The organism is Paenibacillus sp. FSL H8-0283, from assembly GCF_045040675.1.
Lineage (GTDB): Bacteria > Bacillota > Bacilli > Paenibacillales > Paenibacillaceae > Paenibacillus > Paenibacillus amylolyticus.
The window spans coordinates 4,956,356-5,014,026 of the sequence record NZ_CP150295.1 but is presented as its reverse complement, the minus strand read 5'-3'; the positions used below and the strand labels follow the sequence as shown (position 1 = coordinate 5,014,026).

Sequence of the window (57,671 nt, the reverse complement as noted above, 5' to 3'; positions counted from 1 at the left end):
TTAATTTTAAGGGCAAGGCTGAAATGGCAATATGGAGAACAAAAAAACAAGTATACTTAGTATGAACTTAATGATGGGAAAACCATACAATTGGTTCCGAGTAGTGTTAATTCTAATTTTGGACACCTTGGTGGTGTAAGTGAAGTTAAATAAGAAAGGACGATACTCTAAAAATGAAAAAAGATGAGTTGTTTGGAGAAATTGTTTATGAAGATTTATGGATAGGGACGACAGAGATAACTATATTTGGAGAAAAACGAAAAATACTTTTGAATATTTATGGCGAAGAGAATGAAGAAATTACTCCGAACCAACGGGATGCTTTTTCGCAATTCAAAGCGAATATGCCTAGCATAGTAAAGGAAAGCGAAGATAAGATTTTAGAGTATTATTTAGAGAACTTTGAAGATTATCGAGCAATGCAAAGTGATAGTGAAGAAGTTGAAAAAATTGCTCCAAAGATTTCATCAATAGACGAGTTAGGGAGACTTGTTACGCCTACAGGTTTGCTAATAAGATATGATTTCGAGGATGGTATTAGAAGAGTAGGGATATTATGTGATTGCACTTGGGAACAAGAACACGGATTGGGTATTGGTGTTGAAAATGAAGAAGTAATAGAAGTGGGTCTTCAAGATATTGTACTTTAACAGGGGCTGTCAAAGACTTAGTGTAAACTTGGTTTATAACCCCAGCAACAAGATCGTATAATGCCACAATGCGAGTTAGCCGGCCGTGTTGTAGTCTTTTTCATTTTCTGATATAGATGGCGGCGATTAATGAAGTAACCCCCACCCAGTACCAAATAAAGCCATCATTTAACTAATCCCATACTTAACCTATGTAGTACCTGTATAGAGATTTCTTCATTTTGTTTGTACGCACATCAACGCTTAAATTTTATCCCCTACTTAACTTAATAGCATCAAGTTGAACGGGTCGATTATGTTCAGATACCACCATAATGGATCTGTTTTTTGTTATGTTCGCTTTCTCACCCATTTTGGAGGGGAGGCCATGGTACGAGCTGGCCTATTGCAACAGGAGGGCAGCAACAAAGCGCCTGTTCATGTAGCGAATCTGCCACCAGAGCTAGAGCCACTGTTCATGGCGATTGAGGAGTACGAAGCGGTTTTCCCGACAGTTAAAGTGAAGAAATTAAAAGGTTTGAAATCTCCGATATGAAGTGTAGTATTGCATGAAGATATATTACCAAGGAACTTTACTTTTGAAGGCAACAGAGGTTGTACAATTCAAGTGACTGAACGCTAGATTACCAAATAAAGTACAACCAGAAGAACAATTTGTCACCATAATGAGGAAAGCGGATTGATGCAACTTGTACCTTTTGGTATTCATAATATTGCAAAAGCATAATGGAGGAAGAACAAAGGGACATTGAGCAGACGCCCCAAGACATTAATTTGAGAGGTGAAATATGTTAAAAATAAAAAATAACAGTATAATTTATCCGCTTCCAGGTAGTAATTTAATTAAGCGTGTAGAAGAGAATTTTGAAATCGAGTTTCCTAAAGATTTTATAGATTTTATATCGGAAAGCAATGGATCTATTCCAATAACTAGATTTTTTGAATTTAAATCGAATAGATATGTGGTTGATCGTTTTCTTTGTTTATTGGACAAGCCAAGCGAGCATGATAAAGGTATGTATGATATCAAGGTTGTTTTCAGTCAATTGGATGAAAGGATACTCTCTGATGGAGATATGACAGGTGCTGAATTAGTACCAATTGCAGCTCTATTTGCAGGAGAATTTGTTTGTCTAGACTATACTGAAAGTAAAGTCGATCCAGTTGTTTGTATATGGTATAATGAGGAGTCAGATGAGTATGACCCAGTTACAGAAAAAATTGCAGATAATGTTAATCGTTTTCTTGATATGCTAGAAGAATAGATTCTTCCTATAATGCAATTATATGACAACCTTTAAAAGGCTTACTCCTACTCGAACAATGAGTCAGGAGTAAGTTTTTTATAGTTTGATGAAATGGCTATAGTTGTTACATCTGTTACCTAAAGGTGTGCTTGTTTGAGCTGGGAGTTCACCCCTATACAGGAGAGCCTGTTTCAGATTCCTATGCCAAAATGATGACGACAACACTCAAATGGAATCGAGTTATTTTGAGTTTCCAAATGGTAGTAAGAGCATCATATCCAGTTTTATACTAATGGTGTGTACGAAAGGAAGTTGTTGTTAGGGGATTCTGATCTTCCTGGTTAAAGTCCATGTGGTGGGGCATGTGTTAAAAGATGAGAATGGGAAGTGAAGCATATGAGAATGGATGTTAATACGATTGTCGTTCCATTACCAGGCGATGATTTATTAGATGCAGTTGAGCGAAGCTTGAGAGTTTCATTCCCTGAATCTTATAGGCACTTTATTAAGGAACATAACGGAGCTGTACCAATCACAAATATGTTTAGTATGAATCAGCAAGAATACATAATAGAAAAATTTCTATGTATATTGGATGACAGTGAGTCTGATCCTATTAATGGATGGTATGAAATTGAAGTTACTATTACGCAAATAGGTGATAGATTAACTGATAATGAAGATTTAGTGGGAATGAATGTAGTTCCTATTGCAGCGCTTTTTTCAGGAGATTTTATTTGTTTGGATTTTAGAGAAACAGAAGAGCCTACTGTAGTTATTTGGTTTCATGAAGAGTCAGAGGAGTTTTCTCCTGTGACACAAAAAGTCGCGACCAATATATTAGAATTTTTTGAATTGCTGAGTAAATAAAGTTCTCCTAGTTCATGTTAACGAATGCCCCAGTTGTCAGTATCTTGTAGAGAAATTAGGTGTGCGTTTTGAACGTGAATTGTAAAACTGAAAGAAGATCTGTGGAAATATTTGAGTTGAGCGATGTGAGTGGAGAATTAACAGAAGATAGAAGAGAGATCTGTCTAATGAGAGATGACAAAAATCAGTAAGGAAGTGACCTGATGGAATTTGAATATCATGTAACCATGCGTGATCTGAAGCAGAACGAGAAAGAGACCTTTATCAACATTTGTAATCAAGAGAACGTGAAGCCCGTGTTGATCGTCTTGGACAAAGGTGAATATATTAATCAGCCAATGATTACAGGCATTCTACATAGCACGAATTACGAAGAAGTGAAGAATGTTATTGAAGAAGTTGGGGCGAAGTTTCGGGATAACGGATTCACAGTTGTTCGGACGAAGGTGGAAATTCCGGCTAAGGAAGAAACGTATTTTGATCAGCCGATGCTGGCACAGTCCAAGCCTTATTTCGAATGGCACGGAAAGGTATATGTGGATGATGTGGCCGTATTGAAGCAACTGTGCGCGGATTCGGGCGGACATATCTCACGGAACTCACTTAATGCAGATGGCAAAGTGAGATTCGTAACGGTCCGTGAATATGAGAGTGCAGAACATTTTTATCGTAGAGTGGGAGAGATCCATACCATTTTGCATACGAACAAGATCGAACTGTTAAAACAGCAATATGAACTGTGCATCTATGACAGCCGGGAAGAACTGGATCGTGGATGGATCTAATTGGATGTTGAGTACGATGAATGGAGGAGGAGAACGAGTGTCAGAAAAAAACATAAAAATGCACCTCCTAAATGAGGATGAGAGATTCATTGTTGTGTTAGAAGCTCTATTAAAACGCGCTTCTCTAGTGAATAGTCCATTTGTATTAAAAGGAAGCTTATTAACAAGACAGTATTTGGAGAATCCCAATATTCGTTATGTGGATGACATCGACTTTCTGTATACAGGTCGAATTGAGAATGAGGATCAGGCCAATGCAGTATTTACAGACTGGATGATCCGGGTAACGGAGATGGACCTGAATGACGGTATCATATTCCGAAGCTTTCGGGAGAATGCCTTCTGGAGAAGAATAGACTACGCGATGGCGGATGATTTTCCTACGGTGAACACGGAGCTTGCCTTTTATATTGATAGTGAACCAAGGAATGAAAATGAGTATGAGGATGAACTGCATCTTGATATATCTTTTAACCTCGACTTGGATGAGAAGCCTGTTACTCTATCCTACCAACCCATGGTTGGTGAAGCTTTTGTCGTTCCTTACACTGTACCACTCTCCATCCAAATTGCATGGAAGCTGCATCAAACGATAGTGAGGCCCAGGTTTAAAGACTTGTATGATTTGCAGCATCTGTTGTCTAACCCGTTATACGATCAGCAGGCGCTCAAGGAGACAATGCAGACCCTGGCCAACGAGTGCAGCATGGACCCAGCTATTACGAGAGAGGATATGAAAAAGATACTGGTTGACGATCTGCATGATGTATTTTCGAGGTTAAATTACGATTATGACTTGCAGTATTATGCCGGAAGCCGTAGTCCTGAAGTGTATTTTATGGAATTTGTATCGGAGCTGCGCCAAACGATGAATCACGTTGGTATTAACAGTGACGCATATGAACATTTACCAAGTTGCCCCACGCATACATAAAGATCTTCATGCACTGAAGAAGCAGACCTAAAAGCTTTCTGTAAGAAAACTGCTTCGGGAGCATTCACTTCGCCTTTATTCGTAGATGAATTTGAAACGAACACCCCAACTCCGATACAATGTTCTCATAGAGTCTGAGAGAATGGATCAAATACGGTGCAGAAATGGAGAAAACCAATATGACTGATTTTATCAACGCTGACGATATTAATGACGTAATTCTGGCTGCGGCAGCAAACGAGCTGGAGCAGATGGTGGACAAAATGTGTGAGCTGATTGGCACGCCTTTGGAACAGACAACAGAACTGGAGCGTCAGGTCATGGCTGCTTTTGGTTTTGGCGCGGTGTATGGCATCACTCATCGGGATCAGCTGGCGGAGCCGCAGGCCCATGCCTTGAGCATTCGGATGCTGATTAAACCATTTAATTACAGTGAACAGCAGGCGGTTGATTTTGCCAACGATCTGATTCGGGTGGCTTCCGATCGTGAGGTTCATCCGGTAATGAACACGATTATCCAACGTGGGATTGATGGACACCGCCAATTCAACCAGGAAAACGATGAAGGATTGGAACGTAACATTCAGGAGATTTTAACAGCGGTTCAATCGCAAAAATAGACGGTTTTAATAGATGTGGGAGATGATTGCATTGGATCTGATGAAATTAAGCAAGGAACTCTCATACGCTCTGCGACATGCACCATGGGAGTATGAGCTGGAACTGGACGAAGAGGGTTGGGTGGAGATCTCGCAATTGCTGGTGGCTTTACATGAAAGTCCGTACTGGAAGGAAGTCACGCAAGCCGATCTGGAGCAGATGATTCAAACCTCGGAGAAAAAGAGACATGAAATCCGTTCTGGCCGCATCCGGGCATTGTATGGACATTCGACGCCCCTTAAGATATCGAAGATATCTGCTGAGCCACCGGAAACCCTGTACCATGGAACCCCGGCACGCGCAGTGAATTCTATTATGGAACATGGCTTACAGCCGCGGCAAAGGCAATATGTACATCTGTCCGCAGATATCGATACGGCCAATCAGGTGGGACGAAGACGGGATGATCAGCCTGTCATTTTGAAAATCAATGCTGCTCAAGCGGCCACAGACGGAATCCTTTTTTATCATGGAAACGAAAATATCTGGCTGGCCGATCATATTCCCTCACGTTATATTCTTGAGCAGTGAGCAGTGACCAATGAGTGATGAACTCTTGTGGACAGCATAAATACCAAGCTCAAATCGCAGCAGTCGCAATCAACGGTGAGTGTACGGTCATCCGTACAACTGGTGTATCGTTGTATTGATCGTTAGCTACACCAAAAAAGGGACGCATCCAACATTTGTTGGTGTGTCCCTTTCTCATATTCAAAACTTACTTGCCTACAATTGCTTTAATACCTTCGCTAAGTGGCTGAGCCGGACGGCCAAGCAATTTCTCTAAAGTATCACTCTCTACAGCCAATGCGCCTTCACGGATGGCACTTTGCATATCAACAAGCATCGATACGACAAAGTCCGGTAGACCTGCACCTTTCATGATGTCAACGTAAGCGGCATCGTCCACGTTTTGCACGTTGATTTCCTGCCCAAGCACTTCACCAACAATGGCAGCCAGTTCAGCTTGCGTGCGTAGTTTGCCGGACAATTCATATACGGTATTCTCATGTCCTTCTCCTGCGAGAACAGCTGCAGCAGCATGGGCGTAGTCACTTCGGGTAGCCCAGCCTACTTGGCTGTTGTTGGTGGCATGAACCCAAGGTGCACCTTGGGTAGCTGCTTGCACACTGCCTGCTTCATTTTCCAGGTACCAGTTATTGCGCAGGAAGGAATACGGAATGCCGGATTCACGAATAGCTTTTTCTGTAGCGCGGTGAACTTCCGCCAGGGAAAGGGTATTTTTCTCTGCATTCACAACGCTTGTATAAGCGATGAAACCCACGCCTGCGTTCTTGGCAGCGTCAATGGCAGCCTGATGTTGGCGAATACGCGTTTCATTGTCACCATCAGTTGAGATGAGCAACAGACGGTCTACACCGGCAAAAGCTTTCTCCAACGTCTCCGGTTGATCGAAATCACCATGACGCACGTCAACCCCTTGAGTGCGGAGTGCTTCCGCTTTCTCTGGATTACGTACACTTACTGCCACATCCTTGGCAGAATTGTTTTTCAACAATGCCTCTACAACCAGTGAACCCAAATGACCTGTGGCGCCAGTAACCAAAATTTTCATTTTCTTTTCCTCCTAGGATATGTGTTTTGTTTGCATATGGATGTAATCAAAATTGTTATAACAGGTGTGATTACAACGAAAGGGTTAAAAAAAGCTCATAATGAGCTTTGTTATTCAGAGACATGAATCTGATCCATCATCTGCTGTATGGTTACACGATTCAAGCGCTGTTCCATGGCTGTCTGAGCCTCAATGAGTTCGGCACGCAAGGTGTGTTCAATCATGTTGCCGACCGGACATTTCGGATTCGGATGTTTGTGAAAGTTAAACAATTCCCCATCCTCCACGACCTCAAGCGCTCGATATACATCAAGAAGGGTAATGTCGGCTGGATCTTTCAACAAGGAAGCACCTCCCACACCGGGTCTGACGTCAATCAGTCCAGCCTGTTTCAGCTTGGACATAATCCGCCGAATAATCACGGGATTTGTATTCACACTCTGCGCGATCACATCTCCGGTGCATTCATTGGGCATAACAGCGATCAGGGACAGGGTATGAACCGCAATGGAAAAGCGACTGCTGATTTGTCTCATGGGATAATCACCACCGTTGTAACTATAATAGTTACAAAGCGATTGGATGTCAATTCCTTTATATTATATTTTAATGGATAGTTGCTGTTGTTCTGGAATCGTAGATGATCAAACAGATGATAATTGAACTATCACCTATGTCAAATAAATGAGTTGTGGTTCTTTTGGAGCGTTAAAAAAGAAGTGGGTTTCAAACCTTTTAATGTAATAATAGGGCTAAATTCCTATTATTTTCAAGTTAAATGGAACTATATGGTTTTCTTGTTTGCGTACAGAAGAAGAAAAATGACAAAAGCTTCGACAAACTAGAAAATTATGTATGAATTGACAAATGTAAAAGCGATTATATAATGTGTTTAACTACAAGATTGTACATTTAGTTACAAATGATTCCAAATAACAAACGGCGGGAGTGGGACAGGCATGTGGTTTTTGGTTCTATGGTTGTTAGGTCTAATTTCAGGGGGAGTACACCTATATGTGTTAGGTTTTCCCGGGGAAATGAGCGAGATTAGCAGGGTGTTGCTGCTTCATCAGTTTGTGGTTACGTTTGGATTGGTTGGAGTGATTGGTTATGTTGTCAACATTGCCAGAGCGGATCAGACAGCCAAAATGTTAGGATGGCCTGGTGGACCATTTCAGGTTAAATACGGTTTTTCCCAGGTAGGGCTTGGAGTTATGGGGATTATGGCCATCTGGTTCCAAGGGAACTTTTGGGTTGGTGTATTGGTAACGATGTACATATACGGATTAAGTGGTCTTTGGTCACATACTTATGTCATGATTAAAAATCGCAAGGCAGATGGAGACAGTATCGGGAATCTCATTATGGATGTGGTGTATCAAACGTTTATCACGGTTCTCTCCGTATTGGCTGGTGGAATCTGGGTAATGCACTAAGCTGTAACTGATTTTTTGCCTTACACAGCTTGAATCTCAATTAAACGATGAGGTGTGGTCGTGATGGTACAAAAAACCGTTGAACTTTCCGAAACACAAAAGGGAATCTATTTTGATTGTCAGGTGAATGATCCCACTTCGTATAACATCTCAGCTTCAATGCAATTTGATCATCTTCAAATGGAGATATTTCGCCAATCCATCGAATTGCTTATGTATGAGCAAGTGGTGCTGCGTACTCGGATTGAGATTCAAAATGATGTACCCGTGTTATCCGTTCATGAAGATATGGATTATTCACTTGCCTTGTGGGACCTAAGTAGCGAGAATCAGGAGAATCCAAAGGAACAACAGTTAGAAGCACTGGTGGATGAATGCATCGGGACACCTTTTGAGCTGGAGAAAGGTCCTCTGTTCCGTATAATGATTGTTCAGATGGATAAAAGCCGATATATTCTGACCTTATGTATTCATCATTTAATATGTGATGGCTTGTCGCTTGAACTGATGAAAAACAAACTTATCCAGTCATATACGTGTCTTCTTGAAGATCAGCCTGTGGATGTCAAGCTGGATGAAGGATTCATCTCTTATGTTGAGGCAGAGAACAAGAAACTGCACGAAAACAAGTACTCCAAAGAGCGGGAATACTGGTTGAACAAAATGAAGGGAGTGGAACCTCTTTCTCTAAAGCACGACTTTCCAGCAGGTTCTGTACAAGAAGGGATTGGTCATGAACTGCGATTTGATATTTCGGAATCGTTAATGGCTGATATTACACAGATGTCCAAAGATAATGAAGTAACCGTTTTTATGTTCTTTATGGGTGCCTTTGGCATTCTTATGAGTAAATATGTCGGTACAGACGATATCACCTTTGCCTCCCCATATTCTCATCGTCCCGGTATGGACTTGGAAGAAACGATTGGATGTTTTGTCCATATGTTGCCTATGCGATTCCATATTGACCTCGAATCAACTCTAAAACCTCTGCTGCAACAAGTAGCCACAACCTGGATGGATACGTACAGGAACATCGGATATCCCAATAACCTCATTGTCAGAGACAGTATGTTACAGGCTCAACCCGGATCACCATCGTTGTTTGATATCTCCTTTGTTTATGATTCCTATGAGGAAGATATGCTCGGAACTCGTATTCTGGATCAGGATAAGGTTACGTTCCCAGGAGATCTAATGGTGGTGTTGAGTCGTTTACCGCAAGGTGCGCAGTTGAAGCTGCAATATAAACCGAGCTTGTTCCGTGAAGATTCAATGGAGCGAATGGGCCAACGATTTCTATATTTGCTGAATCAACTAGTAACCAATTCTGAGCAAAAAATCAGGGAGTTCAGCCTCCTGATACAAGATGAGAAAGAAAACTTACTGTACCGATTCAATCAAACTTCTTATTTTCCCTACACTCCACAACATATTATGGATATATTTCACGATAAAGTAGCACGTTTCCCGGAGCGGGTAGCTCTAATGGAAGGGAAGCAGCATCAGACCTATGCGCAGGTCAACGCAAAAGCGAATCAATTGGCTAGGCAGATCGTTGCGAGTAAAAAAAGTGATAACGCAGCAGTTGGCGTGCAGATGCCACGTTCCTCGGATATGGTCATTGCCCTATTGGCTGTATTAAAAGCCGGATGTGCTTTTGTACCTGTAGACCCTTCCTACCCTTTGTCCAGAAAGGCCTATATTATATCGGATGCAGACATATCCATAGTGCTGGCTATGCAACCCGAAAAAGATGACGAGACTCTGGATGTCCAGTACATCTACGTTGAGGGCGATCAGGCTTATACGGGGGATGTCTCAAACCTCGAAGAGGCGCTGAATCCGCATAGCCTTGCCTATATCATGTACACGTCCGGCTCAACAGGCAAGCCAAAAGGAGTCATGGTTGAAAATCATAGCGTAGTCAATACACTGCTTGATCTGGAGCGTCGTTTTCCAATGCAGGCGCAGGATGTTTACTTGCTGAAAACGGCATATACCTTTGATGTATCCGCCACGGAACTTTTCGGCTGGTTCATGGGTGAAGGCGCACTTAGTATTCTTGAGCCTGGAGCAGAAAAAGACCCTGCTCGTATTGTGTCTACGGTGGCATCACATAAGGTGACACACATCAACTTTGTTCCAACTTTATTCCGTCTTTTTCTCGAAACAATGGAGCTTCGCTCCGATCTGTCAGCATTGGAAACGCTGAAATGGATGTTTGTTGGCGGAGAGGCAGTCACGCCAGACATCATTGAGAAATTTAACAGGTTAGGCATTGGAGCAAGTCTTGAAAATGTTTATGGTCCAACCGAATGCACCATATGGGTTTCTCATTATCCGTTAAGCCATTACGAAGGCTTGGGCAATGTACCGATTGGCTACCCGCTCAATGAGTCCAGATGGTATGTCGTCGAAAATCATGATGAGCTTCAGCCGTTAGGTATTCCAGGGGAGCTTTGTCTCAGCGGTGTTGGGCTTGCACGTGGATATCTGAATCTGGAACAGATGACCCGAGACAAGTTTGTCCCTAATCCTTTCTTTCAAGAAGGACAGGACGCAGAGCATTTCAGGTACATGTACCGCACAGGGGATCTGGTACGTTCACTCCCAAGCGGTACGATCGAATATCTGGGACGCATTGATTTTCAGGTTAAAATTCAGGGAGCCAGACTGGAGACAGGCGAAATTGAGAATACCCTGTCATCCTATCCGGGTGTCATCCAGACCGTGGTAGTCATGAAATCATTTGAAGGTAGGTCCGGCTTGCTGTATGCCTACTATCTGTCAGAGCAGGAGCTGCCTTCTGTCGAATTGAGAGAGCACCTGTCTCGTTTGTTACCGGCATATATGATACCATCCGTTTTTGTACATAAATCCGAATTTCCATTGAATAGCAGTGGGAAGATTGACCGGAAGGCACTCATGGCAGATATCACGCATGCTCACGCTTCCAGTACGTTCTATACCGCCCCGTCTTCTGAGCTTGAGAAGATTATAGCCGAAGTGTGGGCCGAAGTGCTCGGAGTTGAGAGAGTAGGGCGCGATGACCATTTCTTTGAATTGGGCGGAAATTCATTTTCTGTCATTCAGGCTCACAATAAACTAAAGCATTATACCGATGTAGAGTTCCCTGTTCCTCGTTTTTTCGAATGCCCGACATTGCGTCAATTTGCCGCGCTGGGACCAAAAGATGAGGGAGTCCAGATACCGACTGAAAGGGAACAATTGTTTCAACGAAAAGACGGCATTATGCGTGAGGATATTGCAATTGTGGGCATGGCGGTGAATGTGCCGGGTGCTGAGGATATAAGGGAGTTCTGGAGTAACCTTGTTGAACGGCGGGAAAGCATTCACTTTTATAGTGATGATGAATTGAGGGAGCTTGGTGTGGAAGAAGCGATGCTGCGTTCACCTCGTTATGTCAAGGCAAAAGGACGTGCCAACGGCATTGATGAGTTTGACGCAGGGTTCTTTGACTATACTCCCGGTGAAGCCAAAATGATGTCTCCCCAATTCAGACTTTTGTATCAGGGAATATGGGAAGCGCTGGAGGATGCAGGCTGCAGACCGGATGAAGCGGGTAAGGTGGGTGTGTTCCTTGGCGGGTCCGATGACTTCGAATGGTACCGTCAAGTGCTTTTTAACGATGCTAACTATAGCAGTAAATACGAAGCATTTACGCTCAGCACCAATCATTTTCTCGCTACCCGAATGGCTTATAAGCTTAACTTAAAAGGGCCGGCCTATACCGCTCTGACGGGATGTTCTACTTCACTGGTTACACCTCATCTGGCATGTCAATCTTTGATCGTTGGAGAATGTGATGTGGCCGTGGCTGGTGGGATCACCGTGGAGTTGCCCAATGAAGGGGGTTACATATTTGAGGATGGCATGATGTTCTCCACAGATGGACACTGTCGTCCATTTGATGCGGCAGCCAGTGGAACCGTCTTCTCCAATGGTATGGGAATTGTGGTGCTGAAGCGGGTAACCGATGCTCTGAGGGATGGAGATCATATCTACGGGGTCATCAAAGGCTCAGCAATTAACAATGACGGACAAGAGAAACTCAGTTTTCTTGCTCCAAGCGTAAGCGGACAGGCTGAAGTCATTCAGGATGCTTATAAGGTAGCCGGAGTAGACCCGGAAACGGTGAGTTATATCGAAGCACATGGTACGGGAACGTTGCTTGGTGATCCAATTGAAGTAAACTCATTAACTCGGGCCTTTGCTTCCGACCAAAAGCAATTTTGTTATCTGGGTTCGGTCAAAGGCAATGTGGGACATATGGATACAGCCGCAGGTGTGGTTGGTTTAATCAAGGTAGCGCTCAGTCTTGGACAAGGTTATATCCCTGGAACAGCGAATTATGAGCAGCCTAATCCCAAAATTGATTTTTTGAATACGCCTTTTAAAGTTAATGCACAAGGGGTGGACTGGAAACAGGGCAAAGTTGGAGTCATGCGCGCAGGAATCAATTCATTTGGTGTGGGGGGCACGAATGCTCACATGGTATTGGAGGAGGCTCCCGAGATGGAGAAGTGCAGTCCGGATGATGACGTAAATATATTGCTTTTTTCCGCCAAAACGGAGTACTCGCTGAACCGCACCGCTGAACGGATTATGGAACATCTGACTCAGCAGCCGAATCAATCTGTATCGAACGCAGCGTGGACCTTGCAGTCAGGTAGATCTGTTTTTGCGTATCGTAAGGCACTCATTCTGGATAAGACATGGAAAGATAATCCGGACAAGCTGATACAGCAGCTGGCGAAAGCACGCGTATACCATTCGGCTCAAGGCACTCGTCCCGTATACTTTATGTTCCCCGGACAGGGCAGTCAGTATCAGGGAATGGGTGCAGAACTATACAGATCTACAGAGCAAGCAGGCCTAGCTCCAATCTTCAGAAGTTATATTCAGGAAATATTGGACCTTCTGCCTGCGGAAGAACGAGAAGATATGCTGTCCGTTGTATACGGGAATCAGCACCCTGAGCGAATAAACCAGACAGAGTACAGCCAATTCGCACTGTTCATGACAAGTTATGCGCTGGCCAAGTCGCTGCTGGATCTGGGCATCAAGCCAGATGGCATGATCGGGCACAGCATTGGTGAGTTGGCTGCCGCAGCGGTAGCGGGTGTGTTCGAACTTGGAGATGCTGTCAAGTTAGTTCGACTTCGCGGACGTCTGATGCAGCAACAACAACCCGGGGTCATGCTTGCCATTATGGCGGATGCACAGCAGGTGAAGTCACAACTGGAGGAAGACATGTGGCTTGCCCTGGTGAATACTACAGGTTCCAGTGTGATTGGTGGGACAGCTGAAGCCATTTCACGGATGGAAGCCAAGGCTGAAGGACTGGGCTGGAAGTGCATTCATGTGAAGACTTCCCATGCATTCCATACGCCAATGATGAATCAGGCCGCTGAGGAATTTAGACGTTATCTAGCAGAGCATTCACTTCATACGCCACAGATCCCATTACTGTCCAACACCAGTGGAACATGGGCGCTTGGAGATGAAATCACACAACCTGACTATTGGTCTCGTCATATTTTACAGCCGGTGTTGTTTGAATCAAACCTGGCTGAAGTGTTAAAGGATGAACGGGCTGTATTAATTGAAGTAGGTGCAGGACGAACGCTAAGCTCCTTTGCCAGACAGCACAGTCTATCAAGAGATTCCCAGACGGTACTGAATATGCTACGTCACGTAAGGGAGACGGAGCAGGACAGTATCTATGTGAACCGCAGACTTGCGGAGTTATGGTGCGAAGGCATTGAACCGGACTGGAAGGTGCTCAAAGGGCAGAAGGTACGACGCAAATGCTCTCTGCCTACTTATGTTTTCAACAAACAATCCTATCCTGTCAGTGTTTCTCTTTCTGGCTCATCAGCAGTGGAAGGAATGGGTACCGGGGATGATAGGCAGCATGCAGATCAGGGTAAGGGAAGTGGCTCTACTCTAATAAAAGGGACAGTTTATACTGGTGGTTCAGACCAACTGAAACAGATTGTCCTGGACGCATATCGAACGATTTTTGGCATCGATGATCTAGATGAAGAGGTTAATTTCTTTGCGGTTGGAGGAGATTCTCTCAAAGCAGTCAGCTTGTCTGCATGGATCCGATCTCATTTAGGAATTCAGCCTGAGGTAGCTGATGTTTTCAATCATTCAACGCCTATTCAACTGGCGGAGCATCTCTATGTCATGGCGAAACCAAAAGTGGACCAACAGACCATTCAATCTGCACCCACTATGGATGCTTATCCAATCTCTTCTGCACAGATGCGTATGTTCACACAAGCGATGCTTGATCCAGGCAATACGGCATACAACCTACCGTCTGCAACCATTATTGAAGGTGAATTGGACCGTATAAGAGTTGAGGCTGCTTTGCAGAAGTTGATGCAACATCATGAGGCGCTCAGAACATCGTTTGAGATACGGGGTAGTCAGATCGTTCAGATCATCCAACCTTCGGTTCGCTTAAGTATGGGCTATGCAGAGCAGCATGTGGCAGATGACCAAGAGTTGCCTGCGATAATCGAGACATTGATTCGTCCTTTTGATCTGGGGAGTGCTCCGCTTATGCGGGTTGAACTGATTAAAATAGGCGAGCGCAAGCATCTGTTATTCTTTGATATTCACCATATTATCGCGGATGGTACATCTGTCGAAATCATTACTCGTGACTTCAATGATTTATATTTTGGCAAAGAGCATGCAGTCCGATTGCAGTACAAAGATTACGCGGTATGGCAGCAGCAACGTCTCGCTTCACAGGAATACATTTCACATCAAACGTACTGGCTGGACCATCTTGGCCCTTCTTTACCTGTGCTGGAGCTTCCACTTGACCATGAGCGTCCATCACAGCGATCCATGCAAGGGGGACGTCTCCATTTCACGTTGAATCGTTCGTTGACACAACACTTGCATGAGCTGGCTTCCTCATCGGAAGCATCCATGTATATGGTAATGCTAAGTGTGTGGAATCTTCTTCTTGCACACCGCTCAGGTCAGCAGGACATTGTGGTAGGAACGCCTGTTGCAGGAAGGATGCAAGAGGAGTGGAAAGAGACGGTAGGCATGTTTGTCAATATGATTGCGATGCGGAATTTTCCAACGTTTGATCGTACGTATACTGATTTTTTACGCGAACTTAAACAACATACACTGGATGCTTTTGCATATCAGGAATATCCGTTTAATGAGCTTGTGGCACAACTGGGCGTGACACGTGAGTTGAACCGAAATCCGGTATTTGATGTTTGTTTTGATTATCAGAACATGGATATGCATGGACTTGAACTTCATGGTTTGCAATTCAGTTCTTTTCCGGTGGAGACGGGTACGTCTACTTATGATCTGTTAATGACCTGTCAAGAAAACAGGGAGAAGCAGGTGATTGAAGGATATATCGAATACTCGCTCGATCTGTTCGGCCGGGACACAGTTGAAGGTATGATGCAGGAGTTTATCGGACTCTGCCAAGAGGTTGTAAAACAGCCTGACCTGTCTGTGAGTGAACTGTTTGAGAGAAACGAACGTTCTCATGAGCACCCAGTCCATCGTCTTGCTGGTCCACGTCTGGATTACAATCCTAGGGTAGGTCTGCATCGGCTGTTCGAGCTACAGGCAGAACACACGCCAGACAAGAAAGCTCTCCTTGTATCATCCGGAGCCTCTTTTACCTACAGGGAGCTTAATGAAAAAGCTAATACGCTGGCTTGGAAGCTGATTGATCAAGGTGTGCGCCGGGATGAACCTATAGGCATATTATCCAGACGAGATGAATCGTTGATCATTATGCTATTGGCGGTGCTGAAAGCTGGGGCGGCTTATGTGCCTCTGGACCCTGCTTTTCCGCCACAGCGCATCGTGAATATGATTGAAGACAGCCGAATGAACGTATTGCTGTGTACGCCTGATGCAGAAGGCACAGTGACTTTTAGCGGAGAGCGATTTGTGTATGATCCAACTGCCCAGGATGTGCGCTCATCCGTTAACCCGGACGTAAGCCTCCTGTCTTTGGACCTGTCCTGTGTGATTTTCACCTCAGGATCGACGGGGCGTCCCAAAGGGGTGATGATTACTCATGAGGCGATGGTCAATTTTGTTGAGGACATTAGGCACCGACATATTTTTGCACATGAGACAGATCGCATCATCAGTGTAACGACCATATCTTTTGATATTTTCGGATTTGAAGTGTGGGCACCATTATGCACCGGATATTCGTTGTATCTGGCCAATGAGCAGGAGCAGCTTGACCCGGCTCTTGCTTCACGTCGAATACGTGAACATGGTGTTACACACATTCTTAGCACGGTCTCACGTATTAAGGCATTTGTCGAAAATCCAGAATTCGCTCATGCGTTGGGCAATCTGCGGTGTGTTCTTACCGGAGGGGAAAATGTCCCTGTGGGACTCCTCACCGATCTGAAGCGGCTTACGCCCGCTCGAGTCTTTAACATGTATGGACCAACGGAAACTACGATCTGGTCAACGACCAAAGAATTGAATGACACAGCTGCGATTACGATTGGCAAGCCCATTACCAATACAGAGATTTATATTCTGAATGATGAAGGTGAAATACTGCCACCTGGAAGTTATGGAGAGCTGTGCATTGCAGGAAAAGGATTATCCCGCGGTTATCTGCACAACGCTGCTGAGACCGATGCCCGATTCATTGCAAACCCCAATGTTTTGGGAGGCCGTTTATACCGAACTGGCGATCTGGCCCGTATACTGCCGGATGGGGATGTTGAGTTAATGGGACGGTTGGATCAGCAGGTGAAGATTCGTGGCTACCGGATTGAACTGAATGAGATTGAGCAGGCAGCGATGAATTATGAACGTGTAAGAGAAGCTGTCGTTAAGGTAGAAGGGGCCGAGCCACATTCATTGCAATTAATCCTTTTCTACAGTCTGAAGCCTGGGAGTGGGCCTTCCGTTATGGAAGATGAAGACGTACAGCTTCGGACCTGGTTAAAGCAGCGGCTTCCACAGTACATGATGCCTTCTCGCTTGATTCGTCTGGAAAATCTGCCTGTGCTGCCTAATGGCAAACTGAATCGCAATGCCCTTCGTCTGGCTGATTTTGAGCCGGGAAAGAGGGATAACCCGGCTCTGGTTTATGGCTCATCGATTCAAGGAATGGAGCGGGCAAAAGTTGATCTGGAGCAGATGCTCATTGCAACGTGGAAGGAAATATTGAATCTGGATACGGTTAATATCCATGATCACTTTTTTGACATCGGAGGCAACTCGCTGGGGCTTATTCTGATCAATAATCGGCTGAATGCCTATCTGGATAAAAGCGTTCCGCTGGTGCAATTGTTTGAGCATTCCTCCATTGCAGCACTGGTCAATCATCTGGTGGCTGAGCAGATGCTGCCGACAGTTACACAACAGGTACAAGAGGAGAGCGGACATATCGCTTCGGCTGGATATTCTGTTACGGACCCGGAGCCGACAACAGCTCCAAAAGAGTATGTAATGAGCACAGTTGAACACAGCAAAGTGGAACAGAGAAGACCAGATCAGGGCAGACCGGAACAGAGTATCCCGTTTGCTTCAGAACACAGTAGCAGAATTTCTTCTTCCTCGGATATCGCAGTCATTGGTATGGCAGGGCATTTTCCCGGTTCAAGAAATATCGAGGAGTTCTGGGATAACCTAATGGCAGGTAAGGACGGTATCACCCGTCTGAATGAGGAGGATCTAACCGCTTCGGGTGTACGACCGGAAGACTTCAAACATCCCGATTATGTACGGGCCAAAGGTGTACTGCAAGACACTGAGTATTTTGACTCCGGATTTTTCGAATATCCGCATCAGGAATCCAACATGATGGATCCGCAAATCCGGCTGCTGCATCAGTGCTCATGGGAGGCGCTTGAGCATGCCGGGTGTGATCCTTACAGTTATGAGGGATCTATAGGATTGTTTGCCGGAAGTGGACTGAGCTTACCATGGATGGTGCAATTTCTGGGTCGTTCCGGTAATTTGTTACAGGCTTTTGAAGCCATGACTTTAAATGAAAAGGACTATATTACAACCCGAGTATCTCACAAATTAAATCTGAGAGGGCCGAGTATGGCCGTACAGACCGCATGTTCAACTTCTTTGGTCGCTATCCACCAAGCTGCTGAATCATTGATTCGGGGAGAGTGTGATGTGGCACTTGCGGGAGGTGTCTCTATCTCCTATCCGCTCAAAGAAGGTTATCACTGGCATGAAGGCATGATTTATTCAAAAGATGGTCATTGCAGACCGTTTGATGAGCAGGCATCTGGTACTGTGTCTGGTAATGGATGCGGAATGGTTGTGCTCAAGTCACTCCGCGACGCGCAGAGAGATGGAGATCATATCTATGCAGTCATTAAAGGTTCAGCGATTAATAATGATGGCATGGACAAAATTGGATATACGGCACCAAGTGTGGCCGGGCAGGTCAAGGTTATTCAATCAGCCCTGCATCGTTCGGGAGTGTCTCCAAAAGAGATCTCCTATCTGGAGGCGCATGGAACAGGAACCAAACTGGGGGACCCGATTGAAATTGAAGCGCTCAGGCAGTCATGGGGAACAGATCGTAGAAATTATTGTGCTCTAGGTTCTGTGAAAGCCAATATTGGGCATCTTGATGCGGCAGCAGGTGTCGCCGGTTTTATTAAAACCGTACTGACGCTTTATCACCGGGTGGTGCCGCCACAGATTCACATGAATCGGACGAATCCGATGTTGGAGCTGGAGCATAGTCCCTTCTATATCAACAAGGAGCCACAGCCATTAGAAGACGCGAAGCGTATCCTGCGAGCAGGTGTCAGTTCGTTTGGGATCGGGGGGACCAATGCTCACGTCATTCTGGAGCAGCCGCCCGTCCAAGAGAGCCAAGCCAATTATGAATCATTGCTTCTGCTGCCCTTCTCGGCCAAAAGTGAATCTGCGCTGGAACGCACGTATGATTCGGTTCTACAGGCAATCCATGCATTGCCGGAGCAGTTGCCCAATGCTGCGTGGACGCTACAGAAGGGAAGAAGCAGATTCGTTCATCGTAAAGCGCTAATCGTTGTAGACGGTTATATTCCGCCAAGCGAGCAGTCTGTAGAGTTTGAGACACAGGCAAGTGTGATGAATGGGAAGCCTAAGGTCATGTTTTATCTCAGCGGAAATGCAAGTTGGGAAGCGCGCAAGATTCGGGAACTATATGCTTCTGTGTATCGCAGCCAGGTCTCAGAGATATTCAAACAGCACTTTGAAGAGATACTGAACCTCTTTGAGTCCAAGGAACAGTATGCCATCCGCCAAGGCATAGGGCGATCGTTAATCGATTCAAGGCTTGAGCGCATGCAGTGCTTTGTTGTGCAATATGCTCTTTATAAAACCGTGATGCAGCTTGGTATCAAGCCGGATGCTGTCTGTGGACAAGGCGTTGGCGAACTGGTGGGGTTGGTTATTAGTGATGCACTTGATCCAGTACATGCCGTGGGGCTTTTATACAATCTGGAGCATTGGTCACTAGAAGAAGGAGCATTGTCAGATGCTTTGACAGGAAGGATGACAGATGCAACTGTAACAGACCATGCGTCGAGTATTGCACCACTGTTATCTCCAAATTTCCTGTTTACGCTGCTAAATCGCAAGACGCTTTCTGAATCTGCTGGGCATACGCTGTGGATCGTTTCGAATCAGCTGCAGGATACAGAACAAATAGCCCCGGATTCATTTTCAGAGCCAAACATCATTGCTCTTACTGGAGATCGTCAGAGCTTGCTTGAGGCAGACGTGTATTTAATGAAAGTACTTGCTTTGTGCTGGTGCTCTGGCATGGAGCTGGATTGGGAACAGTTAAACGGAACGGGGCGTAGGCATAAAATCTCCCTGCCGACGTATTCCTTTGATCCTATTGTTCATCAACATGATGTTGCGTTGTATCAGCTTGCAGGTATGTCACAGGTTGCAGCGGGTTCTATCGCAGCATTAGACCAATCTCCATCTGGGAAAGTCAGGGTTCAACGGACTGATGATGAGATAAGGCATGTATTATCGCAATTGTGGCAGGAGTTGCTTGGTAATGGAGCAGTCGGCCTTGAAGATGATTTCTTTGAGCTTGGGGGTCATTCATTAAAAGCGATTTCCTTGGCGTCGAGGATTAAAGAAATGTTTGGACTGATTTTGGGGCTGGAAGAGGTTTTTGATTATTCTGTGTTTGAACACATGGTTCAATGGATTGCTGAACATCAGGTTACAAGTGACTCTGATTCAGTGAACCCAATCTTGCCTGTTACTAAGAAAGAGAAATACAAGACCACTTCTGCACAGCGAAGAATGTATGTGGTGCATGAGTGGATGAAAGGTGAGAGTACGGCGTACAATCTCGCCAGTTCCTATAGGGTAAGGGGAAAACTTGACCCTACCCAATTCAGATTAATAATGGATGCACTGGTAGAGAGACATGAAGCATTCCGTACCAGATTTGAAATGATTCACGGTGAGCTCTTCCAGGTTGTCGAGGATCAGGTTCCAAGCGTGGTGGAATTGCTGGAATTAGAAACGGCAGGGTTAGAGCAGGTCATGGAATGGATCAAGCCTTTTGATCTGACCAGCGCACCATTGGTTCGTGTTAAGCTCATTCGCCTTTCTCAAGAGGAACACATCTTATTCATCGACATGCATCATATCATTTCGGATCAGAGTTCCATTGCTATCCTGATGCAGGATTTTGCTCGCATGTACAGAGGAGAAACATTGCAATCTCTTGATATTCAGTATAAGGATTATGCGGAATGGCGTGATGAAGCTGCGTCACATGGACAATCTGTTGAAGACGCCGAGTTTTGGATACGGGAATTCGAGGACATGCCTGCACCGGTTGAATTGCTTACAGACTTCCCAAGACATGGCGCGTCATCCTACAGCGGAGACAGACGTTCCATTGAACTTGGTGAGTCGTTAAGCACACAGGTCAATGACTTCTGTACTCAACAAGGGCTTACACCCTATATGTTGTTTATGGCAACTTTGAATCTATTAATCTGGAAGTATACGGGTCAAGACGACTTGGTCGTTGGTACAGCGGTTGCGGGGCGTGAGAAGCCAGAACTCAATAACGTTATGGGTATGTTCGTGAACATGCTTGCCATTCGCACCAGCATGGACAGAGAATGCTCCACAGAGGCGTATTTGAATGAGATGCGAGGCAAGCTGTTATCCTGTTATGAGCATCAACAATATCCTTATGAAGCACTGGTGGAACAACTTGGTCTATTCGGTGATTTAAGCCGCAACCCCCTATTTGATGTGGTGCTAAATTACATTAATATGGGAACCGATGATCCTGAAGCCGGGGAACTGATGCTTGAACCATGGGTCGAAGGTAAGGTGGATGCCAAATTTGATCTGACTTGGACACTGGTCGAACATAAACAATGTTACACGGTTGAACTTGACTATCGCTCAGATTTGTTTAAAGCGGAGTCCATGGAACTGATGCTGGATAAATTCCGGTATATCCTGTCTCAGATCACAGCAGGGGATAATGAACGAATTGGTCAGATTAAGCTCACTACACCGGAGGAAGAGGAATGGCTGCTGTACGGAGTCAACGATAATGCTGCCCAGTATCCGCGAGATGCGACCATTTCCCAATTATTCGAGGAACAAGTTCATGTGCATGCACAGAAGACAGCATTGGTCTGGGAAGGCGGTGAATGGAGCTATGCGGATCTGTATGACCGTGTTCAGTGGCTGGCGTTCAGGTTGCTTGGACAAGGGGTGAAATCAGGCTCTAGTATTGCTCTCATTCTGGACCGTGGACCGATCCAGATGATCAGTATTCTTGCTACACTCCAAGTGGGTTGCAGTTATGTTCCGATTGACCCGGCTTCGCCGCCATCGAGAATTGAATTTATTTTGCAAGATTGCGATGCGGCTGTGTTATTGACTGAAGCGGCGTATGCCTCCACGTGGCAATCTGTAGTTCCTTGTATCGTGCCGGCAGATGAACTGGCAGCATTTGATTCAGGAGACATCCAGGAGCCTGTTGAACATATGAACAAGACCGCTCTTGACCCGGCTTATATCATTTATACATCAGGGTCAACAGGAACCCCAAAAGGGACTGTGATGAGTCATCGCAATGTGACCAAAGTTATGAAAAATAGCAATTTTGTCACCGTTGTGCCAGAGGATCGTATCCTGCAAATTTCTAACTATGCGTTTGACGGTTCCATTTTCGATATTTTTGCTTCATTAATAAATGGCGCTACTCTTGTATTAATCTCAAAAGAGACCATTTTGGATATGGCTCGTTTGGCGGATGTCATCCAACAGCAACGGATTTCAGTATTTTATATTCCGACATCCTTGTTTAATATGCTGGTGGATTGGGATGCTGAATGCTTGAAGAATGTGCGTAGAGTGATGTTTGGTGGTGAAGCTGCATCGGTGAGTCATGCCAACAAAGCGCTTGCATGCGTGGGGCCGGGCAGGCTGTTAAATGGATATGGGCCAACGGAAGCAACCTTTTTTGCCTCCTACCACTTATTACAGCAAACAGAGCCTTATACTGGCTCACTGCCCATAGGTTACCCCCTGTCTAACACAGCTTTGTATGTTCTGGATGATGAGCTGAAGCCTGTGCCACCCAACGTTCCAGGTGAACTGTATATCAGTGGGGATGCGGTGGGTATTGGATATCTTAACCGTGAGGATCTTACGCGAAAACACTTTCTTGATGATCCCTTCCGCAAGGGAGAACGAATGTATCGGACAGGTGACATCGTCAAACGTCTGGCTGATGGCAGTCTGATTTTTATTGAACGTTCGGATTTCCAGGTCAAAATCAGAGGTTTCCGCATTGAGTTATCGGAGATAGGCAATTGCATGGAGCGTCTTTCGGGTGTTCGTGATGCCTTTGTCATGACAGTTACAGAACCATCAGGAAGTCTATACATTGCCGCTTTTTATACAACCGATACTGGAGCAGATGCTGAGTATATTCGAAGAGAACTTCACCAGCAGCTGCCAGAGTACATGGTGCCTGCACGAATTATTCGAATGGATCATCTTCCGATTAATGCCAATGGCAAAGTGGACCGAAGGGCATTGTCCGAGCATTTGGTTGAAGAGCAGCAAAGGTCTCTGGAGGTGAGTTCACCTCGGGCAAAAACAGAGCGTGTCATTCTTGCCGCCATGCGACAGATCCTGGGTAATCCAGGCATTGGTGTGGAAGATCACTTCTTTCAAAATGGGGGGCATTCGCTCAAAGCGATTGCATTCACTCAAATTTTGGCAAAAGAAGGAATTGCCATCAATGTGAACGAATTATTCCAATATCCGACAGTTAGAGGACTTGCCAAATTGGTAGATATTAATCCTCCGGCGTCAGTTTGGTCCGAAGATAGCCTGCATATTCAGTCCCCGATAGTCATACCACAGGACATAACACTTCATGAGAAACAACTGGACAGCCTGGTCCTGCATGTCTTAAACAGCTGCAATCAGGTTTCATCTTTTATGGCGGGCATGACCCCTATGGGTCAATTCCCACTATCTCCAATTCAACAAGCACATGCTTCTACGACTTCACGAGCAAGCGGATTTACAACAACCCTGGAAGGCGAATTGAATGAACAAGCTGTAAAACACCTGATTCTTGGGGTTATATCCCGGCATCAGTTGCTGCACAGCATGATATATGAGGAAGAACAATTGTATTGGCATCCATGTGATATGTCGTTAGCGGCGGACATGCTGCAACAGCTTATCCCATATCTTGATATTCGTCATTATGCTTTGGCTACGATTGAGCAGTTGGAGTACAAACTGGTTCAGTCTCTGTTACACAAAACGTATACGTTGAAGGAACTACCTTGGCGTCTGTGTATTTTGCGTACAGGAGCCACAGAGCATAAGCTGATTTGGAGTTTTGATCACCTTGCGTTTGATGGTATGAGTGCCCAGATCATCAAGCAGCAACTTGAATCGAAGGCATTATATAGACCGCAAGGTATAGAGATCGAGAGTGATCTTCTGTACCAAGTACGAAATTATGAGGATTATGTAAATTTTCTGTCTCAAGGCCCCATAGGGGTATCAGAAGATGAAATGGAGAAACAATTTTCGCTTCAGGCATGGAATAGATGTAACACCATCGTCATGAACAAGTTGAAGGAAACAGAAATATTGTCGCCTTCAGCGATGACTGTTGAGTTGTCCCTTGCAGGGAAGGAGCCTGCAGATGTTTGGTGGACATGCTTTGAAAATTTTTCCAACATCATTGCGGCTTATCTGAACATAAGCCAATTGCCAATAGCCCTGGTGCATTACGGAAGGGAGTATGGCGAAGAATCCTACTATGATTATGTGGGAGAATTCCTTGATCTGATTCCAGTGCTGGTAGACAGTGAATTCACACAGGAAGATCTGTTGGAACGTCTGGAATTTACGAAGCGACACAGCATTAACTTTATGGCAATTACACATGATTCTTCCCTCTCGGCACAATATGATGGCATACAGGAACAATTGGGAACTGCCTACAGGCAAGCAGAACAGGAGCCGCGTCAGATGATTCTGTTTAATTATCAAGGCTTCATCTCCAGCAGCGAAGCGATCTCAATGTTGTCTCAGTCGTCGGATGACCAAGATTCGAATTCGGGACTCGCCCAATTCGAATGGGTTATTCGCTACGACGAAGAGTGTCTGTACGTACATCTGGCCTGTCAGGCTGGTCTGGACATCAAACGTATGAAACAGCTGATTGATGACAAGCTTGGTAGCGATGTGAGAGTGGTAGTTCACAATGAGGCAATGGAGGTGCAACATGTCCAGTAAATCCATACAGCGAGGACCCGAGCTGATTGTGCCAGAACATTATTCAACAGTGGCTGAGATGCTAATCTACATTGCAGATACTCATCCAGAAAAGGGAATGACCTATATCAGCTCTTCAGGTGACGAACAGTTTGAATCATATCCTGAATTACTGATGCAGGCGCGCAAGTACCTGCAGTCTCTTCAGGAGCAAGGCATTCAACAAGGACAGGTTGTTATTTTGGAAATTGACCAGTCACAGGAATTTTACCGTACATTTTGGGCTTGTATGCTGGGGGGCATTATTGTCGCCCCGGTCAGTCCTCCGGCTGCCTGGGAACCAGGCTCAGCCGGTCTGGAAAAATTCACGAAAGTGTGGGAGGTACTCGGGCGTCCAGTCGTTATCGTCGAGGAAGCCTACATGCCCAAGTATAAACAGCTTGCGGAAAGTCCGGTATTCAAAGGTCTTATGTTGATTAGCGTGAACCAGCTTCAAGCAGGCCAGCAGATGGCTGATCTATGCCCAACCTCTCCTGATGACATTGTGTTCCTGCAATTCTCATCAGGAAGCACGGGAATTCCCAAAGGTGTGCAGTTAACAAATCACAATATTATCGCCAACAGTATTGCATGCAAGACTTTTCTTGGAGCTGAAGAAGGAGATAATGTGTTTACCTGGTTGCCGCATACGCATGATATGGGGATATTTGGACAGCATCTGACACCCGTCCTGAGTGGAGCCAACATCATGGTGATGTCACCTTATACCTTCGTACGGTCGCCTTATCTGTTCTTGCGCAAGATTACGGAGCATCAGGGAAAATGGTTTTGCTGTACCAATTTCGGTTTCGAATGGATGGTTCAGAAGATCCCGGATTCCAAGCTCTCAACGCTTGATCTGTCTTCACTGCGTATGACCTTGAATGGTGCAGAGCCTATATCAACGTCTGTTATCGAGCGATTTGTCAAAAAATTCAGCTCTTGTGGCTATCGTTCCAATATGATGTTTCCTGCGTATGGCATGGCAGAAGCGACAGTAGGTGTATGTACCTCCAGACTGGGGGAAGAGCCGCGAATTGAACGTATTTCGCGTTCGCGGCTGGTGCAGGAAGGACTGGCTGTGCCAGTACAGCTGCCTAGCAGTGATAGCCATACTTCGGATGTGATCGAATTTGTTCATGAAGGATATCCCATGACAGGGATTCAGATCCGGATTGCGGATGAACAGGGGGAAGTGCTGGATGAACGGGTTGTTGGCGAAATCCAGATCCGTGGGGAATCGGTAACCTCCGGATATTACAGTCTCCCGGAGATCAATCGTGAAATGTATGTGGATGGGTGGCTTCGCACTGGAGACTTGGGTTATATGGCTGACGGCTCCCTAGTTGTAAGCGGACGAATCAAGGACATTGTGTTTATTCGGGGACAGAACCATTATGCGCATGATCTTGAAGAAATTTTGTACCAGAATAGCAGCATTCCGAGAGGGAATCTGACGGTAGTCGGGCACTTTAACAGCCTCAAACAAGTAGAGGAGCTGCTTGTATTTGTTAAATACAAATCGAGCGCTCCACAGTTTCTGGAGATACGACAGGATCTGATCCAACGTATGAGGGCTGGATTGGGTATTGAGATCACCCATGTTCTCCCAATCAAGGTTATTCCCAAAACGACGAGTGGCAAGGTTCAGCGCTTCATGCTGAGAAACGAATATGAGCGTGGAGTATTTACCAAGGACATCGAGGCCATTGAAGAGCTGATTCGCGAAAACACACAACAGCAAGGACACGAGACGGTTTCCACATCGTCTTTGGAATATACCGTACGTAAAGCCTGGGCCGAAATTCTTCAATTGCCCGCAGGAAAGATTGAGATGGATACTTCTTTTCTTGCACTTGGAGGCAATTCCATTCTCTCCTATCAATTACTTGACAAGCTGTCTGCACATATGGGACGTGAATTAGGACAAGAACTACTTGTTTTTTGTAGTACAGTACGTGAGATGGTGGAATATCTGCAGGAACTTCCAGCAGAAACGAAGGACTCTGAACAAGCTGAAACAACAGATAATCACCTGAATGTACAACGTGCTATTGCTATTACCGGACTGTCTCTACGTCTGCCTGATGCCGACACCCAAGAGCAGTTCTGGGGCAATCTGGTTAACGGGTTAGATAGTGTTGACCGGGTTAGTTTAGAGCGTGCAACACGTTCCAAGCAACCCGGTTGGGATGACTGGATTGGGGAACTGAAGCAACCGGATACGTTTGATCATGAGTTCTTTGAAATCCCGTCTGAACAAGCTGCATTTATGGATCCGCAGCATCGCAAGCTGCTGGAAGTTGCTCATGAGGCGCTGGAGGATGCGGGTATGCTCGTGGACCATGAGGATAAGCGTGATGTGGGTGTGTATGTAGGGATTAACCCAAGCACATACTTCGATCTGGTTATTGATTATATGAACCGGAGTCTTGGAAAGGCTGTTCATTCTCACGCTATGGTAGGCAATATGTCCAATATTGCAGCGGCCTCCATTTCACACATGTACAATTTTACAGGCCCGGCACTGTCCATAGATACAGCATGTTCTTCTTTTCTGGTAGCACTGACACAAGCTGTGGCGGCCATTCAGGACAAGCGTATCTCTGGGGCAGTTGTAGGTGGAGCGAACATTTTGGCTACACCGCATGTTCATCAACTATCACGCAATGCTGGAATCTGTTCTTCCACTCAACATACGAAGGTATTTGACCGGGAAGCAGATGGTTCAGTCTTGGGAGAAGGTGCTGTTGTTGTATATCTGGAGCCGCTAACAGAGGCAATTCGCAACAATAAACATGTTTATGGTGTGATTCGCGGGACAGCGGTGAATAACGACGGATATTCCCTGGGCATTATGGCACCCAACCCTCAGGGGCAATATGAGGTACTCCGTGCCGCTTATCGCGACGCCAACCTAAACCCGAGCGAGATTTCTTATATTGAAGCACATGGATCGGGGACAAGGATTGGAGATCCAATTGAGGTGAATGCCTTGCTCCGACTGTTCCGGGAAAAGGGATATACAAGCGATAATTCGATTGGATTAGGTTCAGTCAAAACCAATATTGGTCATTTATTTGCAGCCTCCAGTGGAGCCAGTCTTGCCAAGGTTCTTCTCAGTATGCAACATGGGGAACTGGCACCAAGTCTGCATATGGATAATCCGAATCCGGCCCTCCGACTGGAGCAATCGCCGTTCCATATCGTTAGCGAGCATAAAACGTGGGATGTACCTGAAGGAAAAACACGGAAGGCAGGCATCAGTTCATTTGGCCTGGGAGGTACGAATGCCCACATTGTGCTGGAAGAATGGAAAGCCCCTGTCCGTGCAGCTGCCTCGGCACGCGGCCAATTGTTAACGTTCTCTGCGAAATCAGAACAGGCTTTAAAAAAGCTGATTGATAACACGGAGCAATATGTGAAGAAACATGCGGACCTGGCACTAGAGGATCTTTGTTTTACCCGGAACAGATATAGAAAACATTATCGGTATCGTGCAGCAGTAGCTGTCAGCTCAACCGGAGAGTGGAACATCGAAGAGATGGAATTTGGCTTCAAGCTTAGAAACCGAGCTGCTCGTGTCAATATTGTGGTTGGGGGGCATGAGATTCGCGGAGAAGATGAGGCTCAAGCTCGTAAGGTAATCAGGCCAGACGATTCTAATGAAGATACCGTATCAACCTTGAACTACTGGGTGACTTTGCTTGAGACACTTGTACGTCTGGTCCCTTCCATTCAAGAGATTCGAGGAATAGCTACAGGAGAGGAACTTGTATCCAGTTTACATCTGGATGGCGAGGAACATCACAGCGCTCATGCAAGCCAATCCATTCCAGTGTACAACAGAGTGACGTTAGACAGTCTGCAAGACACACCTGGCAAGATGGCAAACGCCGACATTGTAATTATAATTGCTGCAGATCAGACAGTGCAGCAGCTCGAATACAGTGGCAAGGAGAGCTTCATCCGCCTGTCTGCCGAGCCGACACTTACCATGGAGGATCAGCTTGCTTTATTGCTGGGACAGCTTTATGTACGTGGTGCTGCGCTGGATTGGGAACAGTTACACCCGAATGGCTCTGGCCAGATTGTACATCTGCCAGCACATCCATTCGAGCCGTATGTACATTGGATAGATGTGAATCAGGGAACGGAGGTCATGATATGACAAAAGAAGAAATTGAGCTTTTTATCAAAAGCGAGATTGCTGCAGCGTTGAATCAGGAGCCAGAGGACATCGATGAAGAGATGAATTTTTTGAAAATTGGTGTCTCATCTGTGCAGGCGCTCAAGATCATTAACCGTGCACGTAAACATCTTCAAGTTGACATCAGTCCGGTTGCGTTGTTTGAATACAAAACAATTGCCGAGTTCGCCGCTTATCTTAATGAATCTCTTCTTCAAGAGGGGGTTGCCGAATGATTGAAGCGGATGTAGAGCAAGAGATCATTCATGAAGCTGAATTGTTTGCTGCCCGTGAAATTCGTCCTTATGCTCAACAGATTCAAGAGCAGCAAGCCATTCCCAGAACATTGATCCGTGCCATGGCTGAAAAAGGTTACTTGGCTGCCTCGATCCCGGCTGAATATGGCGGCATGGGTCTCGGTCCTAAGGCGTACGGGCTGTTGACTGAAGTATTTGGCAAGGCTCTTCCAGCCGTTCGCAGCTTGTTAACGGTACATACTTCACTTGTAAGTGAAACTTTGGTACGTTTCGGAACGCCTGAGCAAAAATCGTCCTGGCTGCCCAAGTTGGTGAAGGGAGAATGGATTGCTGCCTTTGGCCTGACTGAACCGGAAGTTGGTTCAGATGCCAAAAGTGTAAAGACCGAGTGGAGAGAAGAATCGGACTGTTATGTTTTGAATGGAAAAAAGAAGTGGATCACGTTTGGACATCTGGCAGATGTATTTATCATTATTGCCTCGAATCAGGGACGAAGCACTGCTTTTTGGGTCGAACGCCAGTTTGAGGGGGTACAGACCCAACCTATCGAAGGTGTCATGGTTGCGGGAGAGACAGGTATAGCTGAGATTGATCTCCATGAGGTGCGTGTACCAAAGAATCACATTATTGGACGTCTGAATGAAGGTTTTGAGTACATCGTAACCGGGGCGCTGGACCAGGGCAGATATAGCATTGCCTGGGCAGGGCTGGCGATTGCGCAGGAAGCGCTGGATGCCATGGTGACTTACTCAAGGAAGCGGAAGCAATTTGATCAGAAGCTGAGTCATTTTCAGCTGATTCGCGGCATGATTGGAGATGCGGTGACAAAAGTCCATGCAGCACGAGCATTATGTTTACGGGCAGCCGAGCTGAGAGAAGCCAAGGACCCGCAGGCCGCCATGGAGACAACGATCGCCAAATATTTTACGTCCAAAGTTGCTGTTGAAGTTGCAAGTGATGCGCTACAGGTTCATGGTGCGAACGGAATTAGTAACCAATATCCTGTTGCCAGGCTGTATAAGGAAGCCAAAATTCTGGAGATTATTGAAGGTTCCTCTCAGATGCAGCAGGAGATGATCTCGCATTACGGATTAAAAGCCTATTACAAGCGTGGCGGTAGCGTATGACGTTCTGTGCGCTATTTCCCGGGCAGGGAAGCCAGTATATCGGAATGTGCAGCGAGTTGTTGGACAGTGAGCCGGAGGCGAATCAGATCTTTGCGGAAGCGAGCGAGGTGATCGGATTTGATTTGAAGGCACTGGTTATGGAAGGGACCCTGGATCAATTGACGGTCTCTGAATATGCTCAGCCTGCTGTACTGACGGCAAGCTACGTTTTATTTGACTCATTTGTTCGCCGGACTGGAATGACTCCAGATTATGCAGTAGGTCACAGTTTGGGGGAGATTTCGGCTTTAGTAGCGGCGGGAGCATTGCGATTTGCTGATGGGATCCGTTTTACAGCTCAGCGTGGTGCGTTGATGCATCGCTCCATTCAGGAGCAAAAAGGAAGAGCGGGTATTGTCGTTGATGTAACCCAAGCAGCGCTTGAAGAATTAGTCGAGAATATTCGTCAGAACGAGTATGTGACGATCTCCGGTTATAATTCACCGGGACAGTTTGTCGTCGCAGGTACTGCGAAGGGGCTTCAACTGCTGGATGATCAGGTGGATGGCTACGGTGGGGAATTCATTCCTTTTCGCATGATGCCAATGAAGGCAGATGCACCTTATCATAGCGAGTTGATGCAGTTCATTCAGCCTGAGCTTGAAGAGATGCTTGCAGGGATTTCCTTCTCTGCACCGGTGTTTCCCATCTGCTCAACAGTACATGGTGAGTTCATTCGCGGAGCCGAGGACATTCCTAAGTTGCTGAGCAAACAGCTTTTGCAACCCATTCGCTGGAATCAGGCATTGGCACGTGTTCAAAATCTGGGAGCGACGGTATGGATCGATATCGGTCCAGGCCAGAGCGTAAGAAATATGCTGGCTGAGAATAACACCTTGCCTGCAGCCTATTCGCTGGATGATCCGCAAGATCGGTCCAGGTTACTGGAGCGATATGAAGCAGTAAACCAGACAAGTGGGGGAGGCGATAAGGGATGATCACGGAGATGATGCAGTACAATCAGCGGGTGAAACAATGGCTGCCTGGAGGTGTGCACTATAATTTTCACCTTCCTTGGGAAGAGACACCGCTCCATTTCAAGCATGCTTCCCGAAGCAGAGTGACGGACATGAACGGCAACGAGTATTTGGATCTATATGCCCGCTTTGGTGCCCTCATCGTTGGCCACGGCAACGAGGAGTATAACGAGTGTCTGAAGGATACCATTGACCGTGTTCTTTCCGTAAGTCATTGCGATCTGGATGCAGAGGCTCTGGAACTGATCCATCAATATGTACCTTCAGCAGAGATGATTCGTTTTGGGTTATCAGGCACGGAGATTGTCCAGAATGCACTTCGTCTTGCCCGGGCGTGGACAGGTAAAAATCGCTTTGTACGTTTTGAAGGCCATTATCATGGCAATGCGGACAATATTATGGGTGGCAAGACTGCACGTACAGGTCTGCCTGTGCCTTCAGACTATCCTGGTGACATGAAAGGAACAAAGGGGAGGGCAAGGGATGCCATGGAATCTCAATCCTACCTCCTGCCATGGAATGACGCACCCCGTCTGGAGGAACTATTTCGCCAGCATGGAGACGACATTGCAGCAGTAATCATGGAGCCGGTTTGTGTAAATGGAGGCGGAGTCATGCCTGCTCCAAGTTATCTGCAAAAAGTGAGACAGTTATGTGATCAGTACCAGGTCGTGCTCATTTTTGATGAGATTATAACAGGATTCCGTATGGGTCTCGGTGGTGCCCAACAGTTATTCGGTGTAACGCCTGATCTGACTACACTTGGGAAGGCAATCGCGGGTGGCGGAGTTCCAGTGTCAGCCCTGGTTGGCCGAGCGGATATCATGAAGTTGCTTGTAGACAAAAAAGTAATTCATGCGGGTACGTTTAATGGCTATCCATTAGGTACAGCTGCTGTAAAAGCTACGCTGGAAATGTTGGGACGCAATGGAGGACAGGCGATGCACAGCATGAACCGCCACGCTGAGATGATGCATGACATACTCTGCCAGGAAGCAGTGAAGGTAGGTCTGCCTTTAATTGTTCAAGGGCCGTCTGGCTGTGCTTCTTATCACTGCTGCACGGAGCCGCTTACGGATACGGCTGATTATACGTTTGAATTGATGTCTTTTGATATTTTGTTAAATAGCAAGCTTGCTGAGCACGGTATTCTGGTATCTACGCTCTCGCGGATGTATCCGAATATCTTGCTTGATATGCAAGATGTTGCCTGGTTCGGTGAGCGTGTCCCTGCAGCGCTTGCAGAAATGAAAGAGATCTACGACGAGCTGATCTGATGGTAGCTCAATAAGGAGGTGATTAGGTATGCATAATCGACTCATTGCAATCATTGGCGCAGGGGTGATGGGATGCGCCACAGCACTGGATGTCGCGAGGGCTGGTTATCGTGTAATTTTGCAGGATATTTCGGCGTCGGTCATCGAACACGCCCCTGATGTTATACGTCGTGAATATCGTTCAGCTTGCTTTCTGAAGCAAGGGTACGGTCAGGTGCCCCTGGATCAGATCATGGAACGGATCTCGTTCCAGACACAAGATGAAGGGGTGGAAGAGGCAAGTATCATTATTGAAAATGTAACCGAGAACCTGGAGTTGAAAAAGGAAGTTTATGCACGACTATACCACAAGGTTCGTCCGGATGCTTTATTTGCGCTAAATACAAGCTGTATTTCCGTGACAAAGCTCGCTTCATTTTTGCCTGACCCAGGTCGAGTCATTGGGGTGCATCTGATGAATCCGGTTCCTGTTAAATCCATGGTGGAGGTGATCAAAGGACATCATACAACACAGGGTACGGAACATGAGATGGTAGCGTTTTTGGAAACTCTTGATAAAAGTCCAGTTGTCATAGAGGATCTGCCCGGGTTTGTCTCTAATCGCCTCTCGCACTTGTTAATGAATGAAGCGGCGTACATTGTACAGGATGGAATCGCTACACCCGAGCAGGTGGACGCCATTATGAAGAAGGGCTTCAATTATCAGATGGGGCCGCTGGAGACGGCGGATCTGATTGGTCTGGATACGGTCGTGCATTCATTGAAAGTATTGTACGACAGCTATCAGGACCCCAAATTCCGATGCTGTCCGATGTTGCAGAAAATGGTTGATGCAGGACAGTGGGGGCGGAAGACGGGTCAAGGATTCTATGCCTACTAATGATGAAGGGTGGCATGACCATGGAAAAGATCAAGGATATCAAGTGTATCGTTTGGGATCTGGACCACACCATATGGGATGGAGTTTTGCTTGAATCTGCAGATGTGCAACTGAAGCCGGGCTTAAAGGAGGTGATTGAAAAACTGGACCAGCGAGGTATTTTGCATTCTGTTGCCAGTAAAAATGATGCAGAGCTGGCTTGGGCGAAACTAAACGAACTGGGCATCGCCGAATATTTTCTATATCCCGAAATCCATTGGGATGCGAAGTCCGTCTCTGTTCAGCGGATTCAGCAGAACATTAATATCGGCATGGATGCCATTTTGTTTGTGGATGATCAACCTTTTGAACTGGAAGAAGTACAAAGTGTACATGCTGACATTCAGGTACTTCATGCGGATCAATATGAAACCATGCTTGATGACCCAAGGCTGATGCCCCGATTCATTACAGCCGACTCTGCGTGCAGAAGGCAGATGTATCAGGCGGATACGCTCCGTAAACAGGCTGAGGAACAGTATGAAGGACCTTCAGAACAATTTCTGGCTACGCTCGGCATGAAATTTTCCATCTACGAGGCTACTGAGGATGATCTTCAACGTGCAGAGGAACTTACCGTTCGTACCAATCAGCTAAATGCAACGGGAATTACCTACAATTACGAGGAGCTGCATCAACTGATGACCTCGCAGGACCATATGTTATTGGTGTGTGAACTCGAAGACAAATACGGAACGTATGGCAAAATTGGACTTGCACTAATTCACATGCAGCAGAAAGTATGGCGGCTAAACATGCTTCTGATGTCTTGCAGAGTGATGTCCAGGGGAGCAGGGAGTGTACTGCTAACGTATATCATGCGTGAAGCTCAGAAGCAGGGCAAACAAATGCTTGCGGACTTCAGGGATACCGGAAGGAACCGAATGATGAATATCAGCTATCGCTTTGCCGGTTTCAAGCAGCAATCTGCAGATCAGGAAGGAAGAGTACTGTTTCATCATGATTTACAGCAGGCTGTAGAGTTTCCAGACTACATTGAGGTTTTAGTGCCCGAGGGGCAACATCAATAACAAGGGGGAAGGGCAGTGGATTATCGTCAGGAAATTCGGGAGTTTATCGGGAACAACCTCACCATGGATCATGAGGACACTCAAATTAATGATAATGACAATTATTTTGAGCAGCGGTTCGTCAATTCGCTCTTTGCGATGCGTTTGGTGGACTTTGTAGAGCGTAGATTCCAGATTGAGATAGCAAATGAAGATCTGGATTTGGCTAATTTCTGCACGATTAACCGTTTGCATGATCTTATTGAGAGAAAGTTGACTGAGAAGGAGGCGGCACTATGATTACAGCTAATCAGGCATCCATTCGTCCAGTCACAAGTCCGGCAACCAGCCCGTCCAACAAATATATGTATTTGTTTTTGGGAATTTCCTTTGGCACATGTTATGGAATCGCAAGTTTGTTCATGTTCTTTGCGGATTTTATTGTACCCATAACAGGTGAGTTAACCTTGATGCATCCACTTGCGATCGTTGCTCTGTATTCACCTTCCATTGCCGGATTAATTACATGTTATGTGATGGGCGGAAAGGAAGCATTAAAAGGAATGTTTATGAAGCTGGTTCCGCGCAGACAGGACCTGTTCTGGATACCGCTCATTATTGGAATTTCCATCATCTTTGCATCAACAATGCACTTTGGTTCCTTGTTATTCGGCATACCGGTCCCTGAGCTGACATATAGTGTACCTGAAATGATCTGGTTGGGAATTGTGAATCTGATCAAGGAGACGGGGCTGATTGGTGGGCTGTTTGGCTGGATCGGATTTTTGCTTCCATTCTTGCAAGGGAAGTTAAAAAATAATATAACAAGTGGTCTGATTACCGGCCTGTTGTTCGGATTATGGGTGCTTCCGGGATACTTGATTTCCTCTTTTGGCACCTCAACCACTTACATATACTACGTTGTTCAGCTTATGGCATTTATCGTGTTCCAAAGTTATATCTTCAATGCAACCAAAGGTACACTTCTGTTTTATCTGCTTGCATTCTGGCTTGTAGCCACAGGAAGTCAAATTGATTTGTACTACTTTAATCCGCAAGTTCAAATTATGCAATTCTTCTTTTTTGCAATATCGGCTATTGTCATCCATGTCATCTTCAAGCGTAAAAATGTGGATACTTCACTTCAGACATTCCCTGCATATGTTCTGGAAAGAAAGTAAGCCTGGTTATGGTGGTGGATAAGTGATGGAACCGATCTATTTGGAGCGGCTACAAAAGGGGGAGGGAAACAGACAAATGGTCTGTTTTCCTTATCTCGGTGGCAACTCCAACAGTTTTCAGCCCCTAGTGCCGTACCTTCCTGACACGGAAATTTGGGCGTTTACGCCCCCGGGTCATGGTCTGAATACCGAAACACCTCTGGAGCATATGCAGCAACTCGTAGAACTGTATACCAGCAAGCTGCTGGATGTTATACAGCCCGGCAGTCTGTTATTTGGACATAGTCTGGGAGGGATTACAGCCTACTTCGTTGCGCAGCGCTTATGTCAGGAACGTCCAGATGTAGCTAAAACGCTACGGCTTGTGTTATCTGCCTGCAACACGCCTGACGAATGCGGGATGCAGAATTATGATCAGATGTCAGACGAAAATCTGATTGATCATCTGTTTTCCTATGAAGCGCTCCCGCAAGAACTGATACATGAAAAAGAATTGTTGAATTATTTTCTGCCCGTCATCCGGGCGGATTTCAAGATGCTGGAATCTGCAGCAACGCTTGAATATGAGCCGCTCTCATTGCCGGTATTGTATCTGTGGGGAGAACGGGATCGTACTGTTACCCTTCAATCAGCGTTGAGATGGGGCCGATATTTTGGCACATCCATGAAGCTTCAAACCATCAAAGAGGGTGCTCACATGTTCATGATGCATCAACCTTCAACGGTGGCGCATTGTCTGACAAGCTTTATGACTCCAGATAAATAGGAACAACTTGTAGATGAGAGGAGCCATGTTCGTTTATGCTGCTACGAATGCTGAGAAACGATATAACGAGAAAAAAAGGGATTACGGCTGCGTTGTTTATTTTTGTACTGCTGGCCGCCTTGCTGGTATCTTCGGGGTCACGAATGATTATGGAACTGACGAGTTCCATCCAATATCTATTTTCTGAATCCAAAACACCACACTTTGTGCAAATGCATGCCGGAGAACTCGATCAGGTCAAAGTGAACACATGGGCTGAAGAAAATGCTATGGTCCAGCAGCATCAGATTGTGGAAATGGTCAACATTGACGGCTCTAATCTGTTTCTCGGAGCAGAGTCCGAAAAGAACAGCGTTATGGACATTGACTTTGTTACACAGAATCAGGGTTTCGACTATTTGTTGAATCTGGACAGTGAGATTATTCAGGTGAACGATGGGGAGATCGCGGTTCCGGTATATTACATGCAACAAAAAAAATTGAGCGTGGGCGACCAGGTTCGGATCGATAATGGTCAATTTGAGCGTTCTTATACCATCGTTGATTTTGTCCGTGATGCTCAGATGAATCCATCGGTTGTGCACTCCAAACGTTTTATTGTGAGTGCAGGGAATTTGCAGGAACTGAAGCAGAGCATCGGAGAGATGGAGTACCTCATTGAATTCCGGTTGACGGATCCCGGACTGACAAGTGAATTTACCCAGGCTTACCAAAATGCCGGACTTCCTAACGCGGGTCCAGTCGTAACCTATGGGCTGTTCCAGGTACTGAATGCGATGACCGACGGAGTTATTGCAGCCGTTATTATTCTGGTCAGTCTTGTGCTGATTCTGATTGCAATGCTTTGCATCCGATTCACGATGCTTGCGACCATCGAAGAGGATTATCGTGAGATTAGTGTCATGAAAGCGATAGGGATTGCAGAGAAGGATATTAAGAGACTGTATCTGATGAAGTATGTATTTATGGCGGGATTTGCATCCGTGCTTGGTTACATTGCATCACTTGGCGTTAACAGATTATTTGTTTCTAACATCATGTTGTATATGGGAAAAGCACCTGCAACCCTGTTGCATTTCGCGATTCCGTTATTAGCCGCTGGAATAATATTTGCCATGGTTGTTCTGTTTTGTCGAACAGTACTGCGGCGTTTTCGTTCCATCTCCGCGGTGGATGCTCTCCGTACCGGGAGCCTGGGAGATACACAGATCATTCGAAACCGGCTTAGTTTGTCCCGCAATCGCTGGTCTTCCGTACCTGTCTTTCTTGGTCTGAAGGAAGTGATACAGCGAATCAAGATGTTCCGATTATTGTTATTTGTCTTTGTAGTCAGTTCATTTATCATGATTGTGCCGGTCAACTTCCTGAACACTTTGCAGGCGCCAAGTTTTATTTCTTATATGGGTGTTGGACAAAGTGATATTCGCATTGACTTGAGGCACACAGATGATGTGGAGCAGCGTTATGACAATCTGGTTGCCCAGATCCAAAATGATAAAGACATCAAAACGTATTCCCCATTGGTAACAAGTCAGTTCAAGATTAAAAATGCGGAAGGAAGTTACGACAATCTGAGTGTAGAAACTGGGGATTTCAGTATTTTCCCATTGTCTTATGTTAGCGGTAATGCGCCAACAACCGAGAATGAAATTGCGTTATCTGATGCCAACAGTAGCGAGTTGCGCCTGAAGACTGGTGAGCAACTTACCTTGCTGGTTAATGGCAAGGACCAGATAATGACGGTCAGCGGAATATACCAGGACGTTACGAATGGTGGCAAAACGGCGAAGGCCTTATTACCCTACAACAAGGATAGTGTGTTGTGGTACGTGGTCAGTTTGGATCTGAATAATCGCGGGGACATGGCTACCAAAATTGCTGAATATGAGGCGGCTTTCTCGCCAGCCAAAGTAACCGATCTTCAAGGTTATCTGGATCAGACGTTGGGCGGAACCATCCAACAATTGAAAATGGTGACGATGCTGGCCTTGGTCATCGGTGTCTTCATATCTATTTTAATTACAGCACTGTTCCTTCAGATGTTAGTAGCCAAGGACAACAACGACATTGCTGTACTAAGAAGCCTTGGGTTTGCCTTGTCTAAAATCAAGTTCAAGTATGTCGTGATGTCACTTGTCATATTAATCTTAGGGGTTGTTACTGGAACGATATTGTCCAATACGTTGGGTCCGTTGCTGGTTAGTGCCATTATGTCGACGTTTGGTGCTTCCAATATTGTCTTTGTTGTTAACCCGTTACAAGCATATATTTTGTGTCCATTGTTACTTGCAGGCACGATTGTACTGACAGCATGGATTAGTATCCAATCGATCAAGGAAACGAGCATATCCAAAATGATTGTCGAATAGGGAGGATCAACGATGACAACTATACTTGAGGCTAAAGACGTGAATAAATCCGTAGCGATCGGCGAGAATGAAGAACATAACATCTTAAAAGATATCAACCTTCAATTAAAAAAGGGAGAATTTGTTTCCATCATGGGGCCATCTGGCTCAGGCAAGTCTACCTTACTGTACAACATAAGTGGTATGGATCAGATTAGTGCTGGAAGTGTCTATTTTAATGGCAAAAAAATATCGGCATTTGAGGAGAGGGATCTGGCAAGTCTACGTTTGACCAAGATGGGATTCATCTTTCAAAATATTCATCTGCTCAAAAATCTGAATCTATTAGACAATATCGTACTTTCCGCGTATCTGGCCAAGAATAGCAGCAGAGAAACGATTAATACACGGGCAATGTCATTAATGAAAAAAATGGGGATTGATGAGCTTGCTGGGCATAACATCACCCAAGCCTCAGGCGGACAGCTTCAACGGATTGCCATCTGCCGTGCGCTGATCAATAATCCAGATATTTTATTCGGCGATGAACCAACGGGGGCGCTGAATTCCAAATCAACGTATGAGATCATGGATATTCTGGGCGATATTAATGCAACGGGTACAACCATTCTGCTGGTGACCCATGATGTGAAAGTCGCTGCCAGATCGGAACGTGTACTGTTTATGATGGACGGTAAGCTGGTTGCAGACAGAAATATTGGAAAATATGCAAGAGAGCGTCAGGATCTGAAAACAAGGGAAAGCCATTTGGCGCAATGGTTGACTGAAATGGGGTTCTAAAAAAAGAACTCCATGACTACAATAGACCGACAGTCGGTCGAACGTATCGGAGGTCAGGATATGAGACTGATAAAAAACCCGGAAGAACGCAGGAACGAGATTTTGGATGCCGCCGAGATTCTGTTCATAACAAAGGGGTACACCAAAGCTACGGTCATGGATATCCTTCAGGCGTGCAACATTGCCAAGGGTACATTTTATTATTATTTTCAGTCCAAGGAAGAGGTCATGAACGCCATCGTCATGCGTTTTATTCTGAGCGGGGAGGCATCGGCCAGGCACGTGGTGTCCGACCCCAAATTGAACGCCCATGACAAAATTTTTCGCATCATGATGGCGCAGAATCAGCCTGACGGCAGAAAACATGATCTCATCGAGCAATTGCACAGTGTTCATAATGTGGAGATGCACCAAAAGAGTCTTGTAGAGACGGTAATTCGATTAAGTCCCATCTTGGCCGAGGTGGTAGAGCAGGGCATTCAGGAGGGGGTATTTCATACACCTAACCCAAAGGAATCCATCGAATTCCTGCTCGTATCGTCACAATTTTTGCTGGATCGAGGCATCTTTCAATGGGAGGAGGAAGAACTTCAAAAAAAGGTTGAAGCATTCACACATATTATGGAACGTGTGCTGGGAGCAGAACAAGGAAGCTTCGCCTACGTCACTCGTCTTTATTTTCCGAATCAAGGTTAGCCGAGAAAGGAGTATCATCCATGGAACATACCGTTCAAAAATCATTTAAAAAGTTTCTGGTCGTATGGTTCGGTCAGCTCATCTCCATGATTGGGATTGGACTGACAGCCTTCTCCCTGGGGGTGTATGCCTTCGAAAAAACGAATACGGCAACAAGTGTTGCATTGATTACCTTATTCACTTTTCTGCCGAATATCCTGCTTCGACCTATTGGAGGTGTACTGGCAGACCGATTCGACCGTCGAACGATGATGATTATCGGCGACCTGGGGTCGGCAGCCGGTTTGATTTTCATTCTGTCCATTATGCTCACAGGTGATATCCAATTATGGCATATCTATGTGGGAGTGGCCTTTAGTTCCGTGTTTTCCGCGTTGCAGAGCCCGGCATATAAGGCCTCTGCTACGGACCTGCTGGATAAGGATCAATTCTCAAAAGGAAGCGGTCTTGTACAACTGGCTGAATCCTCGAAATTTCTGTTTTCACCCATCATTGCGGGCATTCTGCTTAGTATAACAACCATTGAAGTCATTCTGGTCATTAATATTCTGACATTCCTGGTTGCCATTCTGGCTGTGCTGGTTATTCGGAAGAGCATGAAGGTGGAGCGAGAGGATCGAGAAGGGAAAAACTGGATCACCGATATTCAAGAGGGCTGGAGAGAAGTTGTAACCAACAAGGGAGTACTGTTGCTGGTGGTGATTATTTCACTTGTCACCTTTTATCTGGGATTCCTGGAGACACTCATTGGTCCGATGCTTCTGTCATTCACGGATGCAAAGACACTTGGAACGTTTCAGTCTGTTAGCGCCATCGGCATGCTGATTAGCAGCTTGTGCATCGGCATATTTACAATAACAAAGAGATATGCAAGTGTGCTTGTGATGGGTCTAATTTTGTGCGGCTTGTCTTTCTCGCTTCTGGGGATATCCACCAACATTTATTTTATTATTTTCGCAGGTTTTCTGTTCCTGTCATCACTGCCGTTTGTCAATATGAGCGCAGATGTGCTGGTGCGAAACAATATCGCCAACGATAAGCAGGGCAGGGTGTGGGGAATCATTGGTATTTTGTCACAACTCGGGTTTATTATCGCGTACAGTTTGGCTGGATTTCTGGCCGACCATGTGTTTAATCCGTTGCTGATGGAGGGGGGAGCACTGGCTTCGTCTGTTGGTCAAATTATTGGAACTGGGCCAGGCAGAGGTATTGCCTTTCTGTTTATCATCGCGGGTCTGTTTGTTATTCTGATCGCAATAATCACATCCCGTTTGAAAATGATCAAATCTCTGGAGCAGAGCCCAGATATAGCGGCTCCATCCGATGTTGGCGGGTTGGCGCACGATTAATTCGAATCCAACAGCGTAAGCCCTTGTCCGCAGCAGCGTGTGATACTTCTTCTGTACCAAGAAGTTGTTCACACGATGAGCAGACAAGGGCTTTTTGTGCTAAGGAGTCAGCAGATGGACTTATACAAGATGCGTTTGTGTATTTGGATTGTCGGTGGAGCTTACCCTTTAACCGCCCCAGAAGTTAGTCCTCCTACAATATACTTTTGCCCAATGAGGAACACAATCAACACAGGCAATGACGTAAGCACGATATCGGCACTGACCAGATTCCACTGGGCACTGAATTGTCCGAAGAAGTTATATACAGCCAGCGTCATCGGCCACATCTCCACTGTATTCAGCATATAGAGTGGGGCAGTAAACTCATTCCAGACACTCAGGAAATTAAGAACAAATACCGTTACCAGCACCGAGGTTAACAAAGGTACAATGATTCGCAGGAACAGCTTGATCCCATTACATCCGTCCATGATTGCGGCTTCATCCAGCTCCTTCGGGATGTTAGACACAAACGCATATGTAATGAACAGCGATATCGGAATCCCCATGGCGGTGTAGAGCAAAATCATGCCGACATGTGAATTGATCATACCCATGGACTTCATGACTTCCATCAGCGGAATGTAGTTAAGCGGCAGTGTGATACCAAGAATCAGGAAGAAGTACAGAAACTTGCTGAGCTTCGAATGGTTGCGGGATAACGTGAAGGCCGAGAAGGCCACAACAAACACCAGTAGCAGAGAAGAAGCCCCAGAATGCAGCAGACTGTTGAAAAAAGAACCGCCCAAATGTCCCTGTTCATAGACAATTTTGTAATTTTCGAAAATAAACTTCTCGGGCAACGTCAGTTTAAGCACTTTGGCCTCGGCGTCCGACTTGAATGAATTCAGTACAATGACGACAAAAGGAATCAGGACCACCAGGCTAAGCAGCCAGGCGAGTACATTTAACCCGATCGAAGCCAATCTTTTTCTCAATCGCATGTCAGTATTCCACCTTTCGGTTCATCAAACGAATGATGAAAAAGGAGATGATTGCCATGATGACAAACAGGATGGTGGATAGTGCACTTCCGAGTCCCCAATATCCTTTGGCAAAAGAGGAATAGACCGCCGTGTTAATGACATCTGTTGCGTTACCGGGGCCACCATTGGTTAACACGTATACGGCATCGAATACTCTCAGCCCGTATGTAATATTAAGTACCGTGGCGATGGTAATGGTAGGCATCAGCATCGGAATGGTGATCCGGAACAGCTTCTGCCCGAATCCGGCGCCATCAATGGATGCTGCTTCGTAATAATCACGGGGAATGGCGAGCAGTCCGGCGATGAACAGCACCATGATGTATCCCATGCCTTTCCACGTATCCACTGCCATAATGGATGGCATGGCCCAGGTCAGGGAGCCCAGCCAGTTCTGGGCGAGAACGTCCAGTCCCATGGAACGCAGGGTTACGTTAACGAACCCGTTGTTGGGGTCAAGCAGACTTTTGAACACGAGTCCAACAATCAGGAACGATAGCACCTGTGGTGAGAAGATAATCATCCGATGCAGATTGGCGGCCTTTACACCGCTAACCAAGAGTAGAGCCAGAAATAAGCCCAGAATGGTCTTGGCGATGGATGTAACCAGGGTGAAGAGGACTGTGTTTTTGATAAAAAGCAGATAGGTCGGATCACCCGCCAGAATGGTGCGGAAATGCTCCAGACCGATAAAGTTCTTCTCCGAACTATAACTGTTCCAGTCGGTGAAGGAGTAATAGATGCCCAGCAGGGCGGGAGCGACAATGAACAGCAGATATAACACAATCGCTCCAGATGAGAAATACCAGGGATAGATTTTGTTCGCATTCATAATCCGTAACACCTTTCCTTCCTGCCAAAATACATGAGCGGGCAAACGCCCGCTGCATGTAACGTTGTTCAGCGTTTATATTTATCTGAGATGTGCGCTGTTACTACCACTTCTCATCTTTCAGCACTTTGGCTTGTTCAGCACGACGTTTATCAATATTTTGCAGAATCTGATCCGGTGTCATTGCGCCAGCGAACATGCCTGACAAGTCCTTGCCAATATCCATCCATTGTGGATCAATGTATTTCACAGCGGCCTGCATGACCGTACCTTTTTCATGATTTTTCTCATAATCAATATAGTCCTGTGTCAGCTTTGGTTCGATTTCCGGCCAGCAGATCGTCAGATTGCCTTCACCTTCATCGAACACACGTTGCAGATGATCATGCTCGGTAATCCAGCGGAAGAATTTCAGCACTTCTTCAGGATGTTTACTGTTTTTGTTACCAAACATCGCAGCTGAACCGCCAGGATTCACACCAATCGTCTGATTGTCACCCCATGGCATGACGAAGAATCCCATATTGTCTTCCATTTCCGGATACGCTTCGGACACTTCCTTTTCCGTCCCTGGAACCCGCAGCAACATCGCTGCTTTCTCCTGACCAAACGCCTCAATTCCCGCTTCTACCGTATTGGACAAGAAGTCTTTGCCGAAATAACCGAGATCCGCAAATTCTTTCAACTGTTCAATGACCGTCTTGAGTTGCGTCATATCTGCGACTTTCATCTCATTGTTGTTTAATTTCTCGTAGGTTCCCGCTGTTGTTTGCTCATAGTTAGGTCCCGTTTCGAACAAAGGCAGAACCTGATACCACCCGCTGGCAGGTGCTTGATAGAACGGAATGATGTCTTTATCCTTAATTTTCTGGCTGATGACCTTGAATTCCGCATAGGATGTAGGAGGCTCTATGCCGAGCTCTTGGAAGATACGTTTGTTATAGTACACATACCAGATTTTCGTTGGTGCAAAAGAAACCCCGTACACCTTGTCATTATGACTGACAGTTGGCAAAATCTCTTCAGACATCCGACCTGTGAATTCCTCATTGGTCAGGTCAATGGCATTCTCCTCCGGTCTTACGTTAGCCGGCATGCTCAGTGGGTCCACATCGACATTAAAAATATCAGGTGCTTCGCCAGAAGCGAGCTTCACCTTGATCAGGTCACGCCACTGTGCGTCAGGTACGACCTGGAAGTCAATTTTGACACCCGTCTCCTGCTCATATTCCTTGGCCATCGTCTGCATGATGCCTGTACGCGGAATACCGGATTGACTTGTTCCAAACGTGAGAGTCACCTTACCCGAACCTTCCGTACTTTTACCTGAGTTGCACCCGGCAAGCAGCAGAGTGGAGAGCAGGAGCACACTTGCAAGCGAAAATAGAAATCGTTTTCTCATCATTTAACCTCCCGGAATATAAAGAAAATTGTCACTTGCCGAAACGCTTAATGTAAGCGTATTCTTATGTGAATAACTTTACTGTGAACAGCGGATGTGCTCAATAGACAAAAGCGTTCTGTTGGGTGGACATTTTCGAATGGTGTGACAGATATCATCATAGGACGAGGTGTGAGGGAATTGCGATATCGATTTGGAACGCTTCAGCAAAGTCTGTTTGCCTATTACTCTGCGGTATTTATTATCTTTTCGCTGATTGTGGCGGGGCTTCTGTATGTTTTTCTCGCAAGTGACATTCGTCAGCGAAGTGAAGAACAGCAGAGACAACTGGGTGTATCAATCGTCAGTAACCTGGATCAGGAAGTGGTGAAAATGAACAACTTTTCCATGAATATCGTGTACTCCAATCTGGTCAAAGAACACTTCAGTCACTACTTGGCACCAGCAGAAGGCAGTGAGCAGACAATGACGAGTGACCCAGCATTGTATAAGGATACAACCACACTAATTGATGTCATTCTTGCGATCATCAGCAGCTCCAATACAGCCAAGCAGGCCAATATCTATGACGTGAATGGCAAGATGTTGGGAGCGGGTGCATTCAACGGTCAACTGTCGGTAGACCTGACTCAGCGACCGTGGTACAAGGAAACCTGGGAGCGGAGTGGCTGGCGAGTGATCCAATTGTTAGAGGGCGGAGCCTTGCCCATGCCGACCGGCGAGGGAAAATCGGATCAACCCTACATTTCTCTTACCCGGGTATACAAAGATGGCAACTATGTCAGCCAGGGTGTCGTTGAGATTTTGCAGGATGCCGGAACCCTGTTTCAGCATTTGAATGAATTGCAGGCAAATAACGACGATCTTCGGATCTATGTAGTGGATGAACAAAATACACGGTTGTTTCCACTTTCTTCGGCTGCTGATGCTTCTCAAGCAGGCCATTTCGATGATGTGGACTTGATTCAAAATCTTTCATTTCCGCCTGATACGATGCAGGAGATTAGCGATCCTTTGAGTCAGTCCAAACAGATGATGACGTACATGACGTCACAGGAGACGGGATGGACCGTTATTGTCATGCAGTCCAAACAGTCCCTTTTTGCGAGTCTCAACCGGATGGCTGTGATGTTTATCGGTGCGACGTTTGCTACTCTCATGCTGATTCTGGTTCTCTCGTATCTGATCTCCAAACGGGTTACATTGCCGCTACATCGTTTGCAGCGCATTATTCAGAAAACGGGTGAGAATGATCTGGTATTGGGTCAGGATTCCGGTCAATTGTTCAAGCTGGAGCATCCCGGTTCTATTCGGGAGATGGATGAGCTAAATGATACGTTTATCCGGCTGAATCAACAGCTTGTGCAATCGTTTCAGGACAGGCTGGCGATGAAATCTCAGGAGACAGAAGCGAGATTACTGGCGCTGCAATCCCAGATGAACCCGCATTTTCTCTATAACAACATCACAAATATTAGCATTATGGCGGAAGAAGGTATGAATGAGCAGATTGTCGCGTTCTGCGGCAATATTGCGTCTATGCTGCGTTATATTTCTACTCCGAGAAAGAATGGGGTTCCCCTGTCCCAAGAATTGGATTATTGTGAGCGATATCTGGAGTGTATGAAGATTAGGTTTGAGGATGATCTACACTACGAGTTTCATATTCCGGAAGAGATGCAGCCTATCCAGGTTCCGATGCTGATGGTACAACCACTACTCGAAAATGCCATGAAATATGGACTGGGTGATACCCCTCCATGGAAACTGAATATTACTGGAGCTATGGATGCGGTACAGGAGACTTGGATGATCCACGTAGAAGACAACGGGCCTGGCATGGAACCCGAAGCACTTGCCAAGATCATGCATTACATCGAACAGTCACAGGAGTGGGAGCGTATGCCTGATCTCGAAATTAACGGCATGGGACTCAAGAATATATGGGTCCGATTGAAATTATGGTATGGCACAGCAGCCCACATGCAGATTACGAACAAGCTTTCCGGCGGTGTCCAGATTACCATAGGTGGTTCCATTCGAAAGGAGCATGACTGAACCCATGACAATCAAATACAGAACGATTATTGTGGAAGATGAAGCCCTGATCCGCCGGAATGTCTCGCGCAAATTCAGAGAGCTGGACACCCGGTTCGAGGTGATTGGTGAAGCGCGGAACGGTCAGGAAGCGTTACAGCTCATTGAAAATTCCGTACCTGATCTGGTTGTAACTGATATACAGATGCCGGTGATGAATGGATTGGAGCTCGCCAAACATCTGTATTTTGCCTATCCGCATGTGAAAATTGTGATCCTGAGTGGTTATCATGAATTCGAATATGCACGGCAGGCAATCAGTTACAAGGTGGAGGATTATCTGCTCAAACCATTATCGGAAGAACAGCTTCGTACACTGCTGGATGCGATGGAATTGAAGCTTGGGAGCGCTGTGGATTCGCTTGCGCATGTCAGTGCCGTACTGGATGAGCAGGTGAAGCCGGAGGATATCGCAGAGGCCGTTAAGTTGTATTTGAAGCAGAATTACATGCATGAGATTACACTCCAAGACATGGCGGGACAGATGCATTTTAGTGTGGACTATCTGGGAAAGTGTTTTAAGAAAGTAACGGGTGAGACTCCGCTGAAATATATGACAGGTCTGCGGATTAATGAAGCAAAACGCATGCTCGTCACGCACGAGAATATGGATATCAAGACCATTGGTGGAGCGGTAGGGTATAGTGATTCCCACTATTTCAGCCGGATCTTCAAAAACAAAACGGGCATGTACCCTAGCGAGTACCGACTGCAACTTCAGGAACGAAAAAAAGCCCTGTCCATGGATGATGAGCACCATGTTGACTTGAGCTGATTACTGGGCCAGAGCTTCTTCGGTTATTTTGCGAATATCAAACGGGGAGCGGATACCTTCTTCGATCATGTCGGGGAGAATCTGTTCCAGGAAATACTGCACACAGTGGAGGTCGATATTTTTGATTTTGACCAAGGCATAACGGTACATAACGATAAATTCTTTCTCCGTATTGCCACGTTGGAGCTCAGCAAAGGCTTCATATACCTGATCCATCTTGTCTGCGACTTCGAGAATCAGTCCTTCAACCGATTGGTCTTTGCCCTCACGTAGCTGTCTGCGGAAAATGGGCTGGAACTCTTCAGGAATATTTTCATTAATAAAATGTTCAACCATGCCTTCTTCCACCTTTTGTAGCATCGAACGCAGCTCCAGTGAATAATGTTTGACGGGTGTTTTGATATCACCGATGAAGATTTCGCCATAATCATGACTGCTCGTAATTTCGTATAACTTCTTCCAATCGATTGTGGTTCCATGTTGCTCCTCAATATCTGCGAGCGTTTTGGCGTACTGTACGACTTTCCAGGAATGAGCGGATACGCTGTGTTCTTCGAATTTGAATTTGCCAGGTGTACGAATAATACGTTCAAGATCATTCAGTGACCTGAAGTATGTGTGAATCCCCATATAAGCGTTCATCCTTTGCTGGTTGAGTATAAGTGTGAGTATCCATCGACTATACGCCAGTTATGTCAACTGTGGATTAACGCGGATAGCGACGAAGGTAAAATGAAGTTTTAATTCTCTATAGAAGGACGAGAGGATGAAAGGGAAACGTACGAGAGAGTAGCAGCTTATCGACAAACAATAAAAAGCCACGATGTGTGACTGAACGTGAGTTCGGCATCCATCGTGGCTTCAGTGTGTGTAGATGTTGTGCTCTAGGCTACATAAGTGTAGTTGAATCAAGAATTATGCTTTTTTTCGTACCGGAGAAGTATACCAGTACGCCATTCCAACAAAGAGGGCACCGCCGATAATATTACCAAGCGTTACCGGAATCATGTTATGGAACCAGCCTGCCATCGTAATTGTATCCGGGTGGTTTGGAAGCAACCAGGATAAAGACAGCAAAGTCATATTGGCAACACTGTGCTCATAACCACTTGCGATAAATGCGTACAGACACCACCAGATCAGAACAAGTTTGGCGATATCTTCTTTGGAGCGAGCTGCCATCCAGATCGCCAGACAGACGAGCCAGTTACAGAGAATGCCTCGGAAGAACAACTCAGACATGGGTGCCGCCATCTTTTTGGCAGACACAACGAATAACAGATGTTCCGGCGTAGCCGTTTTGAACAGGCCGCTACCGACTATAAGTAGACTTAATAGAATTGCGCCGAGCAGGTTACCAACAAAGACGAGCCCCCAGTTCTTCAGCGTTTCATTCACTGTGGTTCGGCCTGCCAGTGTACTCATGGTAAAGAACATATTGTTACCTGTAAACAGTTCCGATCCGGCAAAGATAACCAGCGTGAGCGCGAGTCCGAAGGACATGCCCATCAACATGGTTTGCAGTGGTGACTGTGCCGCAAGGAGCGGAGCACCAATACTGAAGATCAGAACGATGCCAAGCCCTACATAGGCACCAGCCATCAAGGCAGCAACCATATATCGTGACAGGCTTGCGTTCATTTGATCCCGTTTTTTAACCGCAGCTTCAATAATTGCCTCAACACTTGGTGTATACATCACGGTTTCCCCCAACCATTATTTTGCATCAATCTTTGAACGTTTCAATGGAGTTATATTTCAATCCAGACCTGGCCGTTCTCTACCTTAACCGGATACATCTGTACTTGACCGTTGTCCGGTGCTTGCACAAGACCGGTAGTCAGGTCAATTTTCCAATCATACAGCGGATCGTACAGATAATGCCCGGACACGATCCCTTCAGCCAGTGGCCCACCCTTAGGGTGGGGGGTGTGATTATCCGCAGCGAAGATGGTACCATCCGATGCACGAAAGACAGCAAGCTGATGGTCCTTAATCTCAACTACTCTTCCGATTCGTGGCAGGAATTCTTCAACTACTCCGGCAGGGAAGTAGGTGCCTGATTGTTTTGTCGTCATCTTAAACCACTCCTTATCTATATTTAACATTCCGGCAGTATTATCTTGCGAGCTTACTTATGGGCGAGCCGATACTTCAATTCCATGGAACATTTTACTTTGGCCTTCTTCATTGCGAATCGCTTTTTGCCAAGGTTCTTCAACATGCTCAAGTGCAAATTCAATCCGCTGCATCAACGCTTTACGTTCCTCAAGGTTATCCACAACAACCGAACGAATATGCTCCAGACCCATGCGTTCCACCCACTCGGAAGTCCGTTCCAGATAGTTACCTGTCTCGCGGTAATATTGCATGATGGCTCCGCACAGTTCAATCAACTCTTCATCCGTTTTCACTTTGCACAGGGAATCAGCAAGTCTTGCTTTAATACCGCCGTTACCACCGATAAAGATCTCCCAGCCGCCGTCGTTACCTACGATACCAATATCTTTTGTACATGCCTCTGCACAGTTCCGCGGACAACCGTTGACAGCATATTTAAACTTGGCTGGCAGATCCAGACGTTCGAATTTACGTTCAATGCGAGCGCCCATGGCCATGGAATCCTGTGTACCGAATCGGCAGAATTGGGAGCCGACACATGTTTTGACTGTACGCAGCGATTTGGCGTATGCATAACCTGAAGGCATATCCAGTTCTGCCCAGACTTTGGTCAGATCTTCTTTTTTAACACCAATCAAGTCGAGACGCTGACCCCCAGTCACTTTGACTGCTTTCACATCATATTTGACTGAAACGTCAGCGATACGTTTGAGGTCCGCTGGTGTAGTCACCCCGCCATACATCCGAGGTACAACCGTATACGTTCCATCTTTTTGAATATTCGCATTCATCCGTTCGTTAACAAAACGGGATTCTTTCTCATCTTCGTGTGTGTCTGGTGCAATCATGCCAAGGTAATAGTTGATCGCCGGACGACATTTGGAACAACCTTCAGGTTGACTCCAACCCAGTACATTCATGACCTCTTTGGTCGTTTGTAATCCTTTTTCACGAATCTCGGCTACGATTTCATCTCGACCCATGGAAGTACATCCGCAGATGCCCTGTTTGGCTCCAGTACTGAAACTGTCTCCAAGTACATATTGCAGAATCTGTTCCACAACCGGTTTACACCCACCGCAAGAGCGTGTTGCACCGGTACAGGCTTTGATTTCATCAACAGTGGTAAGGCCCTGGTTTGTAATTACATCAACAATGGCTCCTTTGGTTACCCCGTTACATCCACAGACGATCTCGTCCTCGGGCATCGTTTCAACAGAGGTTGCTTTCTTATGACCGCCGCAGCCTGTACCCATGAGTGAACCATACAATTCCTCGGTCATTTCGGTTTGATTTTTAATCAGTTTCTGCAATTCGGCAGAATCCGTAATGTCACCGAAGAGAACAGCGCCGACCATTTTATTATCACGAAGCAGAATTTTTTTGTAAGTCCGTTTCCAGTCATCTTTGTGCGAAATGACGGTGTGCTCTGGGCTGTCGATGAATTCACCAGTTGAAAAGACATCTACACCCGAAATTTTCAATTTCGTGGATACAACTGAACCTTCATAAGGAGCGGTCTCCACACCGCAGATATGTTTCGCGAGAATCATGCCTTGCTCGAACAATGGGGCAACGAGGCCGTAACATACCCCGCGGTGCTCTGTACATTCCCCAACCGAGTACACATTCTCAAGTGAAGTCTGCATATAGTCATTCACGACAATGCCCCGATTCACTTCCATACCGCTTTCACGAGCTACGACCGTATTAGGTTTAATCCCTACAGCCATGACCACAAAATCAACATTCAGAACCGTATTATCTGCAAAACGAATCCCTTCAACGCGTTCGCCGCCCAGCAGTTCGGAAGTCTGCGCACCCATCTTGAACCGGATACCCTGACGTTCCAATTCAGCTTTCAACATGGCTGAAGCTTGTGGATCAAGCTGACGCTCCATCAGATCTTCCATCAGATGCACTACGGTAACTTCCATACCAAGTTGTACCAATCCTTTGGCAGCTTCAAGGCCTAGCAGTCCGCCCCCGATAACGGCCGCTCGTTTATACTGTTTAGCAGCTTCCAGCATGACATTGCAATCGGCGATATCGCGGAAACCGACAACACCTTCTTTGTCATGTCCTGGTACAGGGAGAATGAAGGAGTTGGAGCCAGTCGCAATGATGATTTTGTCATAAGGAACGCGAGTTCCATCTTCAGTCACAACTTCGTGCGTCTCGGCATCGATTCGTGTAACCGTTGTGCCTGTGTGCAGCGTAATGCCGTAATCTTCATACCAGTGAAGGTCGTTCAGTACGATATCGTCCAGAGTTTTGCTTCCTTCCAGTACATAAGACAACATAATGCGGTTGTAGTTAGGATAGGGCTCTGTGCCAAAAACGGTAATATCAAATCGCGTAGTTAATTTTAAAATTTGCTCAACGGTACTGATTCCTGCCATACCGTTACCAATGATAATGAGGTTCTCTTTTTTTCCGTTCATGTGTGTATGCCTCCTTGAATAGACGCTGTACATTACTCAAAATTTTAGTGGTTTATATTTGAAATTATACAAGTAGTTGACGACAGTTTATGTGATTTAATTCACTAATAAAGATAAAAGAGTCATAAATATAATAATGTGAGCCCCATCACAGAAAGTTATATTTATTTTCATACAAATAATAAATGCGAACTATTGTTCTTATTTTGTTTTCGTTGTAAAATCGAAACTGGGCCGTATTGTTCCCGATTTCTTCGAAAGGACGTTTTTGCATCATGATGGGAAGATCTCACCTTATTATCGGGACCGGCGTGTCGCTTTCTGTTCTGCAGTTGGCCGGTATGCCGGTGACTGCGCCGGCAGTTACGGTTGCTCTGATTGGTTCGTTATTGCCTGACATTGATGAGCCAAATTCGCTGCTGGTATCCAGAGCCTTGCCTAACAGTCTGATCAGGTTGTTACAGACGATTCTGTTGCCCACAGCTGTATTTGTGTACTTCTATGTTCATGCCAAACCATGGAACCTATTGCTTGCGATCCTCATTGCGCTTGTGTCATTCCTGCCTTCGCGTTCGCTTCGCAAAGTGTTGATGTTTGCGATTGGACTTGGACTGGTCTTTTATGGTCACGCGTTCGCACCGTGGAACTTGATTGCAGGCAGTTTGTTAATGCTCTGTACCACACTGACTCATAGGGGACTGACACATACCCTGTACGGAACCGCAATATGGGCGGGCTTGTTGTACAGCACGACCCAGCAGCAGGGTCCGGAGATCTGGGTAGCGGGAGGCACGGCATATGCGATGCATCTATTGGCCGATTCACTAACCAATCGGGGTATTCGTCCGTTACCACCGCTCAAGTGGCGCATACGGGTGAATCTGATGAGTACAGGGACCAAGCGTGGTGCCGTTGTAGAGAATGTCTGCATTGTGCTTACTCTTATTTTGGCCTGGATTGCATTCTCACCGCTATTTCTATAGCCATCCAAAAACGCCAGCCCGCATATTGTGGGCTGGCGTTTACAGGTATGCATTTCATAATGAATGGATCGTGGATCGTAATAATAACCTAGCCAATTCAGGATTGAGAAGGAGAATCAGTCAGGTCGTCAATATCGGAAGAACCAAATACAAATAAAACAACAAGAATGACAATGATCAGTAGTTCAGCGAACCCATTTCCGTCAAAGTCAGACATCACTTCAACCTCATTTCTTGGTGTTTAGGAATTGATTCTCTGTTGGAAAGCCCGTATAACGTCATTCAACGTCATATCGCCACCGATCTCATCGAGGAATTGCACCAGTTTGTCTTGATTCGATGGTGTAATATTTTGTAGCGATTTATACTGCCCAACCAGTTCAACGACCAGTGTAGCTTCTCGAAACAACGTGACCGCATCCACTCTTAACTTCCCACTTACCAGTAATGCTGCAACGATAAGTTCCAGATTTCTTCCTTTAAGGTTGCCATTGAGAAGGGTGTTTGCGGCATTTGTTTTTTTGGAACCTTTATTCGATTTTCCATTCCTTCTCACTGCCATAACAGGTCCCCCGCTGTTTGGTGTTTAATTCATCTTCCGTTATTGTATCTTATGTGTAATTCCCTATAATGTTCGGCCTATTAATCTACGTGTCTAACTGATATCGTTGTGAATATAAAAAAGAGACCTCCCGATGGATAGGAAGTCTCGTCAGCTATTACGCGTTATTAATTATGGTATTCATCGTTGTCCGATCCAGACCTTTGACCAGTTTCACGATCAGTTCTTTGGCCGCATCGTAGTCATCCGTATGAATGATGGAAGAAGAGGTATGGATATAGCGTGCGCAGATACCAACAACTATTGATGGTACACCAATGCCACTCAGGTGAACTTGACCTGCATCTGTACCACCTGGTGAGATGAAATACTGCATTTTGATCTGATTGGATGAAGCCGTATCTTGAACATATTCAACCATTCCGCGATGGGTGAACATACCCGGGTCAAAAATACGAAGCAATGCGCCTTCTCCGATATGTCCAAATGACTGTTTGTCACCTGTCATATCATTTGCCGCGCTACAGTCAAGTGCAAAGAAGATATCAGGCTGAATCAGATTGGCGGCCGTACGTGCACCGCGAAGCCCCAGTTCTTCCTGAACCGTTGCACCAGCGTAAAGTGTGTTAGGAAGTTTTTCCTTGTGCAGCGCTTCAACCAGTTCAAGTGCAAGTCCTACGCCGTAACGATTATCCCACGCTTTGGCCATAATTTTTTTCGGGTTCGCCATAGGCGTAAATTCACAGATCGGTACGATCTGCATCCCTGGATGAATGCCCCAGGATTCTGCTTCCGCACGGTTGTCTGCTCCAATATCGAGATACATGGAATTCAGATCCACAGGTTTATTCCGCTGGGACTCGTCCAGCAAGTGTGCAGGTGTAGAACCTACAACTCCGGTAATCCGACGATCCGGTGTGATGATTTCCAATCGTTGAGACAGTACAGCCTGACTCCACCATCCACCCAGTGGACGGAACTTGATCATACCTGTTTCGGTAATGCCAGTAGTCATGAAACCTACTTCATCAAAGTGTCCGGCTACCATAACTTTGGGACCGGATTCCTCCCCGCGTAATACACCAAATAGACTCCCCAGGCGATCCTGGACGAACTCATCGGTATAAGCGGAAAGCTTATCTTTCATCCAGCCGCGAAGCTCACGTTCAAAACCGGATGCGGAAGGAAATTCCGTCAACGTACGGAACATATCCATCGTTTTTTCATTCATGTGTCAACAACTCCTCTGTTGGTATGTATTTCAGGTCACAGTAGAACGGCTACCCGCCTGTTGTCCTTTTAAGATGTAGTTCAAAAAGTCTTTTATCTTTTTGAACATGCACTTTAATATGCTGAGGACTTGTTATTTAACCACTGGTCACATTACAGTATGAACCTTGCGCAAGTGATTGTCCATGTTTATGTCACGTATTTAAGGCATATTTTGGGCGCTTACCGTGTCCAAGTTTCATGACTCTATCCGCTGTAGTCGCAGTCCTGATGCCACTTCAATGAATATGAATATATGGAGGAGATGTCATCATTTTGTGAAGTTCTTTATTTCATTATTTGTTTGTCTGTTTACAGGAAGGAGCTAAATATCCAATGAAGCCTCCAGAAGAGGGCACGGAAAAAGTACTGTTTATCGTTCTTTTTATCTTGCTCGTGATTGTTCTTCTTTATTTATAGACGTATCTAAAAGTCCTCAGATCCGGCGTATTCCCATCTTGCTTTCACAACATAATCTTGTTGGAAACATATGCTGTCTGTCGCCGGATACATAACCTTCCGATTATTAACAAACAATGAATATAGGATTACACACATTGGCATTCAGCCGTAGCTTTGAACCATTTTCACATAGAGGAGGTCTTGTATCTTGCCAGCTCAATCTGCATCCGGAAGCGAAAAAAAATCGTCGTCCCTGTCCATGGATGAAAAGGAGTACAAAAAAGTCGCAAAAAAACATGAGCCGCCTCGTCCAATCCTGAAAAATTGCCTCAAAGCATTTCTGGTTGGGGGTACCGTCTGTTTGATTGGACAGGCCATTCAAGAGGCTTTTATGGCCGGTTTCGACATGACATCAAAGGAAGCTTCCAGTCCTACGGTAGCGGTCATGATTCTCATATCGGTTATTCTAACATGTCTCGGCGTTTACGATAAAATGGCTCAATGGGCAGGAGCGGGAACGGCTGTACCGGTTACCGGATTTGCCAATTCCATGTGTTCTGCTGCACTGGAACATCGTGCTGAAGGACTGGTGCTCGGTGTAGGGGCCAACATGTTTAAACTTGCTGGTTCCGTTATTGTGTTTGGTGTCGTGGCAGCATTTGTCGTAGGGATCGTTTATGCCTTTTTGGGATTTGGAGGTGGGCACCTGTGAAACGATTGGGTCGCCAGACATGGCAGTTTGAAAATCGTCCGCGGATCATCGGTAAATCCGCAGTTGTAGGACCAGAAGAAGGCGAGGGTCCACTGTCATCTGATTTCGATTATGTCTACGACAACCTCGAGATCGGCGAGAAAACGTGGGAAAAGGGAGAACGTAAACTGCTCGAACAGGCCTCCCAACTGGCTTTGATAAATGCAAATATCACCAAGGAAGAGCTTCAATTTTTTGTGGGTGGAGATCTGATGAACCAGATTATCAGCAGTTCCTTTTCAGCGCGAAAACTGGGTGTGCCTTACTTGGGTGTCTTTGGAGCCTGTTCTACTTCCATGGAAACGTTAGCGTTAGCGTCCATGATTGTTGACTCCGGAGCTGGCGATTATGTTCTTGCAGGAACGGTGAGCCACAACTGTACGGTGGAGAAACAATTTCGGTATCCGACGGAGTATGGCTCCCAAAAGCCGCCTTATGCCCAATATACCGTCACAGGAGCAGGGTGTGGTGTGGTCTCCCGTACGGGTGATGGTCCCGTTGTTACCAAAGCCACCATTGGACGCATTATGGATTTGGGCATCAAAGATCCCTTTAATATGGGTTCAGCCATGGCGCCAGCAGCAGCCGACACTATAATCTCTCATTTCAGGGATACGGGATTGGAACCCGGCTATTATGATCTCATTGTGACCGGGGATCTGGCTTCCGTCGGTCTGCCAATTACGAAAGAGCTTTTGCAAAAAGAAGGCATTCCCATGGAACAGACAGTTTTTAATGACTGCGGCCTGATGATCTATGATCGGGAGAAACAGCCTTATGTGGTTGCCGGGGGAAGTGGATGCGGATGTTCTGCCACCGTCACCTATGGTCATATTTTGAACCGGATGCAGAAGGGTGATCTTAAACGGGTGCTCGTTGTTGCTACCGGGGCGCTGTTATCTCCGATTTCGTACCAGCAGGGTGAAAGTATTCCTTGTATTGCACATGCCGTAGCCATAGAAAAGGAGGGATAAAGGTAATGCAGTTCTTGTGGGCATTTATTGTTGGCGGTTTAATCTGTGTTATCGGACAGCTT

General features: G+C 45.9%; 42 protein-coding genes and 1 pseudogene (1 of these 43 cut by a window edge). 32 read left to right on the top strand and 11 right to left on the bottom strand.

All coding sequences use genetic code 11. From position 1 onward, the window contains the following. Positions 1-60: 60 nt before the first annotated feature. The 10 genes and pseudogenes from MHI52_RS22235 to MHI52_RS22190 all read left to right on the top strand — a co-directional run. A pseudogene (locus MHI52_RS22235) lies at positions 61-153 on the top strand (HNH endonuclease); the annotation flags it as partial. A 20-nt stretch (positions 154-173) separates the two neighbouring features. Beyond that, positions 174-650, top strand: a complete 477-nt coding sequence (locus tag MHI52_RS22230) for a DUF6985 domain-containing protein (RefSeq protein WP_253502128.1) — start codon at positions 174-176, stop codon at positions 648-650. 367 nt (positions 651-1,017) lie between these two features. Continuing rightward, entirely contained in the window at positions 1,018-1,185 is a 168-nt protein-coding gene (locus MHI52_RS22225; protein ID WP_165789964.1) for a hypothetical protein, read from the top strand. 117 nt (positions 1,186-1,302) lie between these two features. Continuing rightward, positions 1,303-1,377, top strand: coding sequence for an HNH endonuclease (locus MHI52_RS22220; RefSeq protein WP_354437613.1), 75 nt, complete (start codon positions 1,303-1,305; stop codon positions 1,375-1,377). Between the two features lie 61 nt (positions 1,378-1,438). After that, positions 1,439-1,915 (top strand): SMI1/KNR4 family protein, encoded by a 477-nt coding sequence (locus MHI52_RS22215; RefSeq protein ID WP_253502125.1) that lies wholly within the window; start codon positions 1,439-1,441, stop codon positions 1,913-1,915. Positions 1,916-2,293: 378 nt separating this feature from the next. Then, positions 2,294-2,767, top strand: a complete 474-nt coding sequence (locus tag MHI52_RS22210) for an SMI1/KNR4 family protein (protein ID WP_339283599.1) — start codon at positions 2,294-2,296, stop codon at positions 2,765-2,767. Positions 2,768-2,970: 203 nt separating this feature from the next. Further along, positions 2,971-3,552, top strand: coding sequence for a hypothetical protein (locus tag MHI52_RS22205; RefSeq protein ID WP_339283598.1), 582 nt, complete (start codon positions 2,971-2,973; stop codon positions 3,550-3,552). 94 nt (positions 3,553-3,646) lie between these two features. Then, a complete protein-coding gene (locus MHI52_RS22200; RefSeq protein ID WP_405157636.1) occupies positions 3,647-4,486 on the top strand; it encodes a nucleotidyl transferase AbiEii/AbiGii toxin family protein in 840 nt (279 codons plus the stop codon). A gap of 179 nt (positions 4,487-4,665) precedes the next feature. Next, a complete protein-coding gene (imm48, locus tag MHI52_RS22195) occupies positions 4,666-5,106 on the top strand; it encodes an Imm48 family immunity protein (RefSeq protein ID WP_339283596.1) in 441 nt (146 codons plus the stop codon). 13 nt (positions 5,107-5,119) lie between these two features. Further along, the gene (locus tag MHI52_RS22190; RefSeq protein ID WP_405157635.1) at positions 5,120-5,677 is read left to right on the top strand and encodes an RNA 2'-phosphotransferase; all 558 of its coding nucleotides are present in this window, start codon (positions 5,120-5,122) and stop codon (positions 5,675-5,677) included. Between the two features lie 187 nt (positions 5,678-5,864). Here MHI52_RS22190 and MHI52_RS22185 read toward each other — a convergent pair whose 3' ends face one another. Both MHI52_RS22185 and MHI52_RS22180 read right to left on the bottom strand, forming a co-directional pair. After that, the gene (locus MHI52_RS22185) at positions 5,865-6,722 is read right to left on the bottom strand and encodes an SDR family oxidoreductase (RefSeq protein WP_339283592.1); all 858 of its coding nucleotides are present in this window, start codon (positions 6,720-6,722) and stop codon (positions 5,865-5,867) included. A gap of 110 nt (positions 6,723-6,832) precedes the next feature. After that, a complete protein-coding gene (locus tag MHI52_RS22180; RefSeq protein WP_036668516.1) occupies positions 6,833-7,258 on the bottom strand; it encodes an Rrf2 family transcriptional regulator in 426 nt (141 codons plus the stop codon). A 423-nt stretch (positions 7,259-7,681) separates the two neighbouring features. On the opposite strand from MHI52_RS22180, the gene MHI52_RS22175 reads away from it, so the two are divergent. The 16 genes from MHI52_RS22175 (at position 7,682) to MHI52_RS22100 (ending at position 41,969) form a co-directional block, all read left to right on the top strand. Further along, on the top strand, positions 7,682-8,158 hold the full coding sequence (locus MHI52_RS22175; RefSeq protein ID WP_026080959.1) for a DUF6790 family protein: 477 nt from the start codon (positions 7,682-7,684) through the stop codon (positions 8,156-8,158). Positions 8,159-8,221: 63 nt separating this feature from the next. After that, positions 8,222-25,015, top strand: a complete 16,794-nt coding sequence (locus tag MHI52_RS22170; RefSeq protein WP_405159410.1) for an amino acid adenylation domain-containing protein — start codon at positions 8,222-8,224, stop codon at positions 25,013-25,015. Then, positions 25,005-29,204 carry a beta-ketoacyl synthase N-terminal-like domain-containing protein gene (locus MHI52_RS22165; RefSeq protein WP_405157634.1) on the top strand — a complete coding sequence of 1,400 codons (4,200 nt, stop codon included), beginning with the start codon at positions 25,005-25,007 and terminating at the stop codon, positions 29,202-29,204. The genes MHI52_RS22170 and MHI52_RS22165 overlap by 11 nt, the downstream gene beginning before the upstream one ends. Next, entirely contained in the window at positions 29,201-29,458 is a 258-nt protein-coding gene (locus MHI52_RS22160; protein ID WP_017687150.1) for an acyl carrier protein, read from the top strand. Before MHI52_RS22165 ends, MHI52_RS22160 begins: the two co-directional genes overlap by 4 nt. Further along, a complete protein-coding gene (locus MHI52_RS22155) occupies positions 29,455-30,606 on the top strand; it encodes an acyl-CoA dehydrogenase family protein (RefSeq protein WP_036615204.1) in 1,152 nt (383 codons plus the stop codon). The genes MHI52_RS22160 and MHI52_RS22155 overlap by 4 nt, the downstream gene beginning before the upstream one ends. Beyond that, on the top strand, positions 30,603-31,583 hold the full coding sequence (locus tag MHI52_RS22150) for an ACP S-malonyltransferase (protein ID WP_405157633.1): 981 nt from the start codon (positions 30,603-30,605) through the stop codon (positions 31,581-31,583). Before MHI52_RS22155 ends, MHI52_RS22150 begins: the two co-directional genes overlap by 4 nt. Beyond that, positions 31,580-32,899: an aspartate aminotransferase family protein gene (locus tag MHI52_RS22145; protein WP_253502102.1), complete on the top strand. Its 1,320-nt coding sequence runs from the start codon at positions 31,580-31,582 to the stop codon at positions 32,897-32,899. The genes MHI52_RS22150 and MHI52_RS22145 overlap by 4 nt, the downstream gene beginning before the upstream one ends. Before the next feature lie 28 nt (positions 32,900-32,927). Continuing rightward, positions 32,928-33,779, top strand: a complete 852-nt coding sequence (locus MHI52_RS22140) for a 3-hydroxyacyl-CoA dehydrogenase family protein (protein WP_211080858.1) — start codon at positions 32,928-32,930, stop codon at positions 33,777-33,779. 20 nt (positions 33,780-33,799) lie between these two features. Then, positions 33,800-34,849 (top strand): HAD-IIIC family phosphatase, encoded by a 1,050-nt coding sequence (locus tag MHI52_RS22135; RefSeq protein ID WP_405157632.1) that lies wholly within the window; start codon positions 33,800-33,802, stop codon positions 34,847-34,849. 15 nt (positions 34,850-34,864) lie between these two features. Then, positions 34,865-35,128 carry an acyl carrier protein gene (locus tag MHI52_RS22130; RefSeq protein ID WP_017687156.1) on the top strand — a complete coding sequence of 88 codons (264 nt, stop codon included), beginning with the start codon at positions 34,865-34,867 and terminating at the stop codon, positions 35,126-35,128. Then, positions 35,125-36,009 carry a hypothetical protein gene (locus MHI52_RS22125; protein WP_017687157.1) on the top strand — a complete coding sequence of 295 codons (885 nt, stop codon included), beginning with the start codon at positions 35,125-35,127 and terminating at the stop codon, positions 36,007-36,009. The genes MHI52_RS22130 and MHI52_RS22125 overlap by 4 nt, the downstream gene beginning before the upstream one ends. Before the next feature lie 25 nt (positions 36,010-36,034). Next, on the top strand, positions 36,035-36,775 hold the full coding sequence (locus MHI52_RS22120) for a thioesterase II family protein (protein ID WP_405157631.1): 741 nt from the start codon (positions 36,035-36,037) through the stop codon (positions 36,773-36,775). A 35-nt stretch (positions 36,776-36,810) separates the two neighbouring features. Beyond that, positions 36,811-39,144 (top strand): ABC transporter permease, encoded by a 2,334-nt coding sequence (locus tag MHI52_RS22115; protein ID WP_405157630.1) that lies wholly within the window; start codon positions 36,811-36,813, stop codon positions 39,142-39,144. Between the two features lie 12 nt (positions 39,145-39,156). Next, entirely contained in the window at positions 39,157-39,924 is a 768-nt protein-coding gene (locus MHI52_RS22110; RefSeq protein WP_047843824.1) for an ABC transporter ATP-binding protein, read from the top strand. Positions 39,925-39,984: 60 nt separating this feature from the next. Next, a complete protein-coding gene (locus MHI52_RS22105) occupies positions 39,985-40,620 on the top strand; it encodes a TetR/AcrR family transcriptional regulator (protein ID WP_036615194.1) in 636 nt (211 codons plus the stop codon). Positions 40,621-40,640: 20 nt separating this feature from the next. After that, on the top strand, positions 40,641-41,969 hold the full coding sequence (locus MHI52_RS22100; RefSeq protein ID WP_036615192.1) for an MFS transporter: 1,329 nt from the start codon (positions 40,641-40,643) through the stop codon (positions 41,967-41,969). A gap of 161 nt (positions 41,970-42,130) precedes the next feature. Here MHI52_RS22100 and MHI52_RS22095 read toward each other — a convergent pair whose 3' ends face one another. From MHI52_RS22095 to MHI52_RS22085, 3 genes are all read right to left on the bottom strand, one after another. After that, positions 42,131-42,955 (bottom strand): carbohydrate ABC transporter permease, encoded by an 825-nt coding sequence (locus MHI52_RS22095; RefSeq protein ID WP_017687163.1) that lies wholly within the window; start codon positions 42,953-42,955, stop codon positions 42,131-42,133. Position 42,956: 1 nt separating this feature from the next. Beyond that, complete coding sequence (locus MHI52_RS22090; protein WP_210108947.1) at positions 42,957-43,829, bottom strand: carbohydrate ABC transporter permease; 873 nt, start codon at positions 43,827-43,829, stop codon at positions 42,957-42,959. 103 nt (positions 43,830-43,932) lie between these two features. After that, positions 43,933-45,234 carry an ABC transporter substrate-binding protein gene (locus MHI52_RS22085; RefSeq protein WP_405157629.1) on the bottom strand — a complete coding sequence of 434 codons (1,302 nt, stop codon included), beginning with the start codon at positions 45,232-45,234 and terminating at the stop codon, positions 43,933-43,935. A gap of 93 nt (positions 45,235-45,327) precedes the next feature. Here MHI52_RS22085 and MHI52_RS22080 point away from each other — a divergent pair, with 93 nt between their 5' ends. Together MHI52_RS22080 and MHI52_RS22075 are read left to right on the top strand one after the other, a co-directional pair. Continuing rightward, positions 45,328-47,289 carry a sensor histidine kinase gene (locus tag MHI52_RS22080; protein WP_405157628.1) on the top strand — a complete coding sequence of 654 codons (1,962 nt, stop codon included), beginning with the start codon at positions 45,328-45,330 and terminating at the stop codon, positions 47,287-47,289. A 4-nt stretch (positions 47,290-47,293) separates the two neighbouring features. Continuing rightward, positions 47,294-48,103, top strand: a complete 810-nt coding sequence (locus MHI52_RS22075; protein WP_405157627.1) for a response regulator — start codon at positions 47,294-47,296, stop codon at positions 48,101-48,103. Here MHI52_RS22075 and MHI52_RS22070 read toward each other — a convergent pair whose 3' ends face one another. From MHI52_RS22070 to nirB, 4 genes are all read right to left on the bottom strand, one after another. Next, the gene (locus MHI52_RS22070) at positions 48,104-48,733 is read right to left on the bottom strand and encodes a YfbR-like 5'-deoxynucleotidase (RefSeq protein WP_074095934.1); all 630 of its coding nucleotides are present in this window, start codon (positions 48,731-48,733) and stop codon (positions 48,104-48,106) included. It lies immediately after the preceding gene. Positions 48,734-49,018: 285 nt separating this feature from the next. After that, positions 49,019-49,801, bottom strand: a complete 783-nt coding sequence (locus tag MHI52_RS22065; RefSeq protein WP_282320674.1) for a formate/nitrite transporter family protein — start codon at positions 49,799-49,801, stop codon at positions 49,019-49,021. A 53-nt stretch (positions 49,802-49,854) separates the two neighbouring features. Beyond that, positions 49,855-50,181, bottom strand: a complete 327-nt coding sequence (nirD, locus tag MHI52_RS22060) for a nitrite reductase small subunit NirD (RefSeq protein ID WP_036615174.1) — start codon at positions 50,179-50,181, stop codon at positions 49,855-49,857. A 57-nt stretch (positions 50,182-50,238) separates the two neighbouring features. Beyond that, on the bottom strand, positions 50,239-52,668 hold the full coding sequence (gene nirB, locus MHI52_RS22055) for a nitrite reductase large subunit NirB (protein WP_339283571.1): 2,430 nt from the start codon (positions 52,666-52,668) through the stop codon (positions 50,239-50,241). Between the two features lie 275 nt (positions 52,669-52,943). Here nirB and MHI52_RS22050 point away from each other — a divergent pair, with 275 nt between their 5' ends. Further along, complete coding sequence (locus MHI52_RS22050; RefSeq protein ID WP_036615169.1) at positions 52,944-53,651, top strand: metal-dependent hydrolase; 708 nt, start codon at positions 52,944-52,946, stop codon at positions 53,649-53,651. A gap of 241 nt (positions 53,652-53,892) precedes the next feature. On the opposite strand, the gene MHI52_RS22045 is transcribed toward MHI52_RS22050, so the two are convergent. Both MHI52_RS22045 and MHI52_RS22040 read right to left on the bottom strand, forming a co-directional pair. Beyond that, complete coding sequence (locus MHI52_RS22045) at positions 53,893-54,213, bottom strand: hypothetical protein (RefSeq protein WP_036615167.1); 321 nt, start codon at positions 54,211-54,213, stop codon at positions 53,893-53,895. Between the two features lie 157 nt (positions 54,214-54,370). After that, positions 54,371-55,444, bottom strand: coding sequence for a M42 family metallopeptidase (locus MHI52_RS22040; RefSeq protein ID WP_036615166.1), 1,074 nt, complete (start codon positions 55,442-55,444; stop codon positions 54,371-54,373). A gap of 648 nt (positions 55,445-56,092) precedes the next feature. Here MHI52_RS22040 and spoVAC point away from each other — a divergent pair. The 3 genes in view from spoVAC to spoVAE are tightly spaced (at most 5 nt apart) and all read left to right on the top strand, a layout consistent with a single transcriptional unit that may run on beyond the window. Beyond that, entirely contained in the window at positions 56,093-56,596 is a 504-nt protein-coding gene (gene spoVAC / locus MHI52_RS22035) for a stage V sporulation protein AC (RefSeq protein WP_036615164.1), read from the top strand. Then, positions 56,593-57,609, top strand: a complete 1,017-nt coding sequence (spoVAD, locus tag MHI52_RS22030) for a stage V sporulation protein AD (RefSeq protein ID WP_036615162.1) — start codon at positions 56,593-56,595, stop codon at positions 57,607-57,609. Before spoVAC ends, spoVAD begins: the two co-directional genes overlap by 4 nt. Positions 57,610-57,614: 5 nt before the next feature. Beyond that, positions 57,615-57,671, top strand: partial view of a stage V sporulation protein AE gene (gene spoVAE, locus MHI52_RS22025; RefSeq protein WP_036615159.1) — the beginning only. Its footprint extends 294 nt past the window's final position; only the first 57 of its 351 coding nucleotides appear in the window; the start codon lies at positions 57,615-57,617; its stop codon lies off the right edge, out of view.

What these genes read in the sequence shown, in the direction of transcription:
- MHI52_RS22120 (WP_405157631.1), top strand. Translation starts at nt 36,035, where the DNA reads ATGGAACCGATCTATTTGGAGCGGCTACAAAAGGGGGAGGGAAACAGA.
- MHI52_RS22145 (WP_253502102.1), top strand. Translation starts at nt 31,580, where the DNA reads ATGATCACGGAGATGATGCAGTACAATCAGCGGGTGAAACAATGGCTG.
- MHI52_RS22230 (WP_253502128.1), top strand. Translation starts at nt 174, where the DNA reads ATGAAAAAAGATGAGTTGTTTGGAGAAATTGTTTATGAAGATTTATGG.
- MHI52_RS22070 (WP_074095934.1), bottom strand. Translation starts at nt 48,733, where the DNA reads ATGGGGATTCACACATACTTCAGGTCACTGAATGATCTTGAACGTATT.
- MHI52_RS22205 (WP_339283598.1), top strand. Translation starts at nt 2,971, where the DNA reads ATGGAATTTGAATATCATGTAACCATGCGTGATCTGAAGCAGAACGAG.
- MHI52_RS22065 (WP_282320674.1), bottom strand. Translation starts at nt 49,801, where the DNA reads ATGTATACACCAAGTGTTGAGGCAATTATTGAAGCTGCGGTTAAAAAA.
- MHI52_RS22210 (WP_339283599.1), top strand. Translation starts at nt 2,294, where the DNA reads ATGAGAATGGATGTTAATACGATTGTCGTTCCATTACCAGGCGATGAT.
- MHI52_RS22160 (WP_017687150.1), top strand. Translation starts at nt 29,201, where the DNA reads ATGACAAAAGAAGAAATTGAGCTTTTTATCAAAAGCGAGATTGCTGCA.
- nirB (WP_339283571.1), bottom strand. Translation starts at nt 52,668, where the DNA reads ATGAACGGAAAAAAAGAGAACCTCATTATCATTGGTAACGGTATGGCA.
- MHI52_RS22100 (WP_036615192.1), top strand. Translation starts at nt 40,641, where the DNA reads ATGGAACATACCGTTCAAAAATCATTTAAAAAGTTTCTGGTCGTATGG.
- MHI52_RS22050 (WP_036615169.1), top strand. Translation starts at nt 52,944, where the DNA reads ATGATGGGAAGATCTCACCTTATTATCGGGACCGGCGTGTCGCTTTCT.
- nirD (WP_036615174.1), bottom strand. Translation starts at nt 50,181, where the DNA reads ATGACGACAAAACAATCAGGCACCTACTTCCCTGCCGGAGTAGTTGAA.
- MHI52_RS22135 (WP_405157632.1), top strand. Translation starts at nt 33,800, where the DNA reads ATGGAAAAGATCAAGGATATCAAGTGTATCGTTTGGGATCTGGACCAC.
- MHI52_RS22105 (WP_036615194.1), top strand. Translation starts at nt 39,985, where the DNA reads ATGAGACTGATAAAAAACCCGGAAGAACGCAGGAACGAGATTTTGGAT.
- MHI52_RS22165 (WP_405157634.1), top strand. Translation starts at nt 25,005, where the DNA reads ATGTCCAGTAAATCCATACAGCGAGGACCCGAGCTGATTGTGCCAGAA.
- MHI52_RS22045 (WP_036615167.1), bottom strand. Translation starts at nt 54,213, where the DNA reads ATGGCAGTGAGAAGGAATGGAAAATCGAATAAAGGTTCCAAAAAAACA.
- MHI52_RS22090 (WP_210108947.1), bottom strand. Translation starts at nt 43,829, where the DNA reads ATGAATGCGAACAAAATCTATCCCTGGTATTTCTCATCTGGAGCGATT.
- MHI52_RS22175 (WP_026080959.1), top strand. Translation starts at nt 7,682, where the DNA reads ATGTGGTTTTTGGTTCTATGGTTGTTAGGTCTAATTTCAGGGGGAGTA.
- MHI52_RS22155 (WP_036615204.1), top strand. Translation starts at nt 29,455, where the DNA reads ATGATTGAAGCGGATGTAGAGCAAGAGATCATTCATGAAGCTGAATTG.
- MHI52_RS22180 (WP_036668516.1), bottom strand. Translation starts at nt 7,258, where the DNA reads ATGAGACAAATCAGCAGTCGCTTTTCCATTGCGGTTCATACCCTGTCC.
- MHI52_RS22185 (WP_339283592.1), bottom strand. Translation starts at nt 6,722, where the DNA reads ATGAAAATTTTGGTTACTGGCGCCACAGGTCATTTGGGTTCACTGGTT.
- MHI52_RS22140 (WP_211080858.1), top strand. Translation starts at nt 32,928, where the DNA reads ATGCATAATCGACTCATTGCAATCATTGGCGCAGGGGTGATGGGATGC.
- MHI52_RS22215 (WP_253502125.1), top strand. Translation starts at nt 1,439, where the DNA reads ATGTTAAAAATAAAAAATAACAGTATAATTTATCCGCTTCCAGGTAGT.
- MHI52_RS22040 (WP_036615166.1), bottom strand. Translation starts at nt 55,444, where the DNA reads ATGAATGAAAAAACGATGGATATGTTCCGTACGTTGACGGAATTTCCT.
- MHI52_RS22085 (WP_405157629.1), bottom strand. Translation starts at nt 45,234, where the DNA reads ATGATGAGAAAACGATTTCTATTTTCGCTTGCAAGTGTGCTCCTGCTC.
- MHI52_RS22225 (WP_165789964.1), top strand. Translation starts at nt 1,018, where the DNA reads ATGGTACGAGCTGGCCTATTGCAACAGGAGGGCAGCAACAAAGCGCCT.
- MHI52_RS22115 (WP_405157630.1), top strand. Translation starts at nt 36,811, where the DNA reads ATGCTGCTACGAATGCTGAGAAACGATATAACGAGAAAAAAAGGGATT.
- MHI52_RS22170 (WP_405159410.1), top strand. Translation starts at nt 8,222, where the DNA reads ATGGTACAAAAAACCGTTGAACTTTCCGAAACACAAAAGGGAATCTAT.
- MHI52_RS22110 (WP_047843824.1), top strand. Translation starts at nt 39,157, where the DNA reads ATGACAACTATACTTGAGGCTAAAGACGTGAATAAATCCGTAGCGATC.
- MHI52_RS22125 (WP_017687157.1), top strand. Translation starts at nt 35,125, where the DNA reads ATGATTACAGCTAATCAGGCATCCATTCGTCCAGTCACAAGTCCGGCA.
- MHI52_RS22075 (WP_405157627.1), top strand. Translation starts at nt 47,294, where the DNA reads ATGACAATCAAATACAGAACGATTATTGTGGAAGATGAAGCCCTGATC.
- MHI52_RS22190 (WP_405157635.1), top strand. Translation starts at nt 5,120, where the DNA reads ATGTGGGAGATGATTGCATTGGATCTGATGAAATTAAGCAAGGAACTC.
- MHI52_RS22150 (WP_405157633.1), top strand. Translation starts at nt 30,603, where the DNA reads ATGACGTTCTGTGCGCTATTTCCCGGGCAGGGAAGCCAGTATATCGGA.
- imm48 (WP_339283596.1), top strand. Translation starts at nt 4,666, where the DNA reads ATGACTGATTTTATCAACGCTGACGATATTAATGACGTAATTCTGGCT.
- MHI52_RS22095 (WP_017687163.1), bottom strand. Translation starts at nt 42,955, where the DNA reads ATGCGATTGAGAAAAAGATTGGCTTCGATCGGGTTAAATGTACTCGCC.